Below are 44,306 nucleotides of genomic sequence, written 5' to 3'. Positions count from 1 at the left end.
CCGTGAAACCGGGGACCAGACGGTCACTCAACAGGTTGGCCAGATGGCCGTCAAAGTGAAACTCGGTATCCTGAAACTTGAGCCCCTTTTTCAGCGGCAACGACAACGTACCCGCCAAAGATGCTGTACCTTCGGCAAGGTCGACTGGCAGCCCTGCTTTGGTCAGCAATTCAAGAGGCGGACGGTCCAACAGCGACAAAGCCGCCGTCACACTGCCTTTGGCCCGAATACGCGCGATTGCTGGGGCCGATTTCTTGATATCCGTATCGGGTATGATGAAGGACGTGCCCGAGGCATCCACGGCACCACCTTCGTCGGCAATCACCACCCCCTGCTGCGCGGTAACGGTAAAGCGCTGATTGAGCAGGCTTGCCTGACCCTGAGCATTTTCGATTGGCGGCAGGGTCTTCACGAACTGGATTTTGGCCTTATCGAATCCGAAGTCCAAGTACAGATCGGGTTTCGATCCGGGTTCAAGCCGAAGGGCAAAGTCCATATCCGACAGAACCCCTTCATACAGGTTTTCAGTCACCCACTCACGCGGCTTCGGTGCCAGACGTTCAGGCCAGTAACTGAGCACCTTGTCTGAGGTCATCTGATCCAGATGGGCATCCAGCTTGACCGCCCAACCGTCAGGACGGCCGCTCAGAACCCCAAAGGCGCGTATGATGTGACCCGGGTCTTCGATGGTGACCTGCCCCAGTTGCAACTCGAACGGGTCCAAAACCATTTTGAAATCCACACTGGCACGTGACAGCTGGATCGGTTCAGGAAACAGATTGGCAGGGTTCACGTTGATGCCGGACAAACGCATCTGCGCGGTCAAACTGTCCAGAACGCCCTCTTCGATGCCCTGCAGGAACGCCTTGCCATCCGCCTGTACTTCGCCCCACGCCGAAACCACCGAAACCTCGTTGAAATCCAGCGCCTGGGATTTCGGATCGTAGGTGAAATAGGTGCGGGCGGATTCAAACGGCACCGGACGTGTTTCGGGATTGGGTTGCACGGCCCCCGCACCAAGGTTGAGGGTTGCAAAACCTGTACCGATAGCACCGCTTTCGTCGATACTGCCCCGCAAAGCGCCCGAGATTGGAGCTCGCAGAACCTGCAACCACGCAAGCACTGGGCTCTGACCGGCGATGTCTTCTGCGGGAAGGTCCGAGACCGAAATACCAAACTGTGCGGCGGGACTGCCCAGGATACTGGTGTAATTGGCCTCGATCGCGCTGACGTAATCCCGCCCGGCCAGAACCGAGAAGCCGGTTGCCAGCCGTACTTCGTTGTCGCTGCGGTTTGCCTGAATATGGCCGCCATCCAGCACCCAGGACCGCCCCTGCCGCAAATCCCGGTAATCCAGTGTGATTGCATCAAGTTCGACCGAAGTCAGTGCAGACAGTGCCGGAGACAGGAACACCTGATCAGACGCCTCGATCAACTCTGCAAGGTTTGGTGCCTCCTGCACCGGTGCGCTGCCTGATCCGACGGTCAGGATCAAAGCCCCATCCGTGTCGCGGGTCAGCGCGATCTGCGCTCCGCTCAGGATAATGCGTTTCGGGCGGACATGCCCACGCAGCAAAGGCCGCATGGCAAGGCTGGCACGCATGTCCGAAACCTGTGCTATCTGTTGTCCCGCCGCGTCGCTGATGGATACATCGGTCAGGCGCAGCCGGGGCCGCCAGCCCTCATGGATGATGAAACTGACATCGCCAAACCGGATTTGCAGCCCGCCCAGTGCCTGTTCCAGCCGTGTCTCAACCCTGTCCCTGAGCCAGGCGGGCGCGTGCATCCTTTGACCGACAACCATGAAACCGGTGAACATCGCCAGCAGCACCAGCATGATCGCACCGCGCATGGCCCAAATCCCGGCAGAGCGACGGCGCGACCGGCGGCGCACCGGTTTGTTCGGCGCCTCCCCTTCGTCGTCCTCGCTTTGCTTCAATTTGCTATTCACGCCTTCCAACCCGCACGCGTCGCCCTATGATATCAGGCAGCCTTTAAAAACCTTTAGCGGAGTTTCCAATGCCCGATATTTCTGACATGGCCCCCGACTTCACTTTGCCGCGCGACGGCGGTGGCGAGGTGACGCTTTCGGCGTTGCGCGGTGGCACCGTGGTTTTGTTCTTCTATCCTCGTGATGATACGCCGGGCTGCACAAAGGAATCCATCGGTTTTTCAGAACAGCTTCAGGCCTTTGCGGATGCGGGTGCTCACGTTTTCGGCATTTCGCGCGACAGTGTCGCAAAGCATGACAAGTTCGTGGCCAAGCATGGGCTGACCACGCCGCTTCTGTCGGATGAGAACTCGACCGTTTGCGAGGATTATGGCGTCTGGGTCGAAAAGAATATGTATGGCCGCAAGTCGATGGGCATCGAACGCTCGACCTTTGTGATCGATGCCGAGGGTCGCATTGCCAAGGTCTGGCGCAAAGTCAAAGTGCCCGGTCACGTGGACGAGGTGCTTGAGGCGGTGAAGGCGCTGTAAGCCCCCTCTCGACCTGTCATGTCATCCGGTTTATGACCCGCCTCGACACGACCGAGGCGGAGTGACCAAGTGACAAAGACACTGACACAGATGGCGACAGAGGTTCTGACAACAGCGGACGGGCGGACCAAGACCGCCCTGTCCAAAGCGCATGCCGCCGCTTGGTTTGCGGCCCGCAAGGGTGAGGCTGACCCGATCGAAATCGGAACAGCCACGCCCCCCTTGAACCCTGCCCGACCGGACAAGCCCGAGCTTCTTTCGCCACGTGAAGTGCCAAAGCGGAAACCGGGGTCCGAGGCCGGGCGCATAGCGTTGCTACACGCCGTGGCCCATATCGAATTGAACGCCGTCGATCTGCACTGGGACATCATTGCCCGGTTCGGTCACGTGCCCATGCCCATCGGATTCTACGACGACTGGGTAAAATGCGCGGAAGAAGAATCGCGCCATTTCGAGATGGTCTGCGATTGTCTGGAAAGCATGGGCAGCTATTACGGCGCCCTGCCCGCCCATGCAGGCATGTGGCGCGCAGCGGAAGACACCGCCGAAGATCTGATGGGACGGCTGGCCGTTGTTCCCATGGTGCTTGAGGCACGCGGTCTGGATGTTACCCCCGGCATGATCGAGATCTTCCGCAAGGCCAAGGCGGACCAAGCCATCGCGGCGCTCGAAGTGATCTATGCCGAAGAGGTCGGTCATGTTGCCTATGGCTCGAAATGGTTCCATTTCCTGTGCGGTCGCGAAAACGCCGACCCAAAGGATGTGTTTCACACGCTGGTCCGGCGATACTTTCACGGCGTTCTGAAACCACCCTTTAACGAGGAAAAGCGCGCCGAAGCTGGCTTGCCCCCCGATTTCTACTGGCCCCTGACCGAAGATTTGCCCGCGCCCGGAGAAGTCACAAACTGACACCTTTTCGTTATTTTCGGCAAATTCCCGCCGATCTCGGGGGGATTTTTGCGCCGTTTGACGCAGATTGGTCAACAAACTTGCCCGTTCACGACGAGCCGTTTATGCAATCGGCCCAAGGGACGGCTATTGCACCACGACCGGTCCCGATCTTGGGGATGAGAGGTAAGACGCGTGCGAACACGTCTGGCAATAAAGTTACATTCGCTGCTTGAACGGCACTTCCCGGAACGCCGGGTCTTTCTGAAATCTGACAAAGATACACGCTTCATCCGGCTGAGTTCGGAAACTCAGGTGATTGCGGTTGCGGGCGTTGCCGTCATGGTCGGCTGGACGGCGGTTGCAACGGCCATTCTGCTGATGGACAGCATCGGGTCTGGCAATTTCAGAGAACAAGCCAAGCGCGATCAGGCAACCTATCAGGAACGTCTGAACATCCTGTCAGCCGAACGGGACGCCCGCGCGCAGGAAGCACTGGCGGCTCAAGACCGTTTTAACGCTGCACTTGAGCAGATTTCCGCTATGCAGTCCGAACTTCTGGCGTCAGAGAACCGCCGCCGCGAGCTGGAAACCGGCATCGAGGTTATCCAGACCACCCTGCGCAGCACCATGAAGCAACGGGAAGAGGCGCGGACTGAACTGGCGGCGCTCAAGCAGGAAACCAGTGACACCGACATGTATATGACAGCCTCCAGCACCCCGGTGCAGATGGCCTTTATGACGGATGCACTGGCGCGCACGGCCGAAGAACGGGATCAGATTGCTTCGGACGCGCAGGATGCATTGGTACAGAGGGACGAGCTGGAACTGGAAATCCGTCTGATGCAAGAGCGCAGCGACGCCATCTTCCGCCAGTTGGAAGACGCTATGGTGATCTCGGTCGAGCCGTTGGACAAGATGTTCCGTCAGGCCGGAATGCCCACTGATCGCATCATCGAAGAGGTCCGGCGCGGATATAGCGGTATGGGCGGTCCGCTGACCCCTTTATCCCTTAGCACGCGTGGCGAGGAGGACGAACTGTCCGCCGACGAAGCCCGCGCGAACATTTTGCTACAACAGATGGACCAGTTGAACCTGTACCGGATTGCTGCGGAAAAGGCCCCCTTCGCCAGCCCGGTCCACAGTGCAGTGCGTTTCACCAGCGGATTTGGCACACGCCGCGACCCCAAAACCGGTGGTCGCCGGATGCATAACGGTGCGGATTTCGCTGGTGCGCACGGCACTGATATCTTCGCGACAGCGGATGGTGTGGTCACGCATGCAGGTTGGCAATCGGGTTTCGGACGGCTTGTAAAAATCAAGCACGCGTTTGGAATTGAGACACTTTACGCTCATAACACCAAGATCAACGTCAAGGTTGGTCAAAGGGTCTCGCGCGGGGATCATATTGCTGATATGGGTAGCACCGGACGGTCCACCGGCACGCATTTGCACTATGAGGTGCGCGTGAACGGAAAGCCCGTGAACCCAATGACTTACATCAAGGCTGCGAGAAATGTTTTCTAAAAGCAAAATCAACGAGCCCGCATCCAAGGCACCCGAGGCGGCCAAACCTGCCGCTCCGGCGACCCCAGCGGCCCCTGCACCAACCGAGTCGAAACCTGCCACTGCACCCAAGCCAAAGCCGCCTGCGTCGGTTCTGTCCTCGGATCTGCACATCACCGGCAACATCAAGACCACTGGTGACATTCAGGTGGAAGGCACCGTGGAAGGCGACATCCGCGCGCATCTTCTGACCATTGGTGAATCTGCGACGATCAAAGGTGAAGTCACCGCAGATGACGTCGTGATCAACGGCCGCATCGTGGGCCGGGTACGTGGCCTGAAGGTGCGCCTGACCTCGACCGCGCGTGTCGAAGGCGACATCATCCACAAGACAATCGCCATCGAAAGCGGTGCGCATTTCGAAGGTTCGGTGCAGCGTCAGGACGATCCGCTGAACCCAGGCCGCAGCGCCAAGGGGGGATCGAACCCGGCGGCTGACGTCAAACAATAATTCGACCTTTACTGGTTTGACCCGAGACGCCGCAGAAACACCTGCGGCGTCTTTTTTTGTGACAACTGCTGCCAGTGAAACTGGTTTTGATCCCGCTGAGATCACGTTAGGGTCGGGCCATGTTGGTTTTTTGGATACTTGTCGCCCTGATCGCTGGTGGTGTGGCGTATTACTTTTGGTCAAAGCAACAGGCCCGACAGGCCCTGCTGGCCGCGCCGCTGAGCGATCAGCAACGACAGCTTGTCTACGCTCAGGTCCCGATCCTGCGGAAGGTGCCGCAAGACCTGCGCGCAAAGCTGGAAGGCAAGATCAACCTTTTTCTCGATCAGGTCGAGTTCATAGGCTGCGACGGCCTGGACGTCACAGAAGACATGCAGATGTCCATCGCCGCACAAGCCTGTCTGCTGGTTGTAAATACCGATCTTTGGTACGACAACCTGACCACCGTTTTGATCTATCCTAGTGCATTCAAATCCAGACAAAGCCGCCACAGCGGTTATGTCGTCACAGAAAAAGAGATCGTACGAACCGGGGAAAGCTGGAACCGCGGCCCGGTCATCCTGTCCTGGGCGCACAGCCAACATGGCGCCATGAACGATCATGACGGGCAAAATGTTGTCTTTCATGAATTCGCACACCAGATCGACGATCTGACAGGTTCCGCCAACGGGGTACCTGTGCTCAGCGACGACCAAAGCTTTTCCGAGTGGGAGGCCGCATTTCTGACCGCTTATGACGCCCACGTACAGGCCGTTGAATTGGGACGACCAACTGTAATTGACCCCTACGGCGCAGAAGGTCATGAGGAGTTCTTTGCCGTTTCGGTCGAAGTGTTCTTTGAACGCCCAAAAGCGCTGCGCAACTCTGACCCTGAGGTCTATACGCAGCTGTCAAAACTGTTTCATCTGGATCCTGCACAGTGGCACTAGTCAGTTGTCACCCACGGTGAGGCGGTGTCCGGGAAGTTCCCCGTTCGCCTCAATTTAACAAAAGTTAATTTTTGAATTACAGTTAACCGCATCGCATTGTGGAGGAAAATTCATGTCGTCAAAACTACTTGCCGAGTTTTTCGGTACCTTCTGGCTGGTTCTCGGAGGCTGCGGCAGTGCCGTTTTGGCCGCAGGCGTTGCAGATGTCGGCATCGGATGGCTTGGCGTATCCTTGGCATTTGGCCTGACTGTTCTGACAATGGCTTATACAGTTGGCCACATCTCGGGCGGGCACTTCAACCCGGCGGTCAGCCTGGGGCTGATGATAGGCGGGAGGTTTCCAGCCAAAGACCTGCTGCCCTATTGGGTCGCTCAGGTTATCGGAGCGATTGCAGCTGCTATTGTGTTGTATCTGATCGTCAGCGGAGCACCCGGTTTCGAAGGGGTGGGCGGGTTCGCATCAAACGGATACGGAGACGCATCACCGCAAGGCTATTCGATGATGTCCGTTCTGGTGATCGAAGTGGTGATGACGGCCTTTTTCATCTTCATCATTCTGGGCGCAACTTCAGACAAGGCACCGGCTGGTTTCGCACCGATTGCCATTGGTCTGGCTCTGACACTGATCCATCTGGTGTCAATTCCGGTCAGCAATACGTCGGTCAATCCAGCCCGCTCTACCGGAGTCGCCCTGTTCGCAGACGGTCCCGCGCTGGCACAGCTTTGGATGTTCTGGGTGGCTCCGCTGATCGGTGGCGCGGTCGGCGCGTTGATCTGGAAGATAACTGCCTCTGAAGATTAACCTGAGCGGACACGGGTTTTTTCCCTGACAGCTGAAAAAATGCGTATCCTTCCGTAAAACCCGGCAAGATCAAGGCGCGGGATCAACGGGAGGATATTATGAAGATTATAGCGACTACATTTGTACTGGGTTGCTTGGCTACAGCCAGTTGGGCTGCGGACCCGTGGCTGAGCATCCCACCAGCCCCTGAGATGCCCGCAGCCAACGCGTCGGGCACCGCTGAAATCAATGGGATCAATATGTATTACGCCACCTACGGTGACGGCGAGGGCACACCGATCTTATTGATCCATGGTGGTTTGGCGCACGGCGACATCTGGGCGGCGCAGGTTGCGGATCTTGCCGCAGATCACACTGTAATCGTTGCCGACACACGCGGGCATGGGCGATCAACCAATGATGGCAGCACCTACTCCTACGGATTGCTGTCGCAGGATTATCTGGCGCTGTTGGATCATCTGGAGATCGATCAGGTGCATCTGGTTGGCTGGTCCGACGGGGCCAATATCGGCTATTCGATTTCGAGCACCAACCCGGAACGGCTGGCCAGTCACTTTGCCCATGCAGGCAATGTGACGCTGGATGGCATTGATCCGTCAGTGGAAACCAACGAAGTGTTTGGCGCCTATGTCGGCATGATGGCGGAAGACTATGCAGCCATGTCCCCCACACCGGACGGGTTCGAAGCGTTTCTGGGTGGGGTCGCTGCCATGTGGAGCACTGAAAAACCCGGAGGTCTGGAGGCGCTATCGTCGATCACTGTCCCGACACTGGTCGTTCAAAGCGCGCATGACGAAGCCATCCTGATGGCACACTCGCAGGCAATTTCCGAGGCTATTCCGGGGGCAGAGTTGCTTGTTCTGGAAGATGTCAGTCACTTTGCTTCGTTTCAGAAGCCGGATGCCTATACGCAAGCAATCCGCGATTTCATCGACCAGTAGAGAACGTTGAAGCCCGGCGCTGTGGGTGGCGCCGGGCTTTCACAGTTTATTCCGTAACTGTGACTTTTTTCATCACGTCCGGCGCGCCGATAATCGCGCCGTTCTGGCCTGCGCCTCTCTTGATCGCATCCACCACGTCCATACCATCGGTCACCTGACCGACCACAGTGTACTGCCCGTCCAGGAACGGGCCGGGTTCGAACATGATGAAAAACTGCGAATTGGCCGAATCCGGGTCATTCGAACGCGCCATGCCGACCACGCCCCGGTCAAACGTGACCTCGGAAAACTCGGCTGGCAAATCGGGTCGGTCTGATCCGCCGCGTCCGGCGTAGCGCATGTCAAACCCGTCAGCGCCGGAGTTGCCATATTGCACGTCGCCGGTTTGTGCCATGAAGCCGTCGATCACACGGTGAAATGCGACGCCATCATACTGGCCATCGGCGGCCAGAGCTGTGATCTGTTCCACATGCTTGGGTGCGACGTCATCGAAAAGGTCGATCGAAATGGTGCCATTGGCCCCTTCCCCTTCGACCTCAATCTGCAGACCGCTGGCCAGCGCCGGGCTGGCCAACAGCACAAAAGCTGCGGCCAGCCTATACATCGGCGGCCACCTTGACGCTGATCATGCGATCCGGGTTCGCTGGCGGTTCGCCGCGAACGATGGCGTCCACATGCTCCATACCATCGATCACGCGGCCATAGACGGTGTACTGACCGTTCAGGAAGTGGTTGTCTTTGAAGTTGATGAAGAACTGAGAGTTCGCCGAATCCGGGTTTTGCGATCGGGCCGCGCCCAGAGTGCCGCGGTCATGGGGCAGCTTGGAAAACTCGGCCGGAACGTTCGGCAGCGAGGATCCACCGGTGCCCGCCATGCGCAGGTTGAAACCGTCTTCCATATCGCCGTGCTGAACGTCGCCGGTTTGCGCCATGAAGCCGTCGATCACACGGTGAAAGGCCACGTTGTCATATTCTCCGCCACGGGCCAGTTCCTTCATCCGCGCGCTGTGCTGGGGCGCCACGTCGGGCAGCAGCTCGATGACGACATTGCCGCCCTTCAGCTCGATGATGATTGTGTTTTCTGGATCTTTGATCTCGGCCATGTGGCCCTCCTGTCGTTTGTCTTGCGCAAATACCTATGCGCCAAGCGCGTGAATGCCAAGTGACGCATTGACCTGAGGGCAAAATGCAGGAAAAGAACCGCCTAAATCGGTTGCCACTGGGAAGGATTGCACGATGGGCTGGAAAACACTGGACGATATGGATCTGAACGGCAAACGCGTACTGGTGCGCGTGGACATCAATGTGCCAGTCGTTGACGGTGTTGTGACCGACGCCACCCGTATCCAGCGGATCGCACCGACAGTACGCGATATTCTGGCCGCCGGTGGCAAGCCGATCCTTCTGGCCCATTTCGGTCGCCCGGGCGGCGAGCGGCGCGAAAACCTGTCGCTCAAGCAATTGGTGCCAACATTGGAAAGCACCTTTGGCGTCCCGGTCCTGTTTGCAGCCGATTGCGTTGGCACCGAAGCTGAACTGGCCGCCGATGCGCTGCAACCGGGTCAGGTATTGCTGCTGGAAAACACGCGCTTTCACGCAGCCGAAACCAAGAATGACGCTGATCTGGCCGCAGGCATGGCCAAACTGGGCGACGTCTATTGCAACGATGCGTTTTCAGCCGCGCATCGCGCCCACAGTTCGACCGAGGCTTTGGCGCGCCTTCTGCCCGCATGTGCAGGTCGTTTGATGCAAGCCGAATTGCAAGCGCTGGAAGGCGCACTGGGCGCCCCCAAACGCCCCGTAACGGCTGTAGTAGGCGGTGCAAAAGTATCCACCAAACTGGAATTGCTGGGCAATCTGATCGACAAGGTGGACTATCTGGTCATTGGCGGCGGCATGGCGAATACCTTCCTGGTCGCCAAAGGTCTGAACGTCGGCAAATCGCTGGCGGAACGGAACATGAAAGATACCGCTGCCGAAATCCTGACCAAAGCCGAAAGCTCGGGCTGCACCATTGTTCTGCCGACGGATATTGTGGTTGCAGACAAATTCGAAGCCCATGCTTCGCATCAGGTCTTGCCCGCAGATCAATGCCCCGAAGACAGCATGATCCTGGATGCAGGTCCAGAAAGCGTCGTCGCGATCACCGAGATCTTTGCAAAAAGCCAAACCCTGATCTGGAACGGTCCCCTGGGCGCGTTTGAACTGGAACCCTTTGATGCTGCGACCAATGCGGCTGCGTTGAAAGCCGCGGCTTTGACCCGTTCGGGCCAGTTGGTGTCGGTTGCGGGTGGCGGCGATACCGTTGCAGCGCTGAACGCATCGGGCGCGGCGCATGATTTCTCGTACATCTCCACTGCGGGCGGCGCGTTCTTGGAATGGATGGAGGGCAAGACCCTGCCCGGTGTAGCCGCACTGGAGCAGTAATGCGTCTTGTCGCGGTGCGCTTTCGCTTGCCTTGCGAGACATTCTGACTCATCCCCTGATTTTTGAAAATCAGGGGATTCACAAGCCGAATCACCTGTGACATAGTGCTGGAAGAGGTTCGAAAAGGACCCGTTATTGAGGCAAGTTTTCATACGGCGGTAAACAGAGTGTCCCGTTCCCATCGGCCCGGTTTGGGCGCAGTTGCTTTCTTCTCGGTGGCTTTCATGCTGGGTGTCTATTTCACCTTTGCAGCCGTGCAGGGTGATTATGGCCTGTTCCGGCGGGTCGAGATTGCAGCGGAACGGGACGCTCTGTCGCGCGATCTGGCCAAGCTGAACGCCGAGATCGTCGAGATGGAAAACCTGACATTGCGGCTGTCTGACACTTATCTTGATCTGGATCTGTTGGACCAGCAAGCACGCTCGGTTCTGGGGATGATCCGCGCGGACGAGATCGTCATTCGCTAAGTGGGCTGAGACTTTTCGCCGAAAAACCCCTCTCTTCCAATAATTTATTATGTTTCGATAGGCGCGGCTCAGCGCAATACGACGCTGCGTCACATTAACACTCGCCAGATCGCCTTAAATGCTTTAGAAGATAGTTTAACGCTAAACTATCTGTCCGAAAGGGGGAGATCGCCACAATGGCTGCGCGAAAAACCACAAAGAAACCAAACGTTTCTGCGGAAGAACTCAAGACCTACTACCGCGAGATGCTGCTGATCCGCCGATTCGAAGAAAAGGCCGGTCAACTTTACGGTATGGGTCTGATTGGCGGCTTCTGCCACCTTTACATCGGACAGGAAGCGGTTGTTGTCGGCCTCGAAGCCGCCGCACAGGAAGGTGACAAACGGATCACCTCGTACCGCGATCACGGCCATATGCTGGCCTGTGGCATGGACCCGGGCGGCGTTATGGCTGAACTGACCGGGCGCGAAGGCGGCCTTTCCAAAGGCAAGGGCGGCTCGATGCACATGTTCTCGAAAGAGAAGCATTTTTACGGCGGCCACGGCATCGTTGGCGCGCAGGTTCCGCTTGGTGCTGGACTGGCCTTTGCAGACAAATACAAAGAGAACGGCGGCGTGACCTTCACCTATTTCGGTGATGGCGCGGCCAACCAAGGGCAGGTCTATGAGACGTTCAACATGGCCGCTCTCTGGGATCTGCCGGTGGTTTTCGTGATCGAGAATAACCAATACGCCATGGGTACCGCGCAGGCGCGCTCGACGTCTTCTGCTGACATTTACGTACGCGGCGAAGCGTTTGGCATCCCCGGCGAGATCGTCAACGGGATGGATGTGTTGGCGGTTAAGGCTGCGGGTGAAAAAGCTGTGGCCCACTGCCGTGCGGGCAAAGGCCCTTACATCCTTGAGGTCAAAACCTACCGCTACCGTGGTCACTCGATGTCTGACCCGGCCAAGTACCGCACACGCGAAGAAGTTCAGAAGGTCCGCGAACAAAGCGATCCGATCGAACACGTGCGCGAGCTGCTGCTGACCGGCAAACACGCGACCGAGGATGACCTGAAAGCGATCGACAAAGAGATCAAAGAGGTCGTCAATCAGGCCGCCGAATTCTCAAAAGAAAGCCCCGAGCCCGCTGTTGAAGAGCTCTGGACTGATATTTACGCCTGAGAGGACGATTAAGACATGGCAACCGAAATTCTCATGCCCGCCCTTTCGCCCACAATGGAAGAGGGCACACTGGCCAAATGGCTGGTCAAGGAAGGCGACACCGTATCATCCGGCGACATCATGGCCGAGATCGAAACCGACAAGGCGACGATGGAGTTTGAAGCCGTTGATGAAGGCATCATTGGCAAGATCCTGATTGCCGAAGGAACCGAAGGGGTCAAAGTCAATACCCCTATCGCGATCCTGGTGGAAGAAGGCGAAGACGCCTCGGCCCTGCCCGCAGCAGCGCCAGCAGCCGCAGCGGACACCGCCCCTGCCGCAGTAGAAGCCCCAGCCCCGGTTGCCGCGGCACCCGCCGCGCCGGTCGTGGACCTGTCGCCCGACTGGCCCGCCGATGCCGAGATGGCGCAGCAAACGGTCCGCGAAGCGTTGCGCGATGCGATGGCCGAAGAAATGCGCGGTGACGCAGATGTTTACCTGATGGGCGAAGAAGTCGCCGAATATCAGGGGGCCTACAAAGTCTCTCAAGGCCTGTTGGACGAATTTGGCGGCAAGCGTGTGATCGATACGCCAATCACAGAACACGGGTTTGCAGGCATCGCCGTTGGTTCAGCCTTTGGTGGTCTGAAACCGATTGTCGAGTTCATGACCTTCAACTTTGCCATGCAGGCGATTGACCAGATCATCAACTCCGCTGCTAAGACGCTCTATATGTCCGGCGGTCAAATGGGCTGTCCCATCGTGTTCCGTGGCCCCAACGGTGCCGCCGCACGCGTAGCTGCGCAGCACTCTCAGGACTACGCTGCGTGGTACATGCAGATCCCTGGCCTGAAGGTTGTGATGCCCTACTCGGCAGCCGATGCCAAAGGTCTGCTGAAATCGGCAATCCGCGACCCCAACCCGGTCGTGTTCCTGGAAAACGAAATCCTCTACGGGCGTTCCTTTGACGTCCCGCAGGTGGATGACCTGACGATCCCGCTGGGCAAGGCGCGCATTTGGCGCGAAGGCTCGGATGTGACCATCGTCAGCTTCGGCATCGGGATGCAATACGCGCTGGAAGCCGCTGACAAACTGGCGGAAGAAGGTATCAGCGCCGAAGTCATCGACCTGCGCACCATTCGTCCGATGGACACTGGTGCAATCATCAACTCGGTGATGAAAACCAACCGTCTGGTGACTGTGGAAGAAGGCTGGCCGCAAGGCTCGGTCGGCAGCTACATCAGCTCGGTCGTGATGCAGGAAGCGTTCGACTATCTCGACGCCCCGGTCATCAACTGCACCGGCAAGGATGTACCGATGCCCTACGCCGCGAACCTCGAAAAGCTGGCCCTGATCACCACTGATGAGGTGATCGCCGCCGTCAAACAAGTGACCTACCGGTAAGGAGCGACAGACAGATGCCCACCGAAATTCTGATGCCCGCCCTTTCGCCCACCATGGAAGAAGGCACGCTTGCCAAATGGCTGGTCAAGGAAGGCGACACCGTTTCCTCTGGCGACCTGTTGGCCGAGATCGAAACCGACAAGGCCACAATGGAGTTCGAAGCCGTCGATGAAGGCACCATCGGTAAGATCCTGATCTCCGAGGGAACCGAAGGCGTTAAGGTCAACACCGCAATTGCAGTTTTGCTGGAAGATGGCGAAAGCGCAGATGACATTGCGTCCACACCCGCCGCCGCGCCTGCGGCTGCGCCCGCAGCAGAAGCTGCGGCGCCAACGGCGTCCGAGGCCCCGGCCTCTGCCCCTGCCCCGGCTGCTCCGGTCAAGGCTGATGGCGCTCGCATCTTTGCTTCACCATTGGCCCGTCGCATTGCGGCGCAAAAAGGTCTGGATCTATCTCAGATCAAAGGCTCCGGTCCGCATGGTCGCATCGTCAAGGCGGATGTGGAAAGCGCCACCGCCGCTCCCGCTGCGGCTGCTCCGGCGCCTGCAACCGCTGCTACGTCTGCGCCTGCGGCGCCAGCCGGGCCGTCGGCAGACATGGTCGCTCGGATGTACGAAGGGCGCGAATACGAGGAGATCCAGCTGGACGGTATGCGCAAAACCATCGCCGCGCGCCTGTCCGAAGCCAAACAGACCATCCCGCATTTCTATCTGCGTCGCGACATCAAGCTGGACGCGCTGCTCAAGTTCCGCAGCCAGTTGAACAAGCAGTTGGAAGGCCGTGGCGTTAAGCTGAGCGTCAATGACTTCATCATCAAAGCCGTGGCCAACGCGCTGCAGCAGGTTCCGGCCTGCAACGCAGTCTGGGCGGGCGACCGCGTTCTGCAACTGAAACCTTCGGACGTCGCTGTCGCGGTTGCGATTGAGGGCGGCTTGTTCACCCCGGTCCTTCAGGACGCTGACATGAAATCCTTGTCTGCCCTGTCGACCGAGATGAAAGACCTTGCAGGCCGCGCCCGCGAACGCAAACTGGCCCCGCATGAGTATCAGGGCGGCACCTTTGCCATCTCGAATCTGGGTATGTTCGGTATCGACAATTTCGACGCCATCGTGAACCCGCCTCATGCCGGTATTCTGGCCGTAGGAACAGGTGTGAAAAAACCTGTTGTCGGGGATGATGGTGAGCTGACCGTGGCGACCGTGATGTCTGTCACAATGTCCGTGGATCACCGCGTCATCGACGGGGCGCTGGGGGCAGAACTGCTCAAGGCCATTGTCGACAATCTGGAAAACCCGATGGTCATGCTGGCCTGAGGCACTGCAAAATCCCCTCGCCCAAGCGCATGTTGGGCGGGGGACATCCCATCTCTTGGCGCTGAATTGAACCCGAGTGATTGGTGTATCAATTGCCTAAAACAATTTAACCTCCCACCTTCTTCTTCAAGACTAAGTCAGAAGGAGAGTGCGCTGTGTCCCGCAAGAACCTTGTTCAATGCATGACAGTTTGGGCCCTGCTGATTGGTACGGCACCGGGCGAGGTGTCTGCAAAACCGAACAGTTATCCGGGCGAGCACTCGAAATTCAAAAACAGTGATCCCGAGGCTATTGCCGAACAGAAAGCCGAACAAAAGCGGCGCAAAGACCTACGTCAGAAAAAACGAGAAGAACGTAAGCGCAAGCGGTTGGAAAAACGCACCAACCGCTTGAAGTGATTATTACCTACTGGTCTTTGCCCAGCATGTGGTCCATCGAGATAGCGGGTTGATCGCATCCCGCCTCGCCCACGATCTTCGCGGGAATACCAGCAACGGTTTTGCAGGCCGGAACAGGTTGCAGAACCACCGAACCGGCAGCGATACGGCTGCAATGGCCGACTTCGATATTGCCCAGAACCTTTGCCCCGGCCCCAATCAGAACCCCGTTGCCGATTTTGGGGTGGCGCTGTTCCTCTTCCTTGCCGGTCCCGCCCAGCGTCACCGAATGCAACATCGAAACATTATCGCCCACAACCGCTGTTTCACCAATAACGATGGAATGGGCGTGGTCGATCATGATACCCTTGCCGATCTTTGCAGCCGGGTGAATATCGATCCCGAAAATCTCGGACGAGCGCATCTGGAAGAAATAGGCCAGATCAAAGCGGCCCTTTTTCCACAACCAATGCGCAACCCGATAGGCCTGCATCGCCTGATACCCTTTGAAATAAAGGATCGGCTGCAACAGGCGGTGGCATGCGGGGTCACGCTCGTATACGGCCATCAGATCGGCCCGCGCCGCTTCGATCAGATGTGGATCATCGGCGTAGGCTTCATCCACGATCTCTCGCAAGACCATCATCGACATCTCATTCGAGCACAGCTTTGCCGAAATCCGATAGGATAGCGCGCGTTCAAGGCTGCGGTGATGCAGGATACAGGCGTGCACAAGACCACCCATAAGTGGTTCTTTTTCAACGGCCGCGTGGGCCTCGGATGTGATGCGGGTCCAAACCGGATCGACCGGTGTCACATGGCTGCGCTTTTCAAACATGGCTTTTCATCCTTTGCTGCGCCTAGAATGCCATTTAGTGGTAAAAAGACCAAACGCAAACCCGTGATCTGCAATGCAACAAAAATGAATGAGTTCGAAAGCTCATATTTTGAAACAAAAATTCGCGAGCGACTGGCCGAGTTGGAACAGCTTTCAACGTCAGGTCAAAAGGCGCAGGCTGTCGTTGAGCTGGATCAACAGGCAGTTGGCCGTCTGAGTCGCATGGATGCGTTGCAAAATCAGGCCATGGCAAAGGCGCAGCAAACCAATCGTGATATTGAAAAAAGCCGTCTTCAAGCCGCTTTGGTGCGCATTGAAGAAGAGGAATACGGGTATTGCGAGGATTGCGGCGACCGAATTCCGGACGCGCGATTAGCGCTGGACTTGGCCGCCAGCAGATGTGTCAACTGCGCTGCCGGGTGACTAAGAATTTGGAAAGATGGTGCAGAACCGTTTCAAAACATTGACAATATTGCAGATCGTCGAACCCCGGCTCATTCGCCAGGGTTCTGTTTCGAGCAACGGCCATCAGCGAGCCGTTGCCGTAAACGGGATGAAGTCGCCCCGTGCGTTCAAGATGCCTGTCAGCCAGTTCTGCTTCATGAATCATCCGAACGCATAGTCGGGTTCGGTCTGCCTGAGGCGCTGCCAGTAAAGCACGTGCTGCGGCACTGACATCTCCGTGCAAAACCGGTCGCATTAGGCTGATTGTCCCACCAAAAGGCGGGCTGCCAGACCAGGGCCGTAAATGGCCGACACCTGCGCCACTTCGACCTCATATGCACCCGTCAAACCGTCCGCTTCCTTCATTGCTGCAGCATAGGTCCAGCGTGGCTCTGCAATCAGCTCTTCGCGCAGCAAAGTTCCGCCTGCACGGACGCGTATCAGGTAGGATTCGGTTTCTTCGCCCAAGGGAATCTCCAACCCCGACCAATCATCCGCGTCCAGACGCGCGCGTCTGATCCATGAAAACGCATCGCCGGATATCCCTGTTTGAAAGCTTAGGTGTGCCGGAGCGTAAGGGCGCAATCCGTTACCATCGAAAGAAGCGATCAGATGCTGGAAAGACGGATCATCATAACTGCGGTTCACCGGCCCAATGCGGTAGTGTTTGGCCATCCGACGTTCGGTGCGCAACAAATTGGTCTGCTGGACCTGAGAGTCCAGAAGAACAAAAACTGAGCCATCCGGCCAGACATCCGGCATCAGCGCGTCCGTGCCCAACTGCCCCCTAAGGCGCCCAGACACGGCGTAGACACCGGGTGCTTCGAGAACCGCATCGGAAAACTGAAAAACCTCCCAATTGCCCGGCGACCCATCGCCGATCGCGGCCAGGTTAAGGCCATTCAGAACGGAAGCGCGCGGGCGGGCTTCCAACTGACCCGACACCAACTTGATCCGCAGCGCCGGGCCTTCGTCCCAGACACCCGCGCTGGCCCTGTGCAGCGGGGTTTCGGTGACACCAAGAACCGCCTGTCCCTGGATTATGTCGGCCAGCGCGTAAGCTTCGTCACTTGACGAGGCATAGACCGCAGCTGCGCCCGGCCACGGGTCGCTTGTTACCGCCAGATAAGGGGCATGGGGAGTTTCTGCGCCAGTGAACAACGGCAGGTCCAGGAAAACAGGCAGCAAAGGGGTCGGCGCAGCATAGGGTTTCACTGTCGGAGCATCTTCGCGCAGGTCCGAGGCTTTGTAGACACCTTGTTCGACCCGAACCGCCTCGGCCAGTTGCAGCTCCGACGTTTCCAGACGGTCAATGCGGTAGATCGGGCTGTTTTCGACATCCGACAACCGCACCAGATCCCCGGCGCCCAGATGTATCTGCGACGGCGGCAGTGCAAAGCGCACAGTATCACGCGAGGCCCGTGCTTCGCTCAGCCAGCGTTCCGCTGTTTGACGACCTTCCGTTCGCGTCATCGACAACGGCATTTCGTTTACCGAAACGGAATGGGTTTTATCGTCGGGAAGAACGGCTTCTTCCGCGACCAGATCATGGTCCGCGTCCGATTGCACAAAGCGCAGGCGAACCCGGCCGGTCATCTCGGCCTCGGCCTCGCGCCGATGTTCAACCGCACCTTCCAGATCGCTGCTGATCGCCAGATGATCCGGGTTCAGTGCGACCGCACCGTACCCGTCGCGCATCTGGAACCGCAACTGACCGTCCCGTTCAATCGCATCAAACCCGTAGCGCAGCATCAAAGGTTGTAGCGCGGACCGCGCGTTTGTCACATCTTCAATGACATAACCCCGAACCACACCATGAAGCCGCGAAACATCGATGTCCGTCACCCCCGCACCATGGCAGATTTCGGTTACAACCGATGCAAGCGTACGCGACCCGGACCGCCCGTTTAGCCAATGCCCCCTGGCATAGTTTTCACCATCATCCCACTGGCTCTGCAGATTTGGAAAAGTTGGAAACGGGCGGGTATCCCATGCCCAGACATAGGCGTTCGACAAATCCAGCATCGGTGCGCCGTAGATATGTGACACCGGGTTGACCGAGGGATTGCTCCAATACCCAAGGGTCGCCGTCAGATACTGTGCCTGAATGTAGTCATCCCTCAATCCGTTCGAATAAGCCGGCAACAGCGACTCAGAAGACTTGGGGTCCAGAAATTTGTTCGGCTGATTTGTGCCTTTGTCGATTGCCGCGCAGCCCAGTTCTGTAAACCAGATCGGTTTTGAACCCGGCACCCAATCTGTCGGATCGGGCTGTCGCACGCCACCGATCCTTTCGTGATGCGGGTTCGACCACCAATTGCGTATGTCTTTATAGCGCCAGACCCACTCCTCTCCGTGCTCTGCATCTTCGATGGGGGTTCTGATCTGCGCGTCGGCTTCTTCCGGCGACGCATAATACCAGTCATAGCCTTCGCCGCCCTCGATGTTGCTTTGCAGATAATCAAGATCGTAGATAGACCCAGCACCAGCCTCGGCATCCAAATGACGCTCACCGTCGCGCCAATCGGACAGGGGCATGTAGTTGTCGATGCCAATGAAGTCGATATTGTCATCGGCCCAAAGAGGGTCGAGATGAAAATACCTGTCGTCGCTGCCTTCCGGCTGATACCCGAAATACTCGGACCAGTCGGCCGCATAGCCAATCTTCGTCTCGGGCCCCAAAATCTGTCGCACCTCTGCCGCCAATGCCTGTAACTGAGCAACGGCGGGAAACCCCGACGCACCACGGATCTGGGTGAGCCCGCGCATCTCGGACGCAATGCAAAAGGACGACACACCGCCCGCTGCTTTGCACAGCGTAGCGTAATGTAGGATGAACCGGCGCAGACCCCACTCCTGCGGTCCGGAATATGAGATGATGTCCTTTGAGAAAATCCCGCCGTTTCCAAAAAAACCACCGAAACCACCGCTCCCGCTCAACCATTGCAACCCTCCGGGCTCAACACCATCAAAAGAGGTCCCGAAACCACCGTTGAAGATATTCAATCCACCGGTGTTCTTGGCGATTGCAAAGTCCTGTGCGCGCGCTGTCCCGAAGAATGCAGCCACTTTCGCATCTGCCGCAGCTGTCTGATCAGGAGAGCCTTCACGCCCGGGCGCCACATCCAGCGTGATCCGTCCTCGCCATGGCAGTTTCGGTTGACTTGACGCGTTAGACCACGGATCCGGCAAACCGTTATTGGCCAATTGCTCCATCAGGATAAAAGGGTAGAACATGACCCGCTTTCCAGACCGATTCAGATGTCGGATGGCTTCGACCACAGCAGCATCAGCCGGCGTTCCCCCATAGATGGAGCGGCCATTCTCCTTAGCCACAAGCCCTGCCGAGCGTCGGCTCTGATCGGACACAACCCAAGGCATATCCCTGCTGTCTATGTCCTTTTGTTCGACCTTTGGACGGATTTGGCAGCTTCCGCACCTCAAATCATTGCCGAACCACGAGACGACCAATGATGCAGCATCGCAATTGGGCATCTCAGCTTCCAATGCGCGGGTCGAGGACAAAAAATCTGTGGTCCCAGAGGCAGAATGAGCGTTTGCGGCCCAGCTTTTGCCCGCATCCGTGAAATTAACCTGCGAACTGGCCAATGCGTATTCTCCAGTGCCCGGGATCATGGCGACGCCCCGAACGATCTGAGAAAGCGCACGTTCATAGTCCGGCATGTCGCGTTGCGCGGGTCGCACCACCTCGAAAGAGAACTGCGGCACGCGGTTGCCAAAGGCCCCCAGCGGGAAATCTTCAATGACCACATAGGCAGTGCCCCGATAAGCCGGAACGGTCCCGGTCCCTTCGATGGCTTCTATCAACGGATCCGGAAGCTGATCCTGCGTTCCGTGGTATATACGCATGTTGATGCCGGACCGTTCCTGCTCTTCACCGTCCGCCCAAACGCGCGCCACATCCGCAATTTCCCCCGCACCGACTGCAATCGCCAGAGAGATCGAGTAGCTGTAGGTGACAGTTGTGACCTCCGGAGCGCTCGGCGTCCCTTTTCCGCCGCCACCGCCCCCCTCGGTGGTCGTCGTCTTGGTTTCCAGAAAGTCTGACGCCCAGATGACCTGCCCGCCTACGCGCATACGCCCGAAAACCGTGCTGACCGGTGCGCCCTCACCAGTTTCGGTAAGCCTGAATCGATCCACACGCCCGGTTTCGACCACTTCGCTACCGCTGCCCATGACCGACTGGCTGAAGAACCGCTGGTCAATGACCCGCCCGATAGTGGCGCCAACTGCCCGCCCAATGATGGCGGTAGACAAGCCAGCAATCGTGCCGCCAATCGAACCGCCCAGCGCAGCGCCTGCTGCGGAAAGAAGAATAGTAGCCATCAGCGGTCCTCCATCGGGAATTCAAAGCAGGAAACGACCCGGCGCTGCCACGGTGCACTCAGAGCACTCTCGACAACGCCGCGACGGGAATAAGCGTGGATGAAACGAGGCTCAGGCAGAGTTGCAGAGACGATACCGAGATGCTTGGCAACGCTGCCCGTTCGCATCCGGAACAACAGCACATCTCCGGGGGCGAAACGCGACGTTGGCTTTTCAACCAAATGTCGCCGCGCCGCTGCCCACATACGCTCTTCGCCCTGCGGCTCCGACCAATCCAGACTATAGACCGGAACCGCTTCGGGTTCTTGCCCGACCAAAGCGCGCCACACGCCACGCAACAAACCCAAGCAATCCGTTCCCGCCCCTTTGGCCGACGCTTGATGGACATAGGGCGTTCCTAGCCAGGTGCGCGCCTCCGCAACAATTTCCTGTCTGTACAGTGTCACCGCAGGCTCCCTCCGCTGTTGGCTTTACCTTTCTTGGGAACGGCCATGACCCAGTCTTCCCCCGGAAGATCCGGAAAGCCTTGAAAATTCAGAATGTTGTTGAACTTCACACGGCAGGTTTGCATGCGTTTGTCACACCCGGCCCGCAACCGGACGGTGTCGCCTGCAGCTAGGGTTTCACCAAACCCTGACCACAGTGTAATCTCGCGCCCATGTGCCGTTGGACGATCTTGTTTGATTGAGGCCCACAAACCCTTTGCTTTGCCGGTCACGACGTCTACCCGACCGCGTTCAAACCAGCTGTCCGCAAAGGACGCCCCACCTTCCATCAAAAGAACGGTTCCACCGTCAAAGCCGGTGACATTACCGTCGATCCAGTACCCTGGAGTGTCCATATTGAACCGGCAGCTTTGGTCGCCCAGTACGGCCGTACAAGGTTTCTGATAGATACGCCCCAAAGGTCGGTTCAACCGGTCCGTCAAACCGCGCAACTCAGCATGAAACGCACCGCCCGCGCGACGCAATTCACCGATTGAGCCGCGGAACTGCAACACGCGCTGGTCAAGATTGGCCCAATTCACCAACCAAGCCCGCACCTCAGCTCCGTCGAACCGCCCTGTTTCAATATCCTCTTCGCGAATTGATGCATCCGAAAGCGCGCCCATGGCTTCGGTATTGTCAATCGACAGGCCAGTCGCCTGTTCGATTGCAGCCGCCGTCAGCCCGGAACTGGCCTTGAAGTTCAAACCTTCAAACGTCAACTCCATGTCGTGATCGGTAAAACCGTATTCTTGCCCATCCGTGCGCTTGATCGCCCAGCACCGGCAAACTGTTGTCAGGCCGCTTTGCAAATGCGCGTGGAGGCCCTGTGTATCCCCAGTCATCAGACACGTACCTCGACCACAGGAACGTTCGGCACGTCACCGGCCTGGAAACTGGCTACGCTTGTCTGGATCTTGTCGGTGTCGAACCGGACCGGCACGTCGAATTCGAAGCCGGCGGTGATATCAATCTCTTCCGGAGGAGGATCCCCAAACAGGATCTTGCCAGTCGACAGATCCACTTCGAAATCCACTCCCTCGCGGATCTCATCCTGATCCAGTCCCAAACGCACCGTCCCCAGCACCGGTTTGACGACGGGGCGCGCATAGCTGACGCCGCCCGAGCTGTAGGTCTTGATCAACTGAAATTCAGTCGTCACCCCATCCCCTCGGGCAATCACCTGATCCGAGAAATCGACGTCCAATGTGGCCTTGCCGGATTTGAAATCTGACCAATCCTTCCAACGGAACCCGAACATCTGGGCCTGCCGTGCCTCGAAAAACGAAATCAGCGTTTCGATATCGTCCAGAGACCGCATCCCCAATCCAGCATCGTAACGGCGTCGAGAATGCGCCCAAGGCGTGTTGCGTTCTTCGAACCCGTTGGCCAACGTCACGATATCCGTGCGCCGCTCGGGCCCACCGACCGAGCCAAAGCTCAGACTGGCGGGAAATCTTACTTCGTGAAAGTTCATGACCTGCTCCCTGATTTACCTGTTCCGGTTACCGCGGCCCAAAGCCCGGCTCATCTGTGCCGCGATCTGACCCTGAGACCGGCGGAATCCCTGCACGTCCGGGGTCGAGATATTCATCACGACGTTCACAGCCCGGCCTCCCCCCTGCGTCCGAACACCCAGCTTTCCATCTGCGCCACGCGCCAGCGGCATGATCGCCTCGGGGCCCGCCTCGCCCATCAGACCGGTACCACCGCGCATCGGGAACATGGTCGGGCCACTCACAACACCACCATTGGCAAAAGGCATCACCCGGCCCTGACTGAAACTGCCACCGTCTGCAAAAGGCAGAATGCCTTCCACTAGCCCACCGACCGTATTCGCCAACATCCCGCCAAAATGGTCCGTTACTGGCTTTATCGCTGCCGCGTAAGCTGTTTGGATCAGTGAGTTCTTCAAAATGTCCAGCGCATCCGACAAGTTCATGCCGTCCAAAACGACACCGTCGAAGGCTTTGCGCAAACCGCTGGACATACCGCGTTCCAGCGTTGCAACATCTTTGCCGGTTTCCTCAAACGCAGCACTGATGCGCTTCATCTGACTGTCAAACGCTGCTGCCATAGTCGCAGCATCGCCGAGGGAGTCGCCCAGCGCCTCGCCCTGCTCTTGCAGATCATCAAACCCATCACGATCCGTCATCACGCTCTCCTTTAGTCTCATCCGGATAGGCCGCTAGCAGTGAATCCAACCCCGCTCGGTTCATCGCGGGTATACCGGCGTCCTGCCCAAGCATCAGTCGCAACTCTACCGGTGTCAGGCGCCAGAATTGCTCCGGCGTCAGACGCAGCCCCAGAATTCCGGCCCGCATCAAAGCGGGCCAGTCGAACCCGCTCATGTGTCCTCCGGCACCATGAAGGCGCGCGTCAGCAGCTCGGCTGCGGTTCTGGCTGCCATCATTGGGCCGCCCTCAATCTCGGCACGCATCAGATCGGACCGCGTGATGTCCCAACCGCCGCCGCGCAAACCAGCAACGATAAGGGCCAGCACATCCGCACTGGAATAGGCCCCGCCTTCAAACCGCTGTACCAGTTCAACCAGCGACCCCGTGCGCAGCTCCTGTTCCAACTCCGCCAAAGCCCCCAGCGTCAGCTTGAGCACCCGCTGTTCCCCGTCGATGGTCAGTGCCACCTCACCCGTCCAAGGATTGGCCATCAGATCAAAGCGCCGTAAAGGTCAGAGCACCAGCACTGGCCATGCTCATCTCATAGGTCGCCTCACCATTGTGCGAACCTGCGTATTCGATGCTGGTCACCTGAAACGGTCCTTCAACGACACCGAAATCAGGGATAATCACCTGAAAACCGGGTGTTTCCCCGTCAAAGAACAACTGCCGTGCGCGCTCATCTGTCCCTTCGTCTTTGAACACACCCGAGCCCGAGATCGAGGCCGATTTGGCCCCAGCGCCTGACAGCAGTTCGCGCCATCCGCCCTGACTTTCCAGGCTGGTCACATCGACACTTTCCGCGTTGAAACTGATCCGCGTGGCGCGCAGACCCGCGATCGTCTGGAACAGGCCTGTTCCGTTCATATCCACTTTGACCAAAAGGTCTTTTCCGTTCTGGGCAGCCATGTGCTCTCTCCGTTGATTGCTTAGTCGTCTTCCACGCGGGCGCGGAATCTCAGGTCGATCTGGCGGATTGCGCCGCCCGTTCCTGCGCGCCTGGCCGACGCACGCTCGAACCACAGCCCCACAAGGCGGCCACGGTCCAAGGTCAGCTCTGCACCATCCAGCGCGTCACATACCGCACCAGCCAGGGCCTTGGCGCCGCCGAACCCCGCCGCCTCGGTGACCACCGAAATCGTGAACCGATGCAGCGCCCCTGCGCCGGATCGGTCCGAGGCTTCCCGAACCTCTTCGGGACCGAGCGTCACATAGGTTTCGGGAACCGTTCCCGTCGGCACAGCGTCATAGATCGCACCGCCAGATTGGGCGCTTACCTCTGTATCGCCTGAAAGTTGTTGAAACACCGCCGCCTGTAGGGCGGCTGAAACGCCATAACTCATGCCGCCACCTCTTCATCTGCAAAGCAGGTCAGGTATCGACCTTTCGGATCACAATCCGCGACCGCGCGGATGACAAACCGTCGGGTGCCTTCGACAAACCTTTGATCCGGGGTTGGCCGCATTGACGATCCCTCGGGCGCGCCTCGCACAACGATGCGATAGCCCACGCGCGATACCGGTACCCCAGCGATTGACCGCTCAGTTCCGCTGCGCGCCGTCACCTCAGCCCAAAGGGCGCCCAGCGGCTGCCACGTCTCCGTGAACCCGCCCGCCGCATCGGCCACGCGCACGGGGGCCTCCAGCACCAGTTTTCGGTTTAAACGCGGCGAGGTCATTGACCCGCTCCCAAGCCAAAACGCACCATCCGATAGCGTTGGATCAGGCTGGTCACACCGAACGGCATACAGCCATCGCTCAGCCCCGTTTCATCGCGGTATTCGTAATAGTGCGCAGCAAGCAGCAAAACTGCCTGCCCCAGATCGGCGGGCAGACCGGCCCAATCTGCGGCCATTCCGGCTGTGAAATCGATCTTCACCCGACTACCTGTCGACACCTTCGGCAACACAGACCCCGCCGGTCGCAGCCGAGGACGCTGACTGTCGCGTTCCAACCGATATTCATCCGCATCAACAACACTGTCTTCGCCGACCGCATCGGTCACTGTCACCGCGTCAACAGACCGAACCGGAGCAACTGGCAAAACTTCACCCGCCGCTTCGCGCCAACCATTCAAGCTCCAGGAAAAAGCGCGCTCAATCAGCACCTTGCCCGTGCGCGCCTCAATCGCTGCAATCGCCGCCCGCAGAAAGCCCTTCAATACTTCGTCTTGCACATTGTCCTCGGCAAAGCCCGTGCCCAGCCGCAGATGCACCTTGAACTGATCCACCGGTAGCGCCGCATCCGCGATGGCGGTTTCTTCGATCAACATCATCCATTCACTCCGCAATCTCGGACCCCTCCGGGGCCGTATCCTTGGAAAATGACGGGCACGCGCCGCCCCACGTTGCTCGGACGGAGGGGAGCAGCTAGACAACGCGAGGGATCTCACCCCGGCCCGCGCCCGCCGCCCGAGGGGCCACAGGCCCCCCGGATCCGTCACCGCTTAGGCAGTGCCGAATTTCAGCAGCTTGATCGCGGCAAAGTCGCTGACGTCGCCACCCACGCGTTTGGTGGCGTAGAACAGAACATGCGGCTTGGCGCTGAACGGATCGCGCAGAACGCGCAGGTCAGGGCGTTCGGCGATGGTGTAGCCGGCCCGGAAGTCGCCAAACGCAATCGCAAAGCTGTCCGAAGCCGCATCCGGCATGTCTTCGGCAATCAGCACCGGATACCCCATCAGACGCGCAGGCTCGCCAGCGGCCAGACCATCCGACCATAGGAAGCGGCCATCGCTATCCTTCAACTTACGGATCAGGCCCGCGGTTTTCGAGTTCATCACGAAAGTGCCGTTGACGCGGTACTGCGCGCCCAGCGCGTAGACCACATCGACAATCGCGTCCGCATCGATACCGCCGTCAATGCCGGTCGCAACATAGCCCAGACTACCCCAGGACCAGCCGTCATTTGGCACCGCGCGATGGATCATCAGACCCTTCGGCTTGTCGACACCATCGCCATTGATAAAGGCCGAAGCTTCAGCACGCGCGAACTTGTCCGCAATACGACCGGCCAGCCAGCTCTCGACGTCAAACGCACTGTCATCCAGCAGACGTTGCGATGCTTTGGGCAATGCGCTCAGCTCGTGCAGCGGGATTGAAATGCGGTCAATCGAAGGAGTACCGGTTTCCGCCGCAGCCGCGTTTTCATCGGCCCAACCCGCGCCGACATCTGTGTGGTCGATCAGCACGTCAAACGAGTTCGCCTCAACATTCACCACCGACGCAATCGAACGGATCGAAGCGGTCGAGTTCAGCACCGATTTGATGGTCTCGGCGGTTTGTGGATCAACCAGATAGCCACCATCGCTGTTAACGGCCGTCGAAAGCGATTTCGACTCCATCTCAAGCCCGCGCAAACCGTCATCCTCACCCGAGCGCACATAGGTGTCAAAGGCCTTCTGATGCGGTGCACCGTCTTCGATCGAGGCCGCAAGATGCGGACGCGCCGTGATGGTTGATTTACGATCCAGCATGGTCAGTCGCTCTTCTGTTTGTTGCAGTTTGGTTTTAACGTCGGCCTTAAGGCCCTTGAATTCATTCACGAAGCCAGCCATCGCCTGCTTCACCTCATGAACGAGGGGCGCACCCTCTCCGGCCAAGGCCGGGGTTTCGGTCTTGCTCATCAGCATGTCCTGTTCTGAGTAGGTATTGAGGCGCGCTAGGTCCGCGCCAACTCCTGCCGAGCGCTGTCGAACACCTCGGCAATACTGCGCCAGGTGTCCTCGGCGCCAAGGTCGCTCCCCTTCGCCGCCACCCGCGCACTGGGCAGCATTGGAAAGGTCACCAAAGACACTTCCCAAAGCTCCAGTTCGGTCAGGACTCGCTGGCCCTTGTCATTCTTCACGGCCCGCTTGGTGCGATAGCCAATCGAAAGGCCATCCATAGCCCCCGCCCGGATCAGTTCCGCCGCCTCACGACCTTTCTGCGTGCTTTCCAGCAGGCGCCCCTTGACCACAAGGCCCTTGTCATCCTCACGCACCTCGTCCCAGACGCCGATGGGCTGCGCCGGATCGTGCTGCCACAGCATCTTGACCCGCTGATCCGCTTTGGCGAGCCCCTCCAGCGAGTCACTATACGCGCCCCGCTGCACAACATCGCTACCCTGATCGACCTGTCCGAACAGGCTGGCATAGCCCTCGATCACCGCGTCCTCGGACACCGACAATCCGTCTCCGAACCGTGCGAATTTATGTTCTAAATCCATGAACTTCTCCATGTAACTCACTGACCTTAAGGCGTTACCGCAAGGAATGACTGAAACGCCTGCGCCAGGATGACCGCCGCCACACCGTAAACCGTCAGCCACAACCGACGTTCCAGTCGTTCCATCATCTCTTCGATCTGATCCAACCGCCTGCACAGATGTGCATGCTGTATCTCGGCCACCCGCTCATGCGCGGCCAGACGCAAGCCCGGCGCGCATTCGAACGAGGGATACCCCTCAGCCATCGGCACGCTCCGGCAGCCCCAACAAGGCGCGTTTCTCGGCGCCCGTCAGGAAATCTGCCCCGTTGACCCGCGCCCATTGCGCATCCCGCTCAGCCGACAGTGCAGGCACCTGATCCAGATCGGGCTTCAGCATCAGATCCTCGCCAGTAAAGCCCGAAAGCCAGTCCGACACCGCCGCCGCCACCCGCGTCACCAGGGGCAGCACGGTCAGGCGATAGAACGCCCGGTTGGCCTCCTGATAGTTCGAATAGGTCGCGTCGCCCTGTATCCCCAGCAGCATCGGCGGGACACCGAAGGCCAGCGCGATCTCGCGGGCGGCGGCTTCCTTGGTCTTTTGAAACTCCATATCGGATGGAGAGAAACCCATCGGCTTCCAATCCAGCCCCCCTTCCAGAACCATCGGCCGTCCGGCATTGCGCGCCCCGCGATAGTTCTGTTCGATCTCATCTGACAGACGGCGGAACTGATCCTCGGCCATCACTCCATGGCCATCGCCCTTCCACACCAGCGCCCCCGAAGGACGCGCCGCATTGTCCAGCAGAGATTTCGACCACCGCGATGCGCTGTTATGCACATCAATCGCCATCGCCGCCGCCTGCATCGGCGAGAACCCATAATGATCATCCTGAGGGTGGAACGACTTGATATGGCAGATATTTTCCGCCGCAAACCGGTGCTTCTTAGCACCCACAGCGTAATCATATGCCTTGGGCCACCCATCCGCCCCGGGCACCACGCTCATCCGATCCGAGCGCAAAACATGCAGCTCAACCGGCAAGCCTTCCTCTGCCTGAACCGCCTCAACATAAGCATTTCCCGACAGCAGCAATTGCCCGAACAAGGCCTCCATCAACTCCGCCCGCCCCTGCGCCGCATTCGGACGCCGCATCAGGCTCAGGACCGGATGCACATCAAACCGCTGCACTTGATCCTGCAGCACCAAAGGCAAAGCCGCCGCCGCCTCGGCAATCAGCTTGACCGAGCGAAACCCCACCGGGTTCCCCGAAAACCCCGTCCGCGTCAGCGACACCGCATCTCTGGGGCTCCACGCAACGCGCCCCCCCGTCTGCCACGCCACCACAGGCCCCGCCGCGCTTGCCTTCGCCTCGGGCGCTTCGCCAGCCGATCCACGACGCAAGAAATCGAATACCATCTGTGCTCCTTTCTGCCGCCGCTCTGCCCGGCTTGTTGAAAGGAGTTATGACGGAAAGAAGTTTAAGCCTTGGGAACGGGGCGTTCGGGGGTTGGGCAACGGCAGCCTTGATCCGATACTGCGATCCGACGTGGCTACATCTTCAAATTGCTGCTGCCATGAAGAAAACGGCCATTCAAACCTCAGCAACGTAAGACCAGATACAGAATGTGTAAGCGCAACCGAAGTCGCCCCGCAACATTACTGTGTTTCTGCTGCGATCTTTCTATCTAGCGAAGCCGCTCTCGGAATCTTGCTCAAGTAAGGTACTTTAGTTGGGTCTTGACCGAGCCACTTTGCAAAATGCTCAGGATAGTACCTACCACGATCAGGTATCACAAGCGGAGCGCTGCCTGCCTTCAAGTTGTACGGATTGCCTTTCAATATGTCCGTGTTCGAATAAGGCGCAGAAGAGCACTCCCACGATCCGCCACTCTGTTTGGTTACTGGATTGAAAGTGTTTACACCATACCGATGGCAAAGCTTTGGGCTAGAAGTACCTCTTGCTTGCACCTGCCAATCCCCAACAACCATTCGACTATTGCCTGGATACCAAAGATACGATTTACCGTTTGGCGCATAGTATTCAACCTGCGTTCCATGTTGTTGAATGAACTGATTTGGATCTCGGTAAACCACGGTGGAATTCGAAATGGCTTTCTCCAGTGCAACCGGAGAACTAACGATCTCTCGCCGCAGCAAGAATTCCTGTCGCTCTTCGGGCGTAACCGGATCGCACGCAGCTAGAAAAAGTGTTAGTAAAGCTGCAAAAATCAAGCTTGAAATCTTCGATTGAATCGCCATTAAAGTGTTCCCGGTTCCGACAGTAAATTTTATCTCTGCTGAAACCTCTATACGAAGAGAACCGGGTTACAAGAGCGGAAACCATGCAATTTTGAAGGTGTTGTAAGTGTTCAAAGTGGTTATTCAGCATTGCAAACAATCGAACACAATCGTTACAAACTCCGCACCCTAGGCCACCGATACGCCCCCGCAGGCCCCACAATCAACTCATGCAGCGCCCAGACCAGCGCGTCGACCCGGTCAGGCGAGCCCTGCCCCTCGAACCCGCGCGCGGTCATCTGGCACATCTGCTCTTCCAGCGCGCCCAGCCCGGCCAAATGCGCCACTCGTCCCTGCTCGTACAAAGCCGCCACGGGCTCAGCCCGCGCGACCTTGCCGCGTGAGGCCCGTACCGCCCGGAACGGGACCAGAGGGTCCACCTGCCGCACCACCTCTTCCACCAGTTGCCCGCCCTGATTGACCTCGGCCACCAGCCGTTCGGCGCCGAACTCATCCATCGCGTCAATCGCCGCCTGCGCCCAGCCCGCCGGGCCAACGCCCTGAACGGTGCGGTCAGCCAGCACATAGGCGCGCCACTCCTCGGGCGGACCCTGTAGCTGAGCCCCCACAACCACGATCCCGCAGGCGTCCGCGCCAGAACCAGACGTCACCGCCGGGTCCAGCGCCACGACGATGCGATCCAATGCAGGCACCCGATCCACCCGCGCAGCATCCAGCATCGATCCCGTCCACAACGCACCCTCAGCATCCGACAACAGCACCCCGTCCAATTCCTGCCGCCCCAGCCGCGTGCCTGCATATCGCGCGCGCACTTCCTGCAAGAACGACTCCGCCAGATTGGCCCGGTTCGCCTCAGTCGGCGCATGGGTCTGCACGGTGGAGGGAGACGCCAGCAAATCCTTCAATACCTTCACATTGCGCGGCGTCGTGGTCACACAGACCCGAGGCTGCTCCCCCAACCGCAACGCAAATTGCAACATATCCCAGGTCTCTCCAGCCTTCTTCCACTTGGCCAGCTCATCCACCCAGGCTGCATCAAACTGGGGGCCACGCAACCCCTCCGGATCATGTGCCGAAAACGCCTGCGCCTCGGCCCCGTTGGGCCAAATCAGCTTGCGCTCGGATGCCTTCCACGAAGGTCGCCGGTCCGGCGGCGAGCACTGCAATATCCCGCTATCGCCAAAGATCATCACATCGCGCACCTGATCGAAGGTCTCGCCGACCAACGCCACCCGGCTGGCATCTCCGCGATCCAACGGCTTCGACCCTTCAACCATTGACCGCACCCATTCAGCCCCGGCCCGCGTTTTACCAGCCCCTCGCCCGCCCATAATCACCCAGGACCGCCAATCACCCTCGGGTGGCAATTGATGCGGCAGCGCCCAAAACTCAAACAGGAAAGGGAGGGCACACAGCCCCCCCTCCCCGATCTCACTCAGAAATCTCTCCCGCACCGCAGCATCGGCGGAGGCGAGCCAACCTGCACCCGATTTCAAATCGAGCGCGCTCAAGGTCGAGCGCATATCCCCCTTGGGCAATTCCGGCTTGTCTGTGATGTTGTTCGACAAAGCTTGTCTCCACTTTCTGACAACTTCGGATCAGCCCCTCTAACTGCCCGAGTTGCCTTGCTGAACCAGCAAGATCTGCATCCTCCCCGGCACCGATCTGTTTGCGCAGGTCTTCCGCCGCTTGCCGCAGATCGCGAATGGACCTCTCAAGCGACTGCAACAAATCAGCCGTCTGGGAAATCCGCTCTTCCGGGGTAATCAAAGTCATGTTTGCCTGTGACCTCATGCGTGAGTTTTCTCCGCACGAGAGAAACGAAAAACGGCCGCCGGGTTTCCCCGTGGCCGTTGCCCACTTCTTCTAGCATGACACAATTCATACGGATTTAAGTACTCAATGTCAATTAGTTACGCAACACGAACGCAACAGGGAGCGTACGCAGAAGTAAGATTTTTAGCCCCCAGCTTAGCTGCTATTCGAATGCTCTTCTCTTTCAAAAAAACCATTAAAACCGCGCCCATGTTTCAGGACGTCATTTAAAGCCGGGCTAAGAAACGCGTTAAATTTGACACCCTCACTGCCAACACCCGGCTCCATTTTCAAATGCCAGCTTGACAATCCTTCCCTCAACCCTCATGTGCGCTCAAAACACAGCGCTGCTGCGTGAGCCTGAGCGGACCTCTTCCGCCCCACAGCGCCCGACTCACCCATAGTTCCCCATCACGCAGGGTTCTTGACGCGACGGCCGGATGGCGCAGGATTCACCTGCTCGTCCCGAGGTCTCGCACAACCCCTGCCGGTCGCCAGAGCGCGACCTCGTTTGACCTGCCCGTGGGCCAATGCTCCTGGCTGTAAAGGATAAATATTTGTTCGACTTTGATATGCTGGGCCTCGCCCCGGCACTTAACAAGGCGTTGAAAAACGCCAACTTCACGCAACCTACCCCGATCCAGAACCAAGCCATTCCGCTTGCGCTGAACGGCCACGACATTCTGGGTCTAGCCCAAACCGGTACCGGTAAGACACTGGCCTTTGGCCTGCCTCTGATTGATCACTTGTTGGCTCAGCCTGGAAAACCTGATCCCAAGACGGCCAAGGCGTTGATCCTTGCGCCAACCCGTGAACTGGTGAACCAGATCGCCGACAGCCTGCGCGTCTTGACAAAAGGCACCAAGCTGCGCGTCGGTACAGTTGTGGGCGGACAATCGATCAACAAGCAGATCATGTTCCTGGCGCGTGGCACAGACATTCTGGTCGCCACTCCGGGCCGCCTGATTGACCTGATGGATCGTGGCGCAGTCGATCTCGGCTCGGTTCGCCATCTGGTTCTGGACGAAGCTGACCAGATGCTGGATCTGGGGTTTATCCACGCCCTGCGCAAAATTGCACCAGCTCTGGGCACTCCGCGCCAAACCATGCTGTTCTCCGCAACCATGCCAAAACAGATGGAAGAGCTCAGCCGCGCGTATCTGACCAACCCTCAACGGGTTCAGGTATCGCCTCCAGGCAAGGCCGCTGACAAGATCACGCAGTCGCTGAACTTCGTTTCGAAACCCGGAAAACCTGACAAATTGCGTGAAATCCTGTCGCAAGACAGAGATGCGCTGACATTGGTATTCACCCGCACCAAACACGGCGCTGAACGTTTGATGAAGGGGCTGGTGGCCGATGGGTACAACGCTGCTTCGATCCACGGCAACAAAAGCCAGGGACAGCGCGACCGCGCGATCAAGGCGTTTCGCGAAGGTGAGGTGACCATTCTGGTGGCGACCGACGTCGCCGCGCGTGGCATCGACATCCCCGGTGTTGCCTATGTGATCAATTTCGACCTGCCCGAAGTGCCGGACAACTATGTTCACCGCATCGGCCGCACGGCCCGTGCCGGACGCGAAGGTGAGGCTATTGCCTTCTGCGCCCCCGAAGAAGTCGATCTGCTGCGTCAGATACAGAAGCTGATGAAAATCGAAATTCCGGTGGCAAGCGGCACCATGCCCGAAGGGGTTGAGCCCCAAAAACCAGCGCGCCGCCAAAACAATCGCCGTCGCGGGTTCAAACCCAAACCAGCCAATGGCGATGGCAAACCTTCGGCGGGAAAGGGTCGTCGACCCCGCCGCAGACGTCCCGCTGCTTAACACCAAAACGCAATGCAAAAAGAAACGCCGACGTCAGATATCCCTCTGACGTCGGCGTTTCTATTGGCCACTTTGGCGGTTCGGTTTAGTTGCCCGAGTTTCGTTCGGCTTCTATCTCGCGCCACTTGGCTACGTTTCGGTTGTGCTCCTGCAACGTCTCTGCAAACGCATGTCCGCCCGTGCCATCGGCCACAAAGAACACAAAGCTGGTATCATCCGGCGCAACGGCGGCTTCAAGACTTGCCAACCCAGGGTTTGCAATCGGGGTCGGCGGCAACCCATCGATTTGATACGTGTTCCACGGCGTTGGGCGATTCAACTCGCTGCGCCGCAAACCCCGACCCAAAGTGCCCTGCCCCTTGGTCACGCCGTAAATCACCGTTGGGTCCGTCTGAAGACGCATACCCTGATTCAGTCGGTTCACGAAAACGCTGGCCACTTGTCCGCGCTCTTCGGGAACACCGGTTTCCTTTTCGATGATCGACGCAAGGATCAGCATCTCTTCGGGGCTTTCCAGCGGCAAACCGTCTTGACGGCTTTCCCAAACCGCATTGATCCGAAGCTGCTGTTTGTCTTGCATGGCTTGCAGAACTTCGTTGCGGTCCTGCCCGGCCACAACGTCATAACTGTCCGGGGCCAACATGCCCTCAGCCGGGATCTCAGTGACTTCTCCGGTCAGCGCTTCAAAGGACTTCAACGCTTCAACCACCTGCCACGAGGTCACGCCTTCGGCCAAGGACACGCGATACCTGGTATCGGCCTCGTTGCGTTTTTCGGTATAGGCTTCTGGCGCCTCTTCCTCCAACGCATCGAAAGACGCGATTTCATCAAAATCCAACGTCGCCGGGTTCAGCTCGCGCACCCGTGTCTGGGCACGGGTCACGCCAATGCGGTATTCGATCTCGGATCCGCAGGTGCTTGCACCGCTGCTGGTAATCTCAGCGATGATCTGCTCCATCGACGCACCTTCGCGTACCAGAAAGCTACCGGCTTTCAGCTGCTGCGCCCGGTCTGTGTAATCCGCAGCCATGCGGAACAATGTTGCATTGCGGATCGCGCCCTGGTCTTCCAGTTCCTGACTGACACGCGTCATATTCGATCCGCTTCTGACCTGCAGGCAGATTGCGGTTTCAAGCGGGCCCTCCGCTTTGTATTGAGATTGCCCCCAAAGGATCAGACCACCCATCAGGAACAGGCCGACCACCAACATGGTCAGCGCGTTCGAAGCAATGGCCCGCCACATTTAGCTGACCTTTCCGAAGATTACACTGGCATTGGTACCGCCAAACCCGAACGAGTTTGACAGGGCCACGTTGATCTCACGCTCACGCTTTGCGTTGGGCGCCAGATCAATCGGCGTTTCGACAGCTGGGTTGTCCAAGTTGATCGTCGGCGGCGCGACCTGATCGCGGATCGCGAGGATCGAGAAGATTGCTTCAATCGCACCCGCAGCACCCAGCAAGTGCCCGGTGGCCGACTTCGTCGAGGTCATTGTGGCGTTCGACGCATGATCGCCCAGCAGGCGCTCCACCGCACCCAGCTCAATCGTATCCGCCATGGTCGAGGTGCCATGCGCGTTGATATAGTCCAGATCTTTCGGCTCCAGCCCCGCACTGCGCAGAGCAGCTTTCATCGAACGTTCTGCCCCATCGCCATCCTCTGACGGCGCAGTGATGTGATACGCATCACCCGACATGCCATAACCCAGAACTTCGGCGTAAATCTTGGCGCCACGTGCCTTGGCGTGTTCGTAGTCTTCCAACACCACGATGCCCGCGCCCTCGCCCATGACGAACCCGTCGCGGTCGACGTCATAGGGACGGCTGGCTTTCTTCGGGTCGTCTGCATATTTCGTCGACAGCGCCTTACAGGCGTTGAAACCTGCAATCCCGATCTCGCAGATGCAGCCTTCGCCGCCACCAGCAACCATGACATCCGCATCACCCGCGCGGATAATACGGCTGGCATCGCCAATCGCATGGGCGCCAGTCGAACAGGCCGTCACAACAGAGTGGTTCGGCCCCTTGAACCCGTGGCGGATCGACACCTGACCCGAAGCCAGATTGATCAGAGCACCCGGAATAAAGAACGGCGACACCCGACGCGGGCCTTTGTCGCGGATCAGGTTGGCGGTGTTGGCAATCGAGCCCAGCCCACCGATACCCGAACCAATCAGAACACCTGTCCGCAGACGGTCTTCCTCATCCTCCGGCAACCAGTTGGCGTCCTTGCAGGCCATTTCCGCGGCCGCAATCGAATACAGAATGAAATCTTCGATCTTGCGCTGTTCTTTCGGCGGCATCCAATCATCGGGATTGAACGTTCCGTTGGTGCCATCGCCACGTGGCACCTCGCAGGCATAGGTCGTTGTGACCCCGCTGCCGACAGCATCAAAATGCGTGATGGGGCCTGCGCCGGACTCTCCGTCCAGCAGCCGCGACCAGGTTTCTTCGACCCCACTGGCCAAAGGAGTGACCAATCCAAGACCGGTTACAACGACTCTGCGCATGAAGTGCCTCTTGCCTGCTTCCTGTTATGAGAACCGCTCATACCCCTTCCCGGGGTCCGGGGGCAAGAGCAAGGGCGAATTCCGCGCCGGCATCCCGCCGCCGATCACCCAAAGAAATACCGATTATGGGGAAAACGGGGTAACCGCCCTTTTAGGCTCGCTGCAAAAAAGGGCGGTAAGGTTTATTGGAACTGCGCCACCGGCTCGTGTGCGGCCTTAGCCATCTCAAGAGCATCTGACAATTCCAGCGATTTACGGAACAGCGCACGTCCGACAATTGCGCCCGAGATGTTCGGAATATACGCCAGACGGGAAATATCGTCCGCCGTACGCACAACACCGCTTGCAATCACTGGGGTCCTCGAATGCTCAGCGATTCCGGAAATCAGACCAAGCTGAGCGTCTACATCTTCCATGTCACTGTCGATATCCGTCACGACAATTGCGGCAAATGGCACACCTTCGAATGCGTCGATAAACGCTTCTGGCGTAAATGCACTTTGGTTGCGCCAGCCATCTGTCATGACATAACCCTGCCAGACGTCGACAGACAGCACGATTTGGTCCGGGTAGAGCTTGGCCAGTTCTTTAACCAGATTCGGCTCCAGCGCGGCCAATGTGCCGATGACAACACGCCCTACCCCTTTGTCGATCCAGTGCTCCACCTGTTCCCGCGTGCGCACACCACCGGCCAATTGCACGGGAATCTCTGCGCCGCGAATGATCTCCTCGACCAGTGCGACGTTGGTGTTCTTGCCTTCAATCGCGTCGAAATCGGTCAGATGCATCCATTCAGCACCCGCCTCGGCCCAGCTCCGCGCGGTTTCAACCGGATTCACGTGCCAGATCATCGCGTTATCCAGACGGCCTTTGTCCAGCGTGACACACCGGCCGTTCTGCAGTTCCATCGTGGGGTAAATCCTCATGAGCTTGTTCCTCCGCTCAATCGCTCTGAAAATCCCCGGTAGCATAGATCGGGCGTACCAAACCCGATTTACCGGGATCGGCACAGTTTAGCCATTTTGCGGCATATCGGCGAAGTGGCGGGATTACGCGCGGGCGGGTGGTCCGTTGCGCCGTAACAAATGCACCGGGGTTTCATTATACACCCCTTCGCGCATCAAAACATAGCCAAGCTTTTTGGCCAGCTTCTGGGAAGACAGATTGGATGCATTCACCATCGCGACCAAAGGCCCGGGAATCACACGGTCGAACCAGTCATGAGCCGCCTTGGCCGCCTCATACCCCAACCCTTGACCCTGTGCTTCGGGGGCCAGAATCCAACCTGCTTCGGGAAAGCCATCAAAATCCTCGCCCAAACGTCGGTTGCCATAAAAGAACCCCGCCTGCCCAATCAGCTTACGCGTCGATTGCTGCATCACGCCCCACTGGCCAAACCCGGCCATTTGCCAGTGCCCGGCATTACGCAGAAAAGAGTCCCACGCTTCGCCACGCGATCGGGGCGTCCCACCAATGTGCTGCACGACACATGGATCACGCCAGATTTCGGCGAACCGTTCAAAATCCTCGGGACGCATGGCGCAGAGCGTCAAACGTGCGGTATTTATCATTGGAGTGGATCTTATCATGCCCTGTCCACTTTGAGTTTTGCCTCAATGGAAACAGTGCGCAGTGGAAAATGGCCACGCAAGCCCGAATTTTGCGCGGACATAAAAAAACGGCGCCTCCGTTGCCCGGAAGCGCCGCTTTTGATCAGAAGGAAACGTTTAGGACGCTTCGCTGATGAACTTGACCGCGTCGCCGAAGGTCTGGATGGTTTCGGCTGCGTCATCGGGGATCTCGATGCCGAACTCTTCTTCGAAGGCCATAACCAGCTCAACGGTGTCCAGGCTGTCTGCGCCCAGATCGTCGATGAAAGACGCGTTTTCTACGACTTTGTCTTCTTCAACACCCAGGTGCTCAACAACGATCTTCTTAACGCGATCTGCGACGTCGCTCATGTCTATTCCTCATTCCTTTACAGGGCGGTCTGCCCGATTCTGCCCTTGCCCGCACGGGTTGGCCTTGATTTGCCCGTTTCGGGCGGTTTGGGTCCCGGTTAACCGGGAAGTAGAAGGCCGACCTGACAGACCGGCCCCGCATAGATGCGCCGCCTATAGCATAGTCGACGCAAGAGGCAAACGCTTTCGCGTTCGCCCCTGTCGCGATCACAACATGGCCATACCGCCGTTCACATGCAAGGTACTTCCAGTGACATAGCCCGCCTCGGGGCTGGCAAGGTACAAAACAGCCGCAGCGATTTCTTTGGGATCGCCCATGCGACCCGCCGGAACCTTGACCAGCAGACCCTTCTTCTGTTCCTCGGTCAGCTTCTCGGTCATTGCCGTCGTGATGAAACCCGGTGCCACAGCGTTCACGGTGATCCCGCGCGTTGCAACTTCGTGGGCCAAGGCCTTGGAAAAACCGATCATTCCGGCCTTTGACGCAGCATAGTTCGCCTGCCCGGGGTTGCCGATTGCGGCCACCACGGACGAGACATTCACGATCCGGCCCCAGCGCGATTTCATCATGCCCCGGATCACACCTTTGCACAGTTTCATGGTCGAGGTCATGTTCACGTCAATAACGCTCTGCCATTCTTCGTCGGACATGCGCATGAACAGGTTGTCGCGTGTGATTCCGGCGTTGTTGACCAAAATGTCCACCGATCCCATCGCCGCGGCCGCTTGTTTTGGCAACGCCTCCACAGCTTCCGGATCGCTCAGATTGCAGGGCAGCACATGCGCGCGTTCACCCAGATCATCTGCCAGAGCCTGCAGTGGTTCGACTCGCGTACCGGACAACCCAACCGTTGCACCCGCGCCGTGCAATGCACGCGCAATGTCGCCACCGATACCACCCGATGCACCGGTGATCAGCGCATTCTTACCTGTCAAATCAAACATACAGTTTCCCTCTTGGTGCGTCGGCAAAGACGCGCATTTCGCTTACGATTCGGCCTGAAGGGCCTTTTGAACATCTTCCGGCGTGCCCACTGCTTTGCCTGCAATGGCACGGTCGATCTTGCGGATCATGCCAGACAGCGCTTTGCCAGCGCCGATCTCCCATGTCTCGGTCACACCCTGCGCCGCCATGTATTGCACGCTTTCGCGCCAGCGGACCGATCCCGTCACCTGTTCGACAAGCAACTGCCGGATCAAATCCGGGTCACTGACCGCCTCGGCGCGTACGTTCGCCACCAAAGGCACAGCCGGTGCCTTGATTTCGACCGCAGCAAGGGCTTCCGCCATTACATCTGCAGCAGGTTGCATCAGCGCACAGTGAAATGGAGCACTTACGGGCAACATAACAGCCCGTTTGGCGCCTTTTTCTTTGGCGATCTCGGCAGCGCGCTCAACAGCAGCCTTTGAACCAGACACGACAACTTGGGTTGGATCGTTATCATTTGCCGCCTGACACACTTCGCCCTGCGCGGCCTCTTCAGCAACAGCGTGCACGGCTTCAAGGTCCAAGCCAAGAATGGCGGCCATCGCACCCTCGCCCACAGGCACGGCGTTTTGCATCGCCTGACCTCTGGTGCGCAACAGGCGCGCGGTGTCGGCGACCGACAATGCTCCAGCAGCGGCCAAAGCGGAATATTCACCAAGCGAGTGCCCCGCCACAAAAGCGGCTTTGCTGATCGAAATGCCCTCGGCCGCCAAGGCGCGCATTGCGGCCATCGACGTTGCCATCAATGCGGGCTGCGCATTCTGTGTCAGCGTCAACTCGGCAATGTCGCCTTCCCAGATAAGGCTGCTCAGTTTCTCACCCAGAGCGTCGTCCACCTCATCAAAGATGGATTGAGCCGCGGGGTAAGCTTCGGCCAAGGCTTTGCCCATACCGATTGTCTGGGCGCCCTGCCCCGGAAAAACGAACGCGAGTGTCATTGCAACCTCATGCATACTGTTAGGTTGCGGCGGGGTGTAAACTGACTGCTCGTCTGGCACAAGCGCTGCCTGCATTCTGCATTCTGGCACCGTTGCTGTGCGTCCGCGCTTACTTGTGTCAGCCTCACGCGTCTTTACGTTGGACGCGACAGAGAATCCCGGAGTCTTACTTACATGGCCGCGACCAATTCCTTTTCCAGATACGGAAGCGTTGCAAAGACGTTTCACTGGCTGACAGCCCTGCTGATCCTGACGGCCCTGCCGCTCGGCTGGATCGCAGATAATTTGGCGTATGCGGTTCTTCACACAGACACCGCCCCTACCGAGGCCGAGATCGCCAACGCCGCGCGCGTCTTCTCGCTGCACAAAACTGTAGGGATCGCTGTCTTCTTCGTGGCATTGGTGCGCATTTTGTGGGCTTTCACACAAACAAAGCCCGGCCTGTTAAATGCAGACAACAAGCCCGAGGCCTTTGCGGCGGAAACCGTTCATTGGCTTTTATACGGGTCGCTGGTTCTTGTTCCACTCAGCGGATGGATCCACCACGCCGCGACAGAAGGGTTTGCTCCGATCCTCTGGCCTTTCGGGCAAAACCTGCCATTTGTTCCCAAGTCCGAAGCCGTGGCCGAGATGACCGGAGTCCTTCACTGGCTGTTCATGTGGGTTCTGGTCGGTTCATTGGCCCTGCACATTGTGGGGGCGCTGAAACATCACGTCATCGATAAGGACAGTACATTGCGAAGAATGCTGCCTGGTCATTCGGACGCACCAGAGCCGCCGCATCAACATCATTCACTTGTCCCGGCGATTGCTGCCGTGGCGGTTTGGGCCGTGGTACTGACTGGCGGCTGGGTCACAGGTGAATTCGCACGCGAAGCCGACGATGCCGATATCGAACTCGCCGAAGTTCAATCTGACTGGCAAGTGCAGACCGGGGCCTTGTCTATAACAATTTCTCAATTGGGAAGCCCCGTCACCGGATCTTTTGCCGACTGGACCGCAGCCATTACCTTCGACGAACCCGCTCAAGCCGGACCCGCTGGATCAGTGGACGTCACCATAGCCATCGGCTCGCTAAGCCTCGGGTCGGTCACTGATCAGGCTATGGGTTCCGATTTTTTTGACACATCGCAATTCCCTACGGCTCAATTCACCGCAGAAGTGTTCAAGACCGAAACCGGGTACGAAGCCCGCGGCCCGCTGACCATCCGCGACAAAACGATGGATATCGTTCTGCCGTTTTCGCTGGACCTTCAGGGCGATACCGCCACCATGTCGGGTTCTGTTGAACTGAACCGGTTGGATTTTAACGTCGGCACGTCACAGCCGACCGAAGAGTCGTTGGGTTTTGCCGTCTCTGTTTCAGTCGACCTGACCGCCAGCCGAGGCCAGTAACGCCAACAAAAAACCGCCGGTGAGGTTTTCACCGGCGGTTTAACTTTTCAAGTCTTTCGACTTACTCGGCCTTTTGAGCCTCAACCGAGATCTGAACCTGCACTTCGTCGCTTACGAAAGGTGCAAACTGACCCAGATCAAAATCACTGCGCACCAGTGTTGTGGTTGCGTTGAAACCCGCCCAAGGCTTGTTGGCCATCGGGTGATTGTCCACTTTGTTCAACTTGGCATCCAGAACAACCGATTTGGTCACGCCGTTCATGGTCAGGTCGCCGGTGATATTGGCAGTATCATCGCCCGTCACCTCAATCCCGGTCGAGACGAATGTGATCAGATCACCCTCGGCAGCGCCAAAAAAGTCTTCGGTCATAAAGTGGTCTTCACGAGGTTTCCATCCTGTGAACATCTCCATAACCGGCATTGAAACCGTAACGCTGGATGCCGCCGGATTTTCCTGATCGAACATGATCTCGCCTTCAAAGCCCGAGAACATGCCGTAAGTGGTCGAAAAGCCGAGGTGATCATAGTTGAAGATGACCTGGCTGTGGCTGGGATCCAGTACATATTTCTCAGCACTGGCAAATGCAGCAGTTGCCGAAACGGCCAAGGCCGCAGCAAGAAGGGTGGATTTCATAACAATCTCCGCGTTTTTTGAATGCAAGCCGATGGGGGTTGCTCAAAAACAAGATGTGCCGCCCTAGGGCGGCACACAACCTCTTTTGGCTAACAATTTCTGTTCCTTTTTGAACAGAATAAAATTCAGCCGAAGATTGTTACGCTTTTGCTCAACTGCCCTTTCAGGGCTCGGCTGACATCCGCCGATTCAAGCGGCAGCTTCATCAACAGGCTGCCGTCCACGTCGAACAAGTGCACTTCATTCTCTTCAAAGCGCGCACCACCCAAGGAGTCATAGCTGCGACGCAAAACAGTCTGTGGGCGCCCGTCTTCGTTCTTCTGCAATACCCGCACCTCGCGACGAATAGGATCGAAATAAGCATCGGGACGCGGATCCAGAATTTCGATCGTCAGCAAGCTGACCCCAACGATCAGAAACAGCATCGAAGCAACCATCTTGATCGGCCAGACATCCGCACCGATGACCGACCCCGGCATCAGCCACATGGAGAACGCTGACACGATCAGGAATGCGCCAACCATCCGCGCCAGGATCAAGCGCGCCTTCCAGTTCGGCGCGAATGCGATCATTACCGGAACCGAATGTTCAAAGCGCGATCCAGCCGCTTCTTCCCGGTATGTGTTTGTGTTTGTCGCGGTCATAACGTTTCACCCTTTATAAGGTTACTGTCGGAGTATAGTCGGTTCCGGGTAACGTCCGGTATGCAAAACAACTTTGAGCCGAAAAGCGTCAGCAATTGGGCACCCCAAAGGAAATTGGGCGACTTCACCAAGGCATATGTGGCGGGTCTTGCCCTTACGGTTCAAACGTGTATACGGGGCCATCCTTCGCAGTCATATGAATCGCGCAGCCTCTCGTGGCAGGGTCGCGAAGGACGAAATGGCCCCGCCTATGAAATGCGCCTTGATATAAACAGGAGTGCACATGCCACTGTATGAGCATGTAATGATCGCGCGTCAGGACCTGTCCAACGCGCAGGCGGAAAGCCTCGTTGAACACTTTGGCACCGTACTGGCGGACAATGGCGGCAGCCTTGTCGACAGCGAGTACTGGGGCGTCAAGACGATGGCCTACAAGATCAACAAAAACCGCAAAGGCCACTATGCCTTCCTGAAGACCGATGCTCCCTCGGGTGCGGTTCAGGAAATGGAACGCCTGATGCGCCTGCATGACGATGTCATGCGCGTTCTGACCATCAAGGTCGACGGCCACGAAGATGGCCCGTCGGTTCAGATGCAGAAGCGTGACGAACGTGGCGACCGCCGCGAGCGTCGTTGATCACCGCCTGAGGAAAGGACACTAAACCATGGCCGCAAAACCATTTTTCCGCCGTCGTAAGGTCTGCCCGTTCTCGGGTGAGAACGCGCCGAAAATCGACTACAAGGACACCCGTCTTCTGCAGCGCTATATCTCTGAGCGTGGCAAGATCGTTCCTTCGCGCATCACCGCCGTTTCGGCGAAAAAGCAGCGTGAACTGGCCCGTGCTATCAAGCGCGCCCGCTTCCTCGCCCTGCTGCCCTACGCCGTGAAGTAAGGAGAGACTGACATGCAAGTTATCCTGCTGGAACGCGTTGCGAAACTGGGTCAGATGGGCGACGTCGTTGACGTCAAGCCCGGTTACGCCCGCAACTTCCTGCTGCCCCAAGGCAAAGCCCTGAGCGCATCCGAGTCGAACATCGCCTCGTTTGAAGCCCAAAAAGCGCAGCTGGAAGCCCGCAACCTGGAAACCAAGAAAGAAGCTGAAGCTCTGGCTGAAAAGCTGGACGGTCAGCAGTTCATCGTGATTCGCTCGGCGTCGGATGCCGGCGCTCTGTACGGCTCGGTCACCCCGCGTGACGCCGCAGACGCCGCAACCGAAGCAGGATTCACCGTTGACAAGAAACAGGTCGTTCTGGTCGCTCCGATCAAAGAACTGGGCCTGCATACTGTCGCGGTTCGCCTGCACCCTGAGGTCGAAGTTGAAATCAAGATGAACGTTGCCCGTTCGGAAGAAGAAGCCGAACTGCAGGCATCGGGCAAATCGATCCAGGAACTGGCCGCTGAGGAAGAAGCAGCCGCTGAATTCGAAATCGCCGAACTGTTCGACGACATCGGCTCGGCCGCATCGGAAGACGATGACCTGGCTGTCGAAGCTGCTCCGGCTGAGGAAGACGAAGCCAAAGCCTGATCTGGCCAAGCTTTGACCAAAACAAAGGCCGCGCATTTTGTGCGGTCTTTTTTTTATGCCGCAGCCAGACCAGCAAATTTCGGCCCAAATTGATCGCTAGAGTTGCGACCAAACAGACGTTCCATATCATAGCGCCTTATTGACC

At 58.1% G+C, this 44,306-nt stretch carries 50 protein-coding genes; 19 read left to right on the top strand and 31 right to left on the bottom strand.

Annotated features, from left to right (window positions below; translation table 11 throughout):
- Window positions 1-1,951: YhdP family protein (locus AC2FNU_RS10230; protein ID WP_496787908.1), on the bottom strand; the 1,951-nt coding region annotated here is incomplete at its 3' end.
- Between the two features lie 68 nt (window positions 1,952-2,019).
- Here AC2FNU_RS10230 and AC2FNU_RS10225 point away from each other — a divergent pair.
- The 7 genes from AC2FNU_RS10225 (at window position 2,020) to AC2FNU_RS10195 (ending at window position 8,058) form a co-directional block, all read left to right on the top strand.
- Window positions 2,020-2,481 carry a peroxiredoxin gene (locus AC2FNU_RS10225; protein ID WP_171090654.1) on the top strand — a complete coding sequence of 154 codons (462 nt, stop codon included), beginning with the start codon at window positions 2,020-2,022 and terminating at the stop codon, window positions 2,479-2,481.
- A gap of 90 nt (window positions 2,482-2,571) precedes the next feature.
- Window positions 2,572-3,390, top strand: coding sequence for a ferritin-like domain-containing protein (locus AC2FNU_RS10220; RefSeq protein WP_496787911.1), 819 nt, complete (start codon window positions 2,572-2,574; stop codon window positions 3,388-3,390).
- A 174-nt stretch (window positions 3,391-3,564) separates the two neighbouring features.
- Entirely contained in the window at window positions 3,565-4,896 is a 1,332-nt protein-coding gene (locus AC2FNU_RS10215; RefSeq protein WP_496787906.1) for a DUF5930 domain-containing protein, read from the top strand.
- Window positions 4,886-5,386, top strand: coding sequence for a bactofilin family protein (locus AC2FNU_RS10210; protein WP_496787904.1), 501 nt, complete (start codon window positions 4,886-4,888; stop codon window positions 5,384-5,386). The genes AC2FNU_RS10215 and AC2FNU_RS10210 overlap by 11 nt, the downstream gene beginning before the upstream one ends.
- 119 nt (window positions 5,387-5,505) lie before the next feature.
- Window positions 5,506-6,315 carry a M90 family metallopeptidase gene (locus AC2FNU_RS10205; RefSeq protein ID WP_496787902.1) on the top strand — a complete coding sequence of 270 codons (810 nt, stop codon included), beginning with the start codon at window positions 5,506-5,508 and terminating at the stop codon, window positions 6,313-6,315.
- 112 nt (window positions 6,316-6,427) lie between these two features.
- Entirely contained in the window at window positions 6,428-7,117 is a 690-nt protein-coding gene (aqpZ, locus tag AC2FNU_RS10200; RefSeq protein ID WP_496787901.1) for an aquaporin Z, read from the top strand.
- A 98-nt stretch (window positions 7,118-7,215) separates the two neighbouring features.
- Window positions 7,216-8,058 (top strand): alpha/beta fold hydrolase, encoded by an 843-nt coding sequence (locus AC2FNU_RS10195; RefSeq protein ID WP_496787899.1) that lies wholly within the window; start codon window positions 7,216-7,218, stop codon window positions 8,056-8,058.
- A 46-nt stretch (window positions 8,059-8,104) separates the two neighbouring features.
- Here AC2FNU_RS10195 and AC2FNU_RS10190 read toward each other — a convergent pair whose 3' ends face one another.
- Together AC2FNU_RS10190 and AC2FNU_RS10185 are read right to left on the bottom strand one after the other, a co-directional pair.
- Window positions 8,105-8,662, bottom strand: a complete 558-nt coding sequence (locus AC2FNU_RS10190) for a peptidylprolyl isomerase (RefSeq protein ID WP_496787897.1) — start codon at window positions 8,660-8,662, stop codon at window positions 8,105-8,107.
- The gene (locus tag AC2FNU_RS10185) at window positions 8,655-9,161 is read right to left on the bottom strand and encodes a peptidylprolyl isomerase (RefSeq protein ID WP_171090671.1); all 507 of its coding nucleotides are present in this window, start codon (window positions 9,159-9,161) and stop codon (window positions 8,655-8,657) included. The genes AC2FNU_RS10190 and AC2FNU_RS10185 overlap by 8 nt, the downstream gene beginning before the upstream one ends.
- 133 nt (window positions 9,162-9,294) lie before the next feature.
- Here AC2FNU_RS10185 and AC2FNU_RS10180 point away from each other — a divergent pair, with 133 nt between their 5' ends.
- The 6 genes from AC2FNU_RS10180 to AC2FNU_RS10155 all read left to right on the top strand — a co-directional run bounded on the left by AC2FNU_RS10180 (window position 9,295) and on the right by AC2FNU_RS10155 (window position 15,212).
- Complete coding sequence (locus AC2FNU_RS10180) at window positions 9,295-10,485, top strand: phosphoglycerate kinase (protein ID WP_496787895.1); 1,191 nt, start codon at window positions 9,295-9,297, stop codon at window positions 10,483-10,485.
- Between the two features lie 167 nt (window positions 10,486-10,652).
- Entirely contained in the window at window positions 10,653-10,952 is a 300-nt protein-coding gene (locus AC2FNU_RS10175) for an FtsB family cell division protein (protein ID WP_496787893.1), read from the top strand.
- Between the two features lie 176 nt (window positions 10,953-11,128).
- The gene (pdhA, locus tag AC2FNU_RS10170) at window positions 11,129-12,118 is read left to right on the top strand and encodes a pyruvate dehydrogenase (acetyl-transferring) E1 component subunit alpha (RefSeq protein WP_496787891.1); all 990 of its coding nucleotides are present in this window, start codon (window positions 11,129-11,131) and stop codon (window positions 12,116-12,118) included.
- 15 nt (window positions 12,119-12,133) lie between these two features.
- On the top strand, window positions 12,134-13,501 hold the full coding sequence (locus tag AC2FNU_RS10165; protein ID WP_496787890.1) for a pyruvate dehydrogenase complex E1 component subunit beta: 1,368 nt from the start codon (window positions 12,134-12,136) through the stop codon (window positions 13,499-13,501).
- A 14-nt stretch (window positions 13,502-13,515) separates the two neighbouring features.
- The gene (locus tag AC2FNU_RS10160; RefSeq protein ID WP_496787887.1) at window positions 13,516-14,814 is read left to right on the top strand and encodes a pyruvate dehydrogenase complex dihydrolipoamide acetyltransferase; all 1,299 of its coding nucleotides are present in this window, start codon (window positions 13,516-13,518) and stop codon (window positions 14,812-14,814) included.
- 155 nt (window positions 14,815-14,969) lie between these two features.
- Window positions 14,970-15,212, top strand: a complete 243-nt coding sequence (locus tag AC2FNU_RS10155) for a hypothetical protein (RefSeq protein ID WP_496787885.1) — start codon at window positions 14,970-14,972, stop codon at window positions 15,210-15,212.
- A 7-nt stretch (window positions 15,213-15,219) separates the two neighbouring features.
- Here AC2FNU_RS10155 and cysE read toward each other — a convergent pair whose 3' ends face one another.
- The gene (gene cysE, locus AC2FNU_RS10150) at window positions 15,220-16,029 is read right to left on the bottom strand and encodes a serine O-acetyltransferase (RefSeq protein ID WP_496787883.1); all 810 of its coding nucleotides are present in this window, start codon (window positions 16,027-16,029) and stop codon (window positions 15,220-15,222) included.
- Window positions 16,030-16,113: 84 nt separating this feature from the next.
- Here cysE and AC2FNU_RS10145 point away from each other — a divergent pair, with 84 nt between their 5' ends.
- Window positions 16,114-16,452, top strand: coding sequence for a TraR/DksA family transcriptional regulator (locus tag AC2FNU_RS10145; RefSeq protein ID WP_496787882.1), 339 nt, complete (start codon window positions 16,114-16,116; stop codon window positions 16,450-16,452).
- On the opposite strand, the gene AC2FNU_RS10140 is transcribed toward AC2FNU_RS10145, so the two are convergent.
- From AC2FNU_RS10140 to AC2FNU_RS10055, 18 genes are all read right to left on the bottom strand, one after another.
- Window positions 16,433-16,729: a DUF7742 family protein gene (locus tag AC2FNU_RS10140; protein ID WP_496787878.1), complete on the bottom strand. Its 297-nt coding sequence runs from the start codon at window positions 16,727-16,729 to the stop codon at window positions 16,433-16,435. The genes AC2FNU_RS10145 and AC2FNU_RS10140 overlap by 20 nt on opposite strands.
- On the bottom strand, window positions 16,729-20,820 hold the full coding sequence (locus AC2FNU_RS10135; protein WP_496787876.1) for a baseplate multidomain protein megatron: 4,092 nt from the start codon (window positions 20,818-20,820) through the stop codon (window positions 16,729-16,731). The genes AC2FNU_RS10140 and AC2FNU_RS10135 overlap by 1 nt, the downstream gene beginning before the upstream one ends.
- Window positions 20,820-21,266 carry an NlpC/P60 family protein gene (locus AC2FNU_RS10130; RefSeq protein WP_496787873.1) on the bottom strand — a complete coding sequence of 149 codons (447 nt, stop codon included), beginning with the start codon at window positions 21,264-21,266 and terminating at the stop codon, window positions 20,820-20,822. Before AC2FNU_RS10130 ends, AC2FNU_RS10135 begins: the two co-directional genes overlap by 1 nt.
- Window positions 21,263-22,150 (bottom strand): phage/gene transfer agent baseplate hub protein, encoded by an 888-nt coding sequence (locus AC2FNU_RS10125; RefSeq protein WP_496787872.1) that lies wholly within the window; start codon window positions 22,148-22,150, stop codon window positions 21,263-21,265. The genes AC2FNU_RS10130 and AC2FNU_RS10125 overlap by 4 nt, the downstream gene beginning before the upstream one ends.
- Window positions 22,150-22,782, bottom strand: coding sequence for a phage distal tail protein, Rcc01695 family (locus tag AC2FNU_RS10120; RefSeq protein WP_496787870.1), 633 nt, complete (start codon window positions 22,780-22,782; stop codon window positions 22,150-22,152). Before AC2FNU_RS10120 ends, AC2FNU_RS10125 begins: the two co-directional genes overlap by 1 nt.
- Before the next feature lie 15 nt (window positions 22,783-22,797).
- The gene (locus AC2FNU_RS10115; protein WP_496787867.1) at window positions 22,798-23,460 is read right to left on the bottom strand and encodes an RcGTA-type gene transfer agent tail tape measure protein; all 663 of its coding nucleotides are present in this window, start codon (window positions 23,458-23,460) and stop codon (window positions 22,798-22,800) included.
- Window positions 23,447-23,656 (bottom strand): rcc01693 family protein, encoded by a 210-nt coding sequence (locus AC2FNU_RS10110; protein WP_496787865.1) that lies wholly within the window; start codon window positions 23,654-23,656, stop codon window positions 23,447-23,449. The genes AC2FNU_RS10115 and AC2FNU_RS10110 overlap by 14 nt, the downstream gene beginning before the upstream one ends.
- On the bottom strand, window positions 23,653-23,973 hold the full coding sequence (locus AC2FNU_RS10105; protein ID WP_496787861.1) for a gene transfer agent family protein: 321 nt from the start codon (window positions 23,971-23,973) through the stop codon (window positions 23,653-23,655). Before AC2FNU_RS10105 ends, AC2FNU_RS10110 begins: the two co-directional genes overlap by 4 nt.
- A 4-nt stretch (window positions 23,974-23,977) precedes the next feature.
- A complete protein-coding gene (locus AC2FNU_RS10100) occupies window positions 23,978-24,391 on the bottom strand; it encodes a phage major tail protein, TP901-1 family (protein WP_480799884.1) in 414 nt (137 codons plus the stop codon).
- 20 nt (window positions 24,392-24,411) lie between these two features.
- Window positions 24,412-24,825 (bottom strand): DUF3168 domain-containing protein, encoded by a 414-nt coding sequence (locus AC2FNU_RS10095; protein WP_496787855.1) that lies wholly within the window; start codon window positions 24,823-24,825, stop codon window positions 24,412-24,414.
- Window positions 24,822-25,160 (bottom strand): phage head closure protein, encoded by a 339-nt coding sequence (locus tag AC2FNU_RS10090; RefSeq protein WP_496787850.1) that lies wholly within the window; start codon window positions 25,158-25,160, stop codon window positions 24,822-24,824. Before AC2FNU_RS10090 ends, AC2FNU_RS10095 begins: the two co-directional genes overlap by 4 nt.
- Window positions 25,157-25,756 carry a head-tail connector protein gene (locus tag AC2FNU_RS10085; protein ID WP_496787848.1) on the bottom strand — a complete coding sequence of 200 codons (600 nt, stop codon included), beginning with the start codon at window positions 25,754-25,756 and terminating at the stop codon, window positions 25,157-25,159. The genes AC2FNU_RS10090 and AC2FNU_RS10085 overlap by 4 nt, the downstream gene beginning before the upstream one ends.
- Window positions 25,757-25,927: 171 nt before the next feature.
- Window positions 25,928-27,106: a phage major capsid protein gene (locus AC2FNU_RS10080; protein WP_496787844.1), complete on the bottom strand. Its 1,179-nt coding sequence runs from the start codon at window positions 27,104-27,106 to the stop codon at window positions 25,928-25,930.
- Between the two features lie 35 nt (window positions 27,107-27,141).
- Complete coding sequence (locus AC2FNU_RS10075; RefSeq protein WP_496787838.1) at window positions 27,142-27,687, bottom strand: HK97 family phage prohead protease; 546 nt, start codon at window positions 27,685-27,687, stop codon at window positions 27,142-27,144.
- Window positions 27,688-27,713: 26 nt separating this feature from the next.
- A complete protein-coding gene (locus AC2FNU_RS10070) occupies window positions 27,714-27,932 on the bottom strand; it encodes a GTA head formation protein, RCAP_rcc01685 family (protein ID WP_496787836.1) in 219 nt (72 codons plus the stop codon).
- Window positions 27,925-29,085 carry a phage portal protein gene (locus AC2FNU_RS10065; RefSeq protein ID WP_496787831.1) on the bottom strand — a complete coding sequence of 387 codons (1,161 nt, stop codon included), beginning with the start codon at window positions 29,083-29,085 and terminating at the stop codon, window positions 27,925-27,927. Before AC2FNU_RS10065 ends, AC2FNU_RS10070 begins: the two co-directional genes overlap by 8 nt.
- Window positions 29,086-29,325: 240 nt before the next feature.
- Window positions 29,326-29,928: a hypothetical protein gene (locus tag AC2FNU_RS10060; RefSeq protein WP_496787828.1), complete on the bottom strand. Its 603-nt coding sequence runs from the start codon at window positions 29,926-29,928 to the stop codon at window positions 29,326-29,328.
- A 152-nt stretch (window positions 29,929-30,080) separates the two neighbouring features.
- Entirely contained in the window at window positions 30,081-31,451 is a 1,371-nt protein-coding gene (locus AC2FNU_RS10055; RefSeq protein WP_496787909.1) for a DNA-packaging protein, read from the bottom strand.
- Between the two features lie 849 nt (window positions 31,452-32,300).
- On the opposite strand from AC2FNU_RS10055, the gene AC2FNU_RS10050 reads away from it, so the two are divergent.
- Window positions 32,301-33,566 (top strand): DEAD/DEAH box helicase, encoded by a 1,266-nt coding sequence (locus AC2FNU_RS10050; RefSeq protein WP_496787824.1) that lies wholly within the window; start codon window positions 32,301-32,303, stop codon window positions 33,564-33,566.
- Between the two features lie 85 nt (window positions 33,567-33,651).
- Here AC2FNU_RS10050 and mltG read toward each other — a convergent pair whose 3' ends face one another.
- The 7 genes from mltG to fabD form a co-directional block, all read right to left on the bottom strand.
- Window positions 33,652-34,809: an endolytic transglycosylase MltG gene (gene mltG, locus AC2FNU_RS10045; protein ID WP_496787821.1), complete on the bottom strand. Its 1,158-nt coding sequence runs from the start codon at window positions 34,807-34,809 to the stop codon at window positions 33,652-33,654.
- Window positions 34,810-36,075: a beta-ketoacyl-ACP synthase II gene (fabF, locus tag AC2FNU_RS10040; protein ID WP_496787820.1), complete on the bottom strand. Its 1,266-nt coding sequence runs from the start codon at window positions 36,073-36,075 to the stop codon at window positions 34,810-34,812.
- A 182-nt stretch (window positions 36,076-36,257) separates the two neighbouring features.
- On the bottom strand, window positions 36,258-37,001 hold the full coding sequence (locus AC2FNU_RS10035) for a 1-(5-phosphoribosyl)-5-[(5-phosphoribosylamino)methylideneamino]imidazole-4-carboxamide isomerase (protein ID WP_496787818.1): 744 nt from the start codon (window positions 36,999-37,001) through the stop codon (window positions 36,258-36,260).
- A 123-nt stretch (window positions 37,002-37,124) separates the two neighbouring features.
- A complete protein-coding gene (locus tag AC2FNU_RS10030) occupies window positions 37,125-37,664 on the bottom strand; it encodes a GNAT family N-acetyltransferase (protein ID WP_496787817.1) in 540 nt (179 codons plus the stop codon).
- A gap of 138 nt (window positions 37,665-37,802) precedes the next feature.
- Window positions 37,803-38,036, bottom strand: coding sequence for an acyl carrier protein (locus AC2FNU_RS10025; protein WP_050602116.1), 234 nt, complete (start codon window positions 38,034-38,036; stop codon window positions 37,803-37,805).
- A gap of 207 nt (window positions 38,037-38,243) precedes the next feature.
- Window positions 38,244-38,981: a 3-oxoacyl-[acyl-carrier-protein] reductase gene (fabG, locus tag AC2FNU_RS10020; protein WP_171090708.1), complete on the bottom strand. Its 738-nt coding sequence runs from the start codon at window positions 38,979-38,981 to the stop codon at window positions 38,244-38,246.
- Window positions 38,982-39,023: 42 nt separating this feature from the next.
- Window positions 39,024-39,962: an ACP S-malonyltransferase gene (fabD, locus tag AC2FNU_RS10015; protein WP_496787813.1), complete on the bottom strand. Its 939-nt coding sequence runs from the start codon at window positions 39,960-39,962 to the stop codon at window positions 39,024-39,026.
- A 174-nt stretch (window positions 39,963-40,136) separates the two neighbouring features.
- On the opposite strand from fabD, the gene AC2FNU_RS10010 reads away from it, so the two are divergent.
- Window positions 40,137-41,357: a cytochrome b/b6 domain-containing protein gene (locus AC2FNU_RS10010; protein ID WP_496787811.1), complete on the top strand. Its 1,221-nt coding sequence runs from the start codon at window positions 40,137-40,139 to the stop codon at window positions 41,355-41,357.
- A 61-nt stretch (window positions 41,358-41,418) separates the two neighbouring features.
- Here AC2FNU_RS10010 and AC2FNU_RS10005 read toward each other — a convergent pair whose 3' ends face one another.
- Together AC2FNU_RS10005 and AC2FNU_RS10000 are read right to left on the bottom strand one after the other, a co-directional pair.
- A complete protein-coding gene (locus tag AC2FNU_RS10005) occupies window positions 41,419-41,991 on the bottom strand; it encodes a YceI family protein (protein WP_496787808.1) in 573 nt (190 codons plus the stop codon).
- A 125-nt stretch (window positions 41,992-42,116) separates the two neighbouring features.
- Entirely contained in the window at window positions 42,117-42,635 is a 519-nt protein-coding gene (locus AC2FNU_RS10000) for a hypothetical protein (protein WP_480799899.1), read from the bottom strand.
- Window positions 42,636-42,918: 283 nt separating this feature from the next.
- On the opposite strand from AC2FNU_RS10000, the gene rpsF reads away from it, so the two are divergent.
- Genes rpsF through rplI form a run of 3 tightly spaced genes read left to right on the top strand, consistent with a single transcriptional unit; the run spans window position 42,919 to window position 44,161 of the window.
- Window positions 42,919-43,272 (top strand): 30S ribosomal protein S6, encoded by a 354-nt coding sequence (rpsF, locus tag AC2FNU_RS09995; RefSeq protein ID WP_171090718.1) that lies wholly within the window; start codon window positions 42,919-42,921, stop codon window positions 43,270-43,272.
- A gap of 28 nt (window positions 43,273-43,300) precedes the next feature.
- Window positions 43,301-43,528, top strand: coding sequence for a 30S ribosomal protein S18 (rpsR, locus tag AC2FNU_RS09990; RefSeq protein WP_005608650.1), 228 nt, complete (start codon window positions 43,301-43,303; stop codon window positions 43,526-43,528).
- 12 nt (window positions 43,529-43,540) lie between these two features.
- The gene (gene rplI / locus AC2FNU_RS09985) at window positions 43,541-44,161 is read left to right on the top strand and encodes a 50S ribosomal protein L9 (protein WP_480799900.1); all 621 of its coding nucleotides are present in this window, start codon (window positions 43,541-43,543) and stop codon (window positions 44,159-44,161) included.
- The last annotated feature ends 145 nt before the right edge of the window (window positions 44,162-44,306 follow it).

The sequence above is a fragment of the Ruegeria sp. BHSB064 genome, assembly GCF_059613205.1.
The sequence above is the reverse complement of the archived record's forward strand: the minus strand, read 5'-3'. Positions and strand labels throughout refer to the sequence as shown.

Bases quoted from the DNA above. Each gene is read 5' to 3' on its own strand.
- AC2FNU_RS10070 (WP_496787836.1), bottom strand. From the start codon at position 27,932: ATGGCTGAGGGGTATCCCTCGTTCGAATGCGCGCCGGGCTTGCGTCTG.
- AC2FNU_RS10115 (WP_496787867.1), bottom strand. From the start codon at position 23,460: ATGACGGATCGTGATGGGTTTGATGATCTGCAAGAGCAGGGCGAGGCG.
- AC2FNU_RS10195 (WP_496787899.1), top strand. From the start codon at position 7,216: ATGAAGATTATAGCGACTACATTTGTACTGGGTTGCTTGGCTACAGCC.
- AC2FNU_RS10125 (WP_496787872.1), bottom strand. From the start codon at position 22,150: ATGACTGGGGATACACAGGGCCTCCACGCGCATTTGCAAAGCGGCCTG.
- AC2FNU_RS10010 (WP_496787811.1), top strand. From the start codon at position 40,137: ATGGCCGCGACCAATTCCTTTTCCAGATACGGAAGCGTTGCAAAGACG.
- mltG (WP_496787821.1), bottom strand. From the start codon at position 34,809: ATGTGGCGGGCCATTGCTTCGAACGCGCTGACCATGTTGGTGGTCGGC.
- AC2FNU_RS10145 (WP_496787882.1), top strand. From the start codon at position 16,114: ATGAATGAGTTCGAAAGCTCATATTTTGAAACAAAAATTCGCGAGCGA.
- AC2FNU_RS10110 (WP_496787865.1), bottom strand. From the start codon at position 23,656: ATGAGCGGGTTCGACTGGCCCGCTTTGATGCGGGCCGGAATTCTGGGG.
- AC2FNU_RS10035 (WP_496787818.1), bottom strand. From the start codon at position 37,001: ATGAGGATTTACCCCACGATGGAACTGCAGAACGGCCGGTGTGTCACG.
- AC2FNU_RS10140 (WP_496787878.1), bottom strand. From the start codon at position 16,729: ATGCGACCGGTTTTGCACGGAGATGTCAGTGCCGCAGCACGTGCTTTA.
- aqpZ (WP_496787901.1), top strand. From the start codon at position 6,428: ATGTCGTCAAAACTACTTGCCGAGTTTTTCGGTACCTTCTGGCTGGTT.
- AC2FNU_RS10095 (WP_496787855.1), bottom strand. From the start codon at position 24,825: ATGAGTTATGGCGTTTCAGCCGCCCTACAGGCGGCGGTGTTTCAACAA.
- AC2FNU_RS10000 (WP_480799899.1), bottom strand. From the start codon at position 42,635: ATGACCGCGACAAACACAAACACATACCGGGAAGAAGCGGCTGGATCG.
- rplI (WP_480799900.1), top strand. From the start codon at position 43,541: ATGCAAGTTATCCTGCTGGAACGCGTTGCGAAACTGGGTCAGATGGGC.
- AC2FNU_RS10085 (WP_496787848.1), bottom strand. From the start codon at position 25,756: ATGATGTTGATCGAAGAAACCGCCATCGCGGATGCGGCGCTACCGGTG.
- AC2FNU_RS10090 (WP_496787850.1), bottom strand. From the start codon at position 25,160: ATGACCTCGCCGCGTTTAAACCGAAAACTGGTGCTGGAGGCCCCCGTG.
- AC2FNU_RS10135 (WP_496787876.1), bottom strand. From the start codon at position 20,820: ATGGCTACTATTCTTCTTTCCGCAGCAGGCGCTGCGCTGGGCGGTTCG.
- AC2FNU_RS10190 (WP_496787897.1), bottom strand. From the start codon at position 8,662: ATGTATAGGCTGGCCGCAGCTTTTGTGCTGTTGGCCAGCCCGGCGCTG.
- AC2FNU_RS10225 (WP_171090654.1), top strand. From the start codon at position 2,020: ATGCCCGATATTTCTGACATGGCCCCCGACTTCACTTTGCCGCGCGAC.
- AC2FNU_RS10160 (WP_496787887.1), top strand. From the start codon at position 13,516: ATGCCCACCGAAATTCTGATGCCCGCCCTTTCGCCCACCATGGAAGAA.
- AC2FNU_RS10120 (WP_496787870.1), bottom strand. From the start codon at position 22,782: ATGAACTTTCACGAAGTAAGATTTCCCGCCAGTCTGAGCTTTGGCTCG.
- pdhA (WP_496787891.1), top strand. From the start codon at position 11,129: ATGGCTGCGCGAAAAACCACAAAGAAACCAAACGTTTCTGCGGAAGAA.
- rpsF (WP_171090718.1), top strand. From the start codon at position 42,919: ATGCCACTGTATGAGCATGTAATGATCGCGCGTCAGGACCTGTCCAAC.
- fabG (WP_171090708.1), bottom strand. From the start codon at position 38,981: ATGTTTGATTTGACAGGTAAGAATGCGCTGATCACCGGTGCATCGGGT.
- AC2FNU_RS10210 (WP_496787904.1), top strand. From the start codon at position 4,886: ATGTTTTCTAAAAGCAAAATCAACGAGCCCGCATCCAAGGCACCCGAG.
- AC2FNU_RS10060 (WP_496787828.1), bottom strand. From the start codon at position 29,928: ATGGCGATTCAATCGAAGATTTCAAGCTTGATTTTTGCAGCTTTACTA.
- AC2FNU_RS10080 (WP_496787844.1), bottom strand. From the start codon at position 27,106: ATGAGCAAGACCGAAACCCCGGCCTTGGCCGGAGAGGGTGCGCCCCTC.
- AC2FNU_RS10005 (WP_496787808.1), bottom strand. From the start codon at position 41,991: ATGAAATCCACCCTTCTTGCTGCGGCCTTGGCCGTTTCGGCAACTGCT.
- rpsR (WP_005608650.1), top strand. From the start codon at position 43,301: ATGGCCGCAAAACCATTTTTCCGCCGTCGTAAGGTCTGCCCGTTCTCG.
- AC2FNU_RS10165 (WP_496787890.1), top strand. From the start codon at position 12,134: ATGGCAACCGAAATTCTCATGCCCGCCCTTTCGCCCACAATGGAAGAG.
- AC2FNU_RS10180 (WP_496787895.1), top strand. From the start codon at position 9,295: ATGGGCTGGAAAACACTGGACGATATGGATCTGAACGGCAAACGCGTA.
- AC2FNU_RS10065 (WP_496787831.1), bottom strand. From the start codon at position 29,085: ATGGTATTCGATTTCTTGCGTCGTGGATCGGCTGGCGAAGCGCCCGAG.
- AC2FNU_RS10075 (WP_496787838.1), bottom strand. From the start codon at position 27,687: ATGGATTTAGAACATAAATTCGCACGGTTCGGAGACGGATTGTCGGTG.
- cysE (WP_496787883.1), bottom strand. From the start codon at position 16,029: ATGTTTGAAAAGCGCAGCCATGTGACACCGGTCGATCCGGTTTGGACC.
- AC2FNU_RS10100 (WP_480799884.1), bottom strand. From the start codon at position 24,391: ATGGCTGCCCAGAACGGAAAAGACCTTTTGGTCAAAGTGGATATGAAC.
- AC2FNU_RS10025 (WP_050602116.1), bottom strand. From the start codon at position 38,036: ATGAGCGACGTCGCAGATCGCGTTAAGAAGATCGTTGTTGAGCACCTG.
- AC2FNU_RS10185 (WP_171090671.1), bottom strand. From the start codon at position 9,161: ATGGCCGAGATCAAAGATCCAGAAAACACAATCATCATCGAGCTGAAG.
- AC2FNU_RS10205 (WP_496787902.1), top strand. From the start codon at position 5,506: ATGTTGGTTTTTTGGATACTTGTCGCCCTGATCGCTGGTGGTGTGGCG.
- AC2FNU_RS10030 (WP_496787817.1), bottom strand. From the start codon at position 37,664: ATGATAAGATCCACTCCAATGATAAATACCGCACGTTTGACGCTCTGC.
- fabF (WP_496787820.1), bottom strand. From the start codon at position 36,075: ATGCGCAGAGTCGTTGTAACCGGTCTTGGATTGGTCACTCCTTTGGCC.
- AC2FNU_RS10220 (WP_496787911.1), top strand. From the start codon at position 2,572: ATGGCGACAGAGGTTCTGACAACAGCGGACGGGCGGACCAAGACCGCC.
- AC2FNU_RS10055 (WP_496787909.1), bottom strand. From the start codon at position 31,451: ATGCGCTCGACCTTGAGCGCGCTCGATTTGAAATCGGGTGCAGGTTGG.
- fabD (WP_496787813.1), bottom strand. From the start codon at position 39,962: ATGACACTCGCGTTCGTTTTTCCGGGGCAGGGCGCCCAGACAATCGGT.
- AC2FNU_RS10105 (WP_496787861.1), bottom strand. From the start codon at position 23,973: ATGGCCAATCCTTGGACGGGTGAGGTGGCACTGACCATCGACGGGGAA.